This is a genomic window from Streptomyces sp. NPDC047022, assembly GCF_040644155.1.
Lineage (GTDB): Bacteria > Actinomycetota > Actinomycetes > Streptomycetales > Streptomycetaceae > Streptomyces.
Genome location: NZ_JBEYVV010000018.1, coordinates 55,418 through 112,353, shown reverse-complemented (window position 1 = coordinate 112,353; position 56,936 = coordinate 55,418). Strand labels below are relative to the sequence as shown.

General features: G+C 70.2%; 51 protein-coding genes and 1 pseudogene (2 of these 52 running past the window's edge). 25 read left to right on the top strand and 27 right to left on the bottom strand.

Annotation, left to right across the window (positions count from 1 at the left end):
- Positions 1 to 85, top strand: the end of a protein-coding gene (locus ABZ845_RS20095) for a lysophospholipid acyltransferase family protein (RefSeq protein ID WP_360981408.1). It extends 503 nt beyond the left edge of the window; only the last 85 of its 588 coding nucleotides appear in the window; the start codon falls outside the window, past its left edge; the stop codon is at positions 83 to 85.
- 72 nt (positions 86 to 157) lie between these two features.
- Positions 158 to 1,639: a ribosome biogenesis GTPase Der gene (der, locus tag ABZ845_RS20090; protein WP_360981352.1), complete on the top strand. Its 1,482-nt coding sequence runs from the start codon at positions 158 to 160 to the stop codon at positions 1,637 to 1,639.
- A 65-nt stretch (positions 1,640 to 1,704) separates the two neighbouring features.
- On the opposite strand, the gene ABZ845_RS20085 is transcribed toward der, so the two are convergent.
- Together ABZ845_RS20085 and ABZ845_RS20080 are read right to left on the bottom strand one after the other, a co-directional pair.
- Positions 1,705 to 2,100: a hypothetical protein gene (locus ABZ845_RS20085; RefSeq protein WP_360981349.1), complete on the bottom strand. Its 396-nt coding sequence runs from the start codon at positions 2,098 to 2,100 to the stop codon at positions 1,705 to 1,707.
- Between the two features lie 222 nt (positions 2,101 to 2,322).
- Positions 2,323 to 3,114, bottom strand: coding sequence for a hypothetical protein (locus ABZ845_RS20080; RefSeq protein ID WP_360981346.1), 792 nt, complete (start codon positions 3,112 to 3,114; stop codon positions 2,323 to 2,325).
- A gap of 542 nt (positions 3,115 to 3,656) precedes the next feature.
- Between ABZ845_RS20080 and ABZ845_RS20075 the strand changes: the two genes are divergently transcribed.
- The 3 genes from ABZ845_RS20075 (at position 3,657) to ABZ845_RS20065 (ending at position 5,997) form a co-directional block, all read left to right on the top strand.
- A complete protein-coding gene (locus ABZ845_RS20075; RefSeq protein WP_360981343.1) occupies positions 3,657 to 4,358 on the top strand; it encodes a transglycosylase family protein in 702 nt (233 codons plus the stop codon).
- Between the two features lie 201 nt (positions 4,359 to 4,559).
- Complete coding sequence (locus ABZ845_RS20070) at positions 4,560 to 5,339, top strand: hypothetical protein (protein ID WP_360981340.1); 780 nt, start codon at positions 4,560 to 4,562, stop codon at positions 5,337 to 5,339.
- Positions 5,340 to 5,772: 433 nt separating this feature from the next.
- Positions 5,773 to 5,997, top strand: coding sequence for an I78 family peptidase inhibitor (locus ABZ845_RS20065; RefSeq protein WP_360981337.1), 225 nt, complete (start codon positions 5,773 to 5,775; stop codon positions 5,995 to 5,997).
- Between the two features lie 105 nt (positions 5,998 to 6,102).
- Here the strand turns inward: ABZ845_RS20065 and ABZ845_RS20060 are convergent, their stop codons facing one another.
- Both ABZ845_RS20060 and ABZ845_RS20055 read right to left on the bottom strand, forming a co-directional pair.
- Positions 6,103 to 7,137: a phosphatase PAP2 family protein gene (locus ABZ845_RS20060; protein WP_360981334.1), complete on the bottom strand. Its 1,035-nt coding sequence runs from the start codon at positions 7,135 to 7,137 to the stop codon at positions 6,103 to 6,105.
- 238 nt (positions 7,138 to 7,375) lie between these two features.
- Positions 7,376 to 8,575 (bottom strand): glycosyltransferase family 39 protein, encoded by a 1,200-nt coding sequence (locus ABZ845_RS20055; RefSeq protein WP_360981331.1) that lies wholly within the window; start codon positions 8,573 to 8,575, stop codon positions 7,376 to 7,378.
- 268 nt (positions 8,576 to 8,843) lie between these two features.
- Here ABZ845_RS20055 and ABZ845_RS20050 point away from each other — a divergent pair, with 268 nt between their 5' ends.
- Positions 8,844 to 10,469, top strand: a complete 1,626-nt coding sequence (locus ABZ845_RS20050) for an MFS transporter (RefSeq protein WP_360981328.1) — start codon at positions 8,844 to 8,846, stop codon at positions 10,467 to 10,469.
- A gap of 199 nt (positions 10,470 to 10,668) precedes the next feature.
- Positions 10,669 to 11,862 carry an acyl-CoA dehydrogenase family protein gene (locus tag ABZ845_RS20045; protein ID WP_360981325.1) on the top strand — a complete coding sequence of 398 codons (1,194 nt, stop codon included), beginning with the start codon at positions 10,669 to 10,671 and terminating at the stop codon, positions 11,860 to 11,862.
- A gap of 71 nt (positions 11,863 to 11,933) precedes the next feature.
- Here ABZ845_RS20045 and ABZ845_RS20040 read toward each other — a convergent pair whose 3' ends face one another.
- Positions 11,934 to 12,371 carry a cell division protein SepF gene (locus ABZ845_RS20040; protein ID WP_360981322.1) on the bottom strand — a complete coding sequence of 146 codons (438 nt, stop codon included), beginning with the start codon at positions 12,369 to 12,371 and terminating at the stop codon, positions 11,934 to 11,936.
- A 293-nt stretch (positions 12,372 to 12,664) separates the two neighbouring features.
- Here ABZ845_RS20040 and ABZ845_RS20035 point away from each other — a divergent pair, with 293 nt between their 5' ends.
- On the top strand, positions 12,665 to 13,915 hold the full coding sequence (locus ABZ845_RS20035; RefSeq protein WP_360981319.1) for a DUF5685 family protein: 1,251 nt from the start codon (positions 12,665 to 12,667) through the stop codon (positions 13,913 to 13,915).
- Positions 13,916 to 13,926: 11 nt separating this feature from the next.
- On the opposite strand, the gene ABZ845_RS20030 is transcribed toward ABZ845_RS20035, so the two are convergent.
- Positions 13,927 to 14,811: an MBL fold metallo-hydrolase gene (locus ABZ845_RS20030; RefSeq protein ID WP_360981316.1), complete on the bottom strand. Its 885-nt coding sequence runs from the start codon at positions 14,809 to 14,811 to the stop codon at positions 13,927 to 13,929.
- Positions 14,812 to 15,055: 244 nt separating this feature from the next.
- On the opposite strand from ABZ845_RS20030, the gene ABZ845_RS20025 reads away from it, so the two are divergent.
- From ABZ845_RS20025 to ABZ845_RS20010, 4 genes are all read left to right on the top strand, one after another.
- Entirely contained in the window at positions 15,056 to 15,838 is a 783-nt protein-coding gene (locus ABZ845_RS20025; protein ID WP_360981313.1) for a DUF1684 domain-containing protein, read from the top strand.
- 225 nt (positions 15,839 to 16,063) lie between these two features.
- Positions 16,064 to 16,963: a S1 family peptidase gene (locus ABZ845_RS20020; RefSeq protein WP_360981310.1), complete on the top strand. Its 900-nt coding sequence runs from the start codon at positions 16,064 to 16,066 to the stop codon at positions 16,961 to 16,963.
- Between the two features lie 477 nt (positions 16,964 to 17,440).
- Complete coding sequence (locus ABZ845_RS20015) at positions 17,441 to 18,520, top strand: S1 family peptidase (protein WP_360981307.1); 1,080 nt, start codon at positions 17,441 to 17,443, stop codon at positions 18,518 to 18,520.
- A 220-nt stretch (positions 18,521 to 18,740) separates the two neighbouring features.
- Positions 18,741 to 20,693 (top strand): glycoside hydrolase family 15 protein, encoded by a 1,953-nt coding sequence (locus ABZ845_RS20010; protein ID WP_360981304.1) that lies wholly within the window; start codon positions 18,741 to 18,743, stop codon positions 20,691 to 20,693.
- 54 nt (positions 20,694 to 20,747) lie between these two features.
- On the opposite strand, the gene ABZ845_RS20005 is transcribed toward ABZ845_RS20010, so the two are convergent.
- Together ABZ845_RS20005 and ABZ845_RS20000 are read right to left on the bottom strand one after the other, a co-directional pair.
- Positions 20,748 to 22,820 carry an FUSC family protein gene (locus tag ABZ845_RS20005; RefSeq protein ID WP_360981301.1) on the bottom strand — a complete coding sequence of 691 codons (2,073 nt, stop codon included), beginning with the start codon at positions 22,818 to 22,820 and terminating at the stop codon, positions 20,748 to 20,750.
- A 108-nt stretch (positions 22,821 to 22,928) separates the two neighbouring features.
- On the bottom strand, positions 22,929 to 23,360 hold the full coding sequence (locus tag ABZ845_RS20000) for a GNAT family N-acetyltransferase (RefSeq protein ID WP_360981298.1): 432 nt from the start codon (positions 23,358 to 23,360) through the stop codon (positions 22,929 to 22,931).
- A 175-nt stretch (positions 23,361 to 23,535) separates the two neighbouring features.
- Here ABZ845_RS20000 and ABZ845_RS19995 point away from each other — a divergent pair, with 175 nt between their 5' ends.
- From ABZ845_RS19995 to ABZ845_RS19985, 3 genes are read left to right on the top strand one after another with little or no spacing between them, the layout of a single operon-like run.
- On the top strand, positions 23,536 to 27,000 hold the full coding sequence (locus ABZ845_RS19995) for a DNA polymerase III subunit alpha (protein WP_360981295.1): 3,465 nt from the start codon (positions 23,536 to 23,538) through the stop codon (positions 26,998 to 27,000).
- A complete protein-coding gene (locus ABZ845_RS19990) occupies positions 26,997 to 28,019 on the top strand; it encodes a hypothetical protein (RefSeq protein WP_360981292.1) in 1,023 nt (340 codons plus the stop codon). Before ABZ845_RS19995 ends, ABZ845_RS19990 begins: the two co-directional genes overlap by 4 nt.
- A 56-nt stretch (positions 28,020 to 28,075) precedes the next feature.
- Positions 28,076 to 28,783, top strand: coding sequence for a hypothetical protein (locus ABZ845_RS19985; RefSeq protein ID WP_360981289.1), 708 nt, complete (start codon positions 28,076 to 28,078; stop codon positions 28,781 to 28,783).
- Positions 28,784 to 28,809: 26 nt separating this feature from the next.
- Here the strand turns inward: ABZ845_RS19985 and ABZ845_RS19980 are convergent, their stop codons facing one another.
- Positions 28,810 to 29,187, bottom strand: a complete 378-nt coding sequence (locus tag ABZ845_RS19980; protein ID WP_360981287.1) for a cupin domain-containing protein — start codon at positions 29,185 to 29,187, stop codon at positions 28,810 to 28,812.
- Positions 29,188 to 29,294: 107 nt separating this feature from the next.
- On the opposite strand from ABZ845_RS19980, the gene ABZ845_RS19975 reads away from it, so the two are divergent.
- Together ABZ845_RS19975 and ABZ845_RS19970 are read left to right on the top strand one after the other, a co-directional pair.
- Positions 29,295 to 29,741: a MarR family winged helix-turn-helix transcriptional regulator gene (locus tag ABZ845_RS19975; RefSeq protein ID WP_360981284.1), complete on the top strand. Its 447-nt coding sequence runs from the start codon at positions 29,295 to 29,297 to the stop codon at positions 29,739 to 29,741.
- Positions 29,742 to 29,934: 193 nt separating this feature from the next.
- Entirely contained in the window at positions 29,935 to 30,792 is an 858-nt protein-coding gene (locus ABZ845_RS19970) for an alpha/beta fold hydrolase (protein WP_360981281.1), read from the top strand.
- A gap of 368 nt (positions 30,793 to 31,160) precedes the next feature.
- Here the strand turns inward: ABZ845_RS19970 and ABZ845_RS19965 are convergent, their stop codons facing one another.
- The gene (locus ABZ845_RS19965; protein ID WP_360981278.1) at positions 31,161 to 31,898 is read right to left on the bottom strand and encodes a hypothetical protein; all 738 of its coding nucleotides are present in this window, start codon (positions 31,896 to 31,898) and stop codon (positions 31,161 to 31,163) included.
- Positions 31,899 to 32,014: 116 nt separating this feature from the next.
- Positions 32,015 to 32,299 carry a hypothetical protein gene (locus ABZ845_RS19960; RefSeq protein WP_360981275.1) on the bottom strand — a complete coding sequence of 95 codons (285 nt, stop codon included), beginning with the start codon at positions 32,297 to 32,299 and terminating at the stop codon, positions 32,015 to 32,017.
- A gap of 415 nt (positions 32,300 to 32,714) precedes the next feature.
- Here ABZ845_RS19960 and ABZ845_RS19955 point away from each other — a divergent pair, with 415 nt between their 5' ends.
- Positions 32,715 to 33,158 carry a hypothetical protein gene (locus ABZ845_RS19955; protein ID WP_360981272.1) on the top strand — a complete coding sequence of 148 codons (444 nt, stop codon included), beginning with the start codon at positions 32,715 to 32,717 and terminating at the stop codon, positions 33,156 to 33,158.
- Positions 33,159 to 33,340: 182 nt separating this feature from the next.
- Positions 33,341 to 33,880 carry a carbonic anhydrase gene (locus tag ABZ845_RS19950; protein ID WP_360981269.1) on the top strand — a complete coding sequence of 180 codons (540 nt, stop codon included), beginning with the start codon at positions 33,341 to 33,343 and terminating at the stop codon, positions 33,878 to 33,880.
- Between the two features lie 94 nt (positions 33,881 to 33,974).
- Here the strand turns inward: ABZ845_RS19950 and ABZ845_RS19945 are convergent, their stop codons facing one another.
- Positions 33,975 to 34,616, bottom strand: coding sequence for a uridine kinase (locus ABZ845_RS19945; RefSeq protein WP_360981266.1), 642 nt, complete (start codon positions 34,614 to 34,616; stop codon positions 33,975 to 33,977).
- A 240-nt stretch (positions 34,617 to 34,856) separates the two neighbouring features.
- On the opposite strand from ABZ845_RS19945, the gene ABZ845_RS19940 reads away from it, so the two are divergent.
- Positions 34,857 to 35,777: an MBL fold metallo-hydrolase gene (locus tag ABZ845_RS19940; RefSeq protein WP_360981263.1), complete on the top strand. Its 921-nt coding sequence runs from the start codon at positions 34,857 to 34,859 to the stop codon at positions 35,775 to 35,777.
- A 355-nt stretch (positions 35,778 to 36,132) separates the two neighbouring features.
- The gene (locus ABZ845_RS19935) at positions 36,133 to 36,540 is read left to right on the top strand and encodes an SseB family protein (protein ID WP_360981260.1); all 408 of its coding nucleotides are present in this window, start codon (positions 36,133 to 36,135) and stop codon (positions 36,538 to 36,540) included.
- 126 nt (positions 36,541 to 36,666) lie between these two features.
- On the opposite strand, the gene ABZ845_RS19930 is transcribed toward ABZ845_RS19935, so the two are convergent.
- The 3 genes and pseudogenes from ABZ845_RS19930 to ABZ845_RS19920 form a co-directional block, all read right to left on the bottom strand.
- Positions 36,667 to 38,247: an ABC transporter substrate-binding protein gene (locus tag ABZ845_RS19930; protein ID WP_360981257.1), complete on the bottom strand. Its 1,581-nt coding sequence runs from the start codon at positions 38,245 to 38,247 to the stop codon at positions 36,667 to 36,669.
- A 490-nt stretch (positions 38,248 to 38,737) separates the two neighbouring features.
- Positions 38,738 to 39,048, bottom strand: a pseudogene (locus ABZ845_RS19925) (XRE family transcriptional regulator); the annotation flags it as partial.
- A gap of 119 nt (positions 39,049 to 39,167) precedes the next feature.
- A complete protein-coding gene (locus tag ABZ845_RS19920) occupies positions 39,168 to 39,302 on the bottom strand; it encodes a hypothetical protein (protein ID WP_360981254.1) in 135 nt (44 codons plus the stop codon).
- 161 nt (positions 39,303 to 39,463) lie between these two features.
- On the opposite strand from ABZ845_RS19920, the gene ABZ845_RS19915 reads away from it, so the two are divergent.
- Positions 39,464 to 40,117 carry a class I SAM-dependent methyltransferase gene (locus ABZ845_RS19915; RefSeq protein ID WP_360981405.1) on the top strand — a complete coding sequence of 218 codons (654 nt, stop codon included), beginning with the start codon at positions 39,464 to 39,466 and terminating at the stop codon, positions 40,115 to 40,117.
- 12 nt (positions 40,118 to 40,129) lie between these two features.
- Here the strand turns inward: ABZ845_RS19915 and ABZ845_RS19910 are convergent, their stop codons facing one another.
- Both ABZ845_RS19910 and ABZ845_RS19905 read right to left on the bottom strand, forming a co-directional pair.
- Positions 40,130 to 40,630 carry a DUF402 domain-containing protein gene (locus ABZ845_RS19910; RefSeq protein ID WP_360981251.1) on the bottom strand — a complete coding sequence of 167 codons (501 nt, stop codon included), beginning with the start codon at positions 40,628 to 40,630 and terminating at the stop codon, positions 40,130 to 40,132.
- Entirely contained in the window at positions 40,611 to 41,546 is a 936-nt protein-coding gene (locus ABZ845_RS19905) for a GNAT family N-acetyltransferase (RefSeq protein WP_360981402.1), read from the bottom strand. The genes ABZ845_RS19910 and ABZ845_RS19905 overlap by 20 nt, the downstream gene beginning before the upstream one ends.
- Before the next feature lie 87 nt (positions 41,547 to 41,633).
- Between ABZ845_RS19905 and ABZ845_RS19900 the strand changes: the two genes are divergently transcribed.
- Positions 41,634 to 42,002: a GntR family transcriptional regulator gene (locus tag ABZ845_RS19900; protein ID WP_360981248.1), complete on the top strand. Its 369-nt coding sequence runs from the start codon at positions 41,634 to 41,636 to the stop codon at positions 42,000 to 42,002.
- 17 nt (positions 42,003 to 42,019) lie between these two features.
- Here the strand turns inward: ABZ845_RS19900 and ABZ845_RS19895 are convergent, their stop codons facing one another.
- Positions 42,020 to 42,799: a DUF72 domain-containing protein gene (locus ABZ845_RS19895; RefSeq protein WP_360981245.1), complete on the bottom strand. Its 780-nt coding sequence runs from the start codon at positions 42,797 to 42,799 to the stop codon at positions 42,020 to 42,022.
- A 40-nt stretch (positions 42,800 to 42,839) separates the two neighbouring features.
- Entirely contained in the window at positions 42,840 to 43,934 is a 1,095-nt protein-coding gene (locus ABZ845_RS19890) for a DUF5925 domain-containing protein (RefSeq protein WP_360981242.1), read from the bottom strand.
- A 227-nt stretch (positions 43,935 to 44,161) separates the two neighbouring features.
- Here ABZ845_RS19890 and ABZ845_RS19885 point away from each other — a divergent pair, with 227 nt between their 5' ends.
- Entirely contained in the window at positions 44,162 to 45,583 is a 1,422-nt protein-coding gene (locus ABZ845_RS19885; RefSeq protein ID WP_360981399.1) for a xylan 1,4-beta-xylosidase, read from the top strand.
- 28 nt (positions 45,584 to 45,611) lie between these two features.
- Here ABZ845_RS19885 and ABZ845_RS19880 read toward each other — a convergent pair whose 3' ends face one another.
- The 6 genes from ABZ845_RS19880 to ABZ845_RS19855 form a co-directional block, all read right to left on the bottom strand.
- Entirely contained in the window at positions 45,612 to 49,292 is a 3,681-nt protein-coding gene (locus ABZ845_RS19880; RefSeq protein ID WP_360981239.1) for a lipopolysaccharide biosynthesis protein, read from the bottom strand.
- Positions 49,285 to 50,085, bottom strand: coding sequence for a polysaccharide deacetylase family protein (locus ABZ845_RS19875; RefSeq protein ID WP_360981236.1), 801 nt, complete (start codon positions 50,083 to 50,085; stop codon positions 49,285 to 49,287). Before ABZ845_RS19875 ends, ABZ845_RS19880 begins: the two co-directional genes overlap by 8 nt.
- Positions 50,082 to 51,119, bottom strand: coding sequence for a glycosyltransferase family 2 protein (locus tag ABZ845_RS19870; RefSeq protein WP_360981233.1), 1,038 nt, complete (start codon positions 51,117 to 51,119; stop codon positions 50,082 to 50,084). Before ABZ845_RS19870 ends, ABZ845_RS19875 begins: the two co-directional genes overlap by 4 nt.
- A complete protein-coding gene (locus ABZ845_RS19865) occupies positions 51,116 to 51,943 on the bottom strand; it encodes a glycosyltransferase family 2 protein (protein WP_360981230.1) in 828 nt (275 codons plus the stop codon). The genes ABZ845_RS19870 and ABZ845_RS19865 overlap by 4 nt, the downstream gene beginning before the upstream one ends.
- 372 nt (positions 51,944 to 52,315) lie before the next feature.
- A complete protein-coding gene (locus ABZ845_RS19860) occupies positions 52,316 to 53,410 on the bottom strand; it encodes a GNAT family N-acetyltransferase (protein ID WP_360981227.1) in 1,095 nt (364 codons plus the stop codon).
- Between the two features lie 4 nt (positions 53,411 to 53,414).
- Positions 53,415 to 53,837, bottom strand: a complete 423-nt coding sequence (locus tag ABZ845_RS19855; RefSeq protein WP_360981224.1) for a hypothetical protein — start codon at positions 53,835 to 53,837, stop codon at positions 53,415 to 53,417.
- Between the two features lie 277 nt (positions 53,838 to 54,114).
- On the opposite strand from ABZ845_RS19855, the gene ABZ845_RS19850 reads away from it, so the two are divergent.
- On the top strand, positions 54,115 to 54,912 hold the full coding sequence (locus tag ABZ845_RS19850) for an SGNH/GDSL hydrolase family protein (RefSeq protein WP_360981221.1): 798 nt from the start codon (positions 54,115 to 54,117) through the stop codon (positions 54,910 to 54,912).
- Between the two features lie 3 nt (positions 54,913 to 54,915).
- Here the strand turns inward: ABZ845_RS19850 and ABZ845_RS19845 are convergent, their stop codons facing one another.
- Positions 54,916 to 56,532 (bottom strand): serine/threonine-protein kinase, encoded by a 1,617-nt coding sequence (locus ABZ845_RS19845; protein ID WP_360981218.1) that lies wholly within the window; start codon positions 56,530 to 56,532, stop codon positions 54,916 to 54,918.
- A 66-nt stretch (positions 56,533 to 56,598) separates the two neighbouring features.
- Positions 56,599 to 56,936: the final stretch of a nickel transporter gene (locus ABZ845_RS19840; RefSeq protein ID WP_360981215.1), read on the bottom strand. The gene runs 1,240 nt beyond the window's last position; the window shows 338 of its 1,578 coding nt (coding positions 1,241-1,578); its start codon lies off the right edge, out of view; the stop codon is at positions 56,599 to 56,601.

Sequence of the window (56,936 nt, the reverse complement as noted above, 5' to 3'; positions counted from 1 at the left end):
CTCCGCGCTGGACGAGGCGACCGAGCGCATCCAGAAGCAGCTCACCGCGCACCTGGAAAACGCCAGGCGCCTCACCGGGCGCTAAGCGACACTTGAGTAGTGGATCACCGTGACACGGCGGTCCACCGATCACCACGATGAACGAGGTACGGACTTCATGAACGACCAGATCCAGCCCGACGGCTCGGCCGAGCACGAGTACGAGCACGGGGCACTCGGCGACGCCGAGTACGCGGAGTTCATGGAGCTCGCCGCGGAAGAGGGCTTCGACCTCGAGGACGTCGAGGGCGCCATCGAGGAGGCCGGACACGGCCCGCTGCCCGTGCTCGCCGTGGTCGGACGCCCCAATGTCGGCAAGTCGACCCTGGTGAACCGGATCATCGGCCGCCGTGAGGCGGTCGTCGAGGACAAGCCCGGCGTCACCCGTGACCGCGTCACCTACGAGGCCGAGTGGGCGGGCCGCCGCTTCAAGGTCGTGGACACCGGCGGCTGGGAGCAGGACGTCCTCGGCATCGACGCCTCCGTGGCCGCGCAGGCCGAGTACGCGATCGAGGCCGCCGACGCGGTCGTCTTCGTGGTCGACGCCAAGGTCGGCGCGACGGACACCGACGAGGCGGTCGTCCGCCTGCTGCGCAAGGCCGGCAAGCCCGTGGTGCTGTGCGCCAACAAGGTCGACGGCCAGAGCGGCGAGGCGGACGCGTCGTACCTGTGGAACCTCGGCCTCGGCGAGCCCCACCCGGTCTCGGCGCTCCACGGCCGCGGCACCGGCGACATGCTGGACGCGGTCCTGGAGGCCCTGCCCGAGGCGCCCGCCCAGACCTTCGGCGGCGGCGGGATCGGCGGGCCGCGCCGCATCGCCCTGATCGGCCGCCCGAACGTCGGCAAGTCCTCGCTGCTGAACAAGGTCGCGGGCGAGGAGCGCGTCGTCGTCAACGAACTCGCCGGAACCACCCGGGACCCGGTCGACGAGCTCATCGAACTCGGCGGCACGACCTGGAAGTTCGTGGACACCGCGGGCATCCGCAAGCGGGTCCACCTCCAGCAGGGCGCGGACTACTACGCCTCGCTGCGCACCGCCGCCGCGGTGGAGAAGGCCGAGGTCGCCGTCGTGCTGATCGACGCCTCCGAGAGCATCTCCGTCCAGGACCAGCGCATCCTCACCATGGCGGTGGAGGCGGGCCGCGCGCTCGTCCTCGCCTTCAACAAGTGGGACAACCTGGACGAGGAGCGCCGCTACTACCTGGAGCGGGAGATCGAGACCGAGCTCGGCCAGGTCGCCTGGGCGCCGCGGGTGAACGTCTCGGCGCGCACCGGACGCCATATGGAGAAGCTGGTCCCGGCGATCGAGACCGCGCTGGAGGGCTGGGAGACCCGTGTACCCACGGGCCGCCTCAACGCCTTCCTGGGCGAGCTGGTCTCCGCGCACCCGCACCCGGTCCGCGGCGGCAAGCAGCCGCGCATCCTCTTCGGCACGCAGGCGGGCACCAAGCCCCCGCGGTTCGTGCTCTTCGCCTCCGGCTTCATCGAGGCGGGCTACCGCCGCTTCGTCGAGCGTCGGCTGCGTGAGGAGTTCGGCTTCGACGGGTCGCCGATCCACATCTCCGTCCGTGTGCGCGAGAAGCGCGGCAAGAAGAAGTGAAGTGACGAGGGAAAGGGGCGGCTCCCCGGCGGAGCCGCCCCTTTCCCGTGCTGCTCGTGTGCCGCTCACAGCCCCCGGCGGGGGGCGGGCGGCAGTGCGGGCAGGTGCGGCATGCCCCTGGCGTGCCGCGCCACCTGCTGCCAGACGTCGTTCGGTGTGTCCGGGGCGGTGTACAGGGCGGCCAGGTGGCCGGTCGCGTGCTGCGGGGTGCTCTGGTATGTGCCGTACGCGCCGACGGTGCCGTAGGAGCTCGTGTCGTGCGGGAGGTGGGCGAAGGCGATGAAGGCCATGTCCTCCTCGCCGCCGCGGTCGCCCGGGAGTGCCCTGAAGGCCCTGATGTATTCGTCGCAGAGGGCGTCGTAGATGGGCGTGGCCGAGAAGCCTCCGGAGGGGTCCTGGCCTGCTCGTCCGGAGGGGAGCGGCTGGTAGGACTGGCGATGGGGGACGTCGTATGCGTGCACGTAGGTGCCAACGACCCCGCCGCCCAGTGGATGCGGGCGATTAGTCCGCTTCGTGGGGAATCATGGCGCCTGGCTCATTGCGCCCCACGAAGCGGACCAATCGCGCTCCATGCCCGTCCGGGCGACCGCGCCCCACGCCCGTCCGGGCACACCGAACCGCGTGCCGGCCTCGGACGGCCTGCACTCGGCCCGCGGTGTGCCCGGTGCGGTGATGCCGAAGGCTCAGGTGCCCGCGAGCGGCAGGGCGGCGGCCACGAGCTTCCCGTTCGCGGCGGCCTTGTCCAGCGCGTCGCGCAGCAGGTCCTCCCGGGGCTGGCGGCCGATCGAGCCGACCGGCGCGGCGAACATGAGCACCTGCTGGTGCTTGTTGGCGGCTGCCCGCCAGCCGTCGGTGACATGGAGCGGCTGGTGCGCCTGCCACCAGGCGACCGGCTGACCGCCGTAGGCGCCGGGCTGCAGTACCGCGTGGAGCTGGCCCACGGCGAGCAGCACCGACCAGCCGTGCAGCACGGGCGGCACCGAGTCGATCACGGTCAGCGGCATGAAGCCCTGCTCGATGAGCAGCGGCAGGAAGTCGTCGCCCGCGCTCGTCGTGCCCGGGCGCACGATCGGCGCGGTCGGCTCCACGACGAGCGCCGGGTGCAGTTCCCCGGCGATCAGGACGAGCCCGCTGGTGACGCCCAGCACCGCCTGCTCGGTGGCGGGCCGGCCGTACCCCTGGTCGGCGGGGACGGTGCGGTCGGCGGCGATGGAGCGCACGGCGCCCTGCAGTTGTTCCTCGGTGACCTGGACGACCTGGGAGGGCAGGCAGGTGGCGTGGGCGAAGGCCAGGACTGCGGTCTCCTCGCCGATGAACAGGACGGTGCTGGTGCGCTCCTGTGCGGAGTCGCCCGGAGTCCGGCAGGAGGTGCAGTCGTAACTGCCCGGGGCGTTCTCTCCGGCGAGCAGCCGGTCGGCTTCTTCGTCGCCGATCTCGGCGCGTACGGCGTCGCTGAGGTCGAGCATGCGCGGCACGGGTGGCTCCCTCGGGATGCGGTGCGTGGCGGTGCCGGGTGGCTTCCCGGCCCATGAGTCCGGGGGTCCCCGGCTCATGAAGATGACAACGGGCGATCTGTGGCCGGAGTCACGCTCGGGAGCGAACGGAATCGAACCATCCGACGCGTTCGGTGAACATGCCCCCGGAATCCATCACTCACTGTCAAGTCTTGGGTTGGTCAAGGGAGTTGATGGCGTGAACTGACTCACAGATCGCGAGGGGGTCCGGTCGATAAATCCGGAAATCAGCGAATGAAGTGGGTGTCCGGAAATCGCCGATACCCGAGGTAACCGCGAACTGGCCTGGGGTGACAGGGAGTTGGTTGAGCCGGGCAGCCGATCTCCTTAGATTCCTCCGCCGTGTGCAACGAGCACCGCCCGGGTACGTCCACCGGCCGCGCCGCACAGCCGGCGCGCGAGCACCATCTCCGGTGGACGGGGCGGCGCACGACGATCCGCGCTCCCTGCGCGGGCCGACGTGCCCGCCTAGGGGGACCTCGGGTTTGTGGAGAGGGAATTACATGTCTGAATGTGCCGATAGCACCCGCAAGACCCGCACGACCCGTACGGCCCGTACGACGGCGGTCCTCGCCGGAGCGGCTCTGCTCGCCCCGCTCGGACTGCTCGCCGCGACCGGCGACGCCACCGCGGCGGACGGCGGGGTGTGGGACCGCATCGCCCAGTGCGAGAGCGGCGGGAACTGGCACATCAACACCGGCAACGGCTACTACGGAGGACTGCAGTTCTCCGCCGGTACCTGGCGCGCGTACGGTGGCACCGCCTACGCCCCGACGGCCGACCAGGCCTCCAGGGGAGCGCAGATCGCCGTGGCCGCCAAGGTCCAGCACGCGCAGGGCTGGGGAGCGTGGCCCGTCTGCTCGGGGCGTGCCGGAGCCTATGGGAGCGCGCCCGCCGGGTCGGGCGCCGGGGCGGCCACCCACACCTCGCGGGGCACCGCCGCCACCGAGTCCGCCTCGTCGAGGCAGACGCCGAAGCGGACGTCGCAGCGCAAGTCCGGGCAGCCGTCCCAGGCCCCGCAGCATTCGACCGGACACACCGCTCGCGGATCGTCCCGCGGGGACTACACCGTGCGCGAGGGCGACACGCTCAGCGAGATCGCCGAGCGGCACGGGACCACCTGGCAGGAGCTGTACGCCCGGAACAAGGCGGTCATCGGCGGTGACCCCGACCTGATCATGCCCGGACAGCGCCTCGACCTCTGACCGTCGCCACACCATCGGGCCCCGACGCCGCCGTCACGGCGCGTCGGGGCCCGATGGCGTTACGCGTCCTTTCCCGCCCGGGCTTCCTCGCCGAACGGCGCGCAGGAGCCGACTCTCCGTGGCACGCTAGGAGAACGGCAAAGGAGGCTGAGCCGGAGCGAGCGCATGATGACAAAGGCCCCGCGGACCGTGCGGGAAGGCATGTCCACGCCCCTGAGCGCCGACAGCGTCGCGGACACCGCGGGAGGGCTGACCTTCGACATCGCCTGCGCCGGTGAGACGCCAACCGCCCATCTGCTGTTGCGCCGCTGCGACGGCGAGGAGGTGGCGCTGCCGCTGGCCCCGGCCGAACCCGGCCGGCTGCGCGCCGCCCTGCCCAGCAGCGTCGACCTTCCCGAGGGGCGCTGGGACGCGTACGCACAGTTCGCCGAAGTTCAGCCGCACCCCCTCGAGCCGGGCGTCACGGACCTGCGTGCCCTCGTGGACCGCGCGCCCGGGGGCGCGTCCGCCAGGATCGCCGTCCGCATCCCCTACGCCACCGAGGAGGGCACCCTCGCCGTCCGCAGCTGGCTGCGCGCCCCGCACGCGGAGGCGGGGGATCTGCGCGTCGGCGAGGGCGGGCTGAGGGTGAGCGGCCGGGTGTACGGCACCGGGCTGGCGTCGGACGCCTACGCCGAAGTGAGCGAGCGGGGCGGTCCCGAGGCCGTGCTGCGCGCCGAGGTGACACACAGGGAGGCGGAGTTCGGGTTCACGGTGCGGTACGCGCCGCTCGCCCCCGGCATCTGGGACCTGTGGCTGCGGCCCGCCGGTGAGGAGGGCCCCCGGGTGCGGATCGCACGGCTGCTGGACGATGTCGCGGACAAGGAGCCGGTGTTCCGCTACCCCAGGGCGGCGGTGCGGGCGGAGCACGGCGAGGTGGAGGCCTGGCCGTACTTCACGGTCGACAACGACCTCTCGGTCACTGTCAGCGCCGTGGGCTGACCGGTTTCGCGGAAGGCGGGTCCCGAGCGGGATGTGAGGGTGATTCACGTCATGCCTCTCGAACGGGTGTCGCAGCGCGAGGAGTGCCGGTCGACCCGGTCGGCCGCCGGGGGATTATGTGTCGAATCCGTGTACTTCCTATGCGCGGCCGTACGGTGACCTCTTTCCGGAACGCGATGGAATTGAGCCACCGTGAACTCACCGATGTCTTTCCTGGTTTTTTATTCGACCGCTCCTTGTGTTGCAGACCCGACCTGCTCCGAATTTCGTTCGAGGAGGTGTACGAGGGGTGTGGAACCGCTCGTACGTGTGACGCCGCCCGGGTCAGCCGGGTGTCGTGGTTCTGTGACACAAGCGTGACCGGAGAGGAACGTGTGACAGGAGCGGTGCCTCTCCGCTTCCCTGGCCGGAGCCCGCGGCCTAACGTGGCGGCATGGCACCCATTCCCACCCCTGGAACCCCTGGAGCCGAGCCGGACGACCCCCCGGAGGCCTATGTCGGCCTGGACGCGGAGCGTGCCGAGCGGCTCGCTCGTGAACGCGGCTGGAGCACGGTCCGCTCGCTGCCGCCGGGAACGATCATCACCATGGAGTACCGCGCGGGACGCCTGAACTTCGAGGTCGTGGACGGCAGAGTCGCACGCTGCTGGAAAGGCTGAGCGCCGCGCGCACGGCGAAGGCCCCGGCTCGCGTCGAGCCGGGGCCTTCGCCGTGCGGGGAGGGTGTGTGCGTACCGGCCCCGCGCCTGCTGTCTCCGTCGCCGCTCAGCCGCCGGCCAGGGGCCGGGCAGGAGCGGTGCCGCGCGGTACGCGGTCCGAGTGCGGCGGGCGGCGGCTGCCCGCCGGGGTGACCGGGGTGCGTTCACCCCGGCTCGTGTGCGGACCGGGTGCCATATGGGCCGGTGCGCGCGAGGTCCGGGCGGCGCCCACCGGTTCCCGGGCCTGCACCTCCTCGCTCCTGGCCATGTGCGGGGCGAGGGCGACCGCGGGCGCCCCGACCGGGGACGTGCCCACCGGTGCCGGAACCGGAGCGGTGGTCGTGCGGCGGCCGCGGCGGCGGTCGCGGACCGCGAGGATCTCCGTCTCGGCGCGGGCGATCAGCGGCTCGCACCAGGGGAGGGCCAGCAGGATCAGCAGACCCGCGGCCCAGCCCAGGAGCACATCGCTCAGCCAGTGAGTGCCGAGGTAGACCGTGGTCAGTCCGACGCCGAGGGAGGTCACCGCAGAGAGCGCGGACAGCCAGCGCCTGGCCCGGGGCGTCGAGGCCAGATAGGCCAGGATGCCCCAGGTCACCACGGCGTTCGCGGTGTGACCCGAGGGAAATATATCGCCGCCGCGCCACATCTCGTTCGACCCGATGACGGTCGCGTAGTGGGGTCCGAGGCGGCCCATCCCGTACTTGGCGGCGCCCACCGTGATGTTGAGCAGGAGCAGTGCGGCGCCGAGGGTGAGCAGCGGGCGCAGGGTGTGCTGACGCCAGGAGCGCCAGCCCAGCCACGCCGCGACCATCACGGCGGTGGGGCCGCGCTGGCCCAGCACCACGTAGTAGTCGAGGAATGCGTGGATCTGCGGCCACTGCTGGTACGGCCGGAAGAACATGACCTGCCAGTCGAGCCGGACCAGCCACGAGGAGACGACGATGGCCCACACGATCGCCGTGTAGAAGGCCAGAGTTGCCGAGAAGAGAACCACTCGGTGCCGGCTCATCCTGGGCACGTCAATGTGGGCCGGTCGTTCCGGCTCACGGTCCAACCGGGCGAAGACCCGGTCCAGACGGCTCAGCTTTCGTTCGGTACGCACTCAATCGACGTTACAGCGAGTGAGGTGCGAGCCCACCCGAATCACCGGGTTTGTGATGACGATGTGATGTGGGATTCCTCTCAACAGGGTGTTAATTTCCATGGATTCCGTAATCACCGGCGCGTCCGGCGCTCAATTCCATTGATCGGTAAGGGCGTGCGTTTTGTGGGCCTTATCTATTCGTTCACCGAATGCTGGGGCGGGATTACCCGTTCGCTCACCGTCCGGCGCGAAGTGATCAAGGCGGTCCTGATCCGTTCAGCCAGAACGCCCCATAGACGGCCGAGACCAACGCGACACCGCCGAGGACCGCCGCCGACCGTCCCGGGCGCGGCCGGGCCAGGGCCCGGGCGAGGGGTAGCAGCAGGGGGAACGCGGGCATCAGGAGGCGCGGCTTGGAGCCGAAGTAGCTGGAGGCGCACAGCGCGAGCGCGATGACGACCCCCGTGTACACGAGCAGCGGCAGCGGCTGCCGCTGGCGTACGCCCACCACGTACAGCCAGACGACCAGCGCCACTCCGATGACCAGCCCGGCGCCGGCGAGAGCCGAGGGGAAGGAGGTGAACTTGGACGCGATGAAACGGGCGAAGGCGTAGCCGCCGTCGAAGCCGTTGCGCCAGCCCGCCTGGACGTCGAGATAGCCGAGCGGGCCACGGCCGGTGCGGTGACCGACCCACAGGACGTATCCGGCGGCGCCGAGCGGGGCGAGGACCATGCCGAGGGCGCGGCGGCCGGACGGTCCCGCGCCGCCGGGCGGCGCGCCTGCGTCCCGTACGTACGACACCTGCCGCACACGCCGGTCCCGTACGTACGAGGACACCGCGGCCGCCCACACGGCCGCGACGACCGCGGCCCCCACCGGCCGGGTCAGGCCCGCCAGGGAGGCGAGCGCGCCCGCGGTCACCCAGCGGCCGGTCACGGTGGCGTACAGCGCCCAGGCGGCGAGCGCGGTGAACAGGGACTCGCTGTACGCCATCGACTGCACGACACCGACCGGGACCGCCGCCCACAGCACCGCCGCGCAGACGCCCACCCGGCGCCCGTACACATGGTCGGCGACGGCGAAGATCCCCCAGGCCGCGGCGAGCGAGGCGAGCGCCGAGACCAGCAGGCCCGCGTCGGCGTACGACAGCGGCGTCTGCGCCGCGCCGAGCCGCTCCAGCCAGGGCAGCAGCGGGAAGAAGGCCAGGTTGGAGTGCACATCACCGTTCGGGAGGCGCACCTCGTAGCCGTATCCGAGCGCGGCGACCCGCGTGTACCAGAGCGAGTCCCAGCGGGCGGTCAGCAGCGTGTGCGGGCTGGTGCCGCGCGCCGCGCTCCACACGGCGAGCGCGACAAGGCCCAGGGCGCGGACGGCCGCGTATCCCAGGAGGGCGGGGGCGGCACGGCGCGCGGCGGCGGCGAGGGGTGGCGCCGGGCGCGTTCCAAGATCGGTCACGCGCTCGATTATCGAGGCCGAGCGGAACCGAGACGTCCATCGGCGCCGTGATGGACCCCGGGAACGGTGGCCTACGCCACACCCGCTCCCAGGGAAACGTGAGAGGTCCGCCACGCGACGCCAAAAGGAACTCGCGTACGCTGTCGAATCACTCGTTTCGTCGCGTGACCCCGGGAGCACCGCTCTTACCACTGCACCCGGTCGCAGCCGCGGGGAAGTCCCCACCCCGTGGATCCGCCGAAACGGGGGACACCTGGGAGGTACGTACATGTCCGGCACGACCGGGACGGCCCCGGCTGCCGTCCGGCTGCGCCGTCGGGCGGCCGGGGCCGGTGCCAACCGCTGGGTCGTACTCGTCGTCCTCTGCGTCAGTCTGCTGCTCGTCGCCGTCGACGCCACCGTGCTGCACGTGGCGATGCCCGCCGTCGCCGAGGACCTGAGGCCCGGCTCCATCGAACTGCTCTGGATCGTCGACACCTATCCGCTGGTCTGCGCCTCGCTGCTGATCCTCTTCGGCACGCTGGGCGACCGGATCGGCCGTCGGCGGGTGCTGCTGCTGGGCTACGGCCTCTTCGGCATCGCCTCCGGACTCGCGGCCCTCGCCCGGGACCCGCAGGTGCTGATCGTGGCGCGGGCGCTGCTCGGCGTCGGCGGCGCGATGATCATGCCGGCGACGCTGTCCATCCTGCGTCATGTCTTCCCCGACCGGCGCGAGCGGGCGCTCGCGATCGGCGTCTGGAGCGCGGTTGCCGCGGTGGGTGCGGCGGTCGGACCGCTGCTCGGCGGCTTCCTGCTGGAGCACTTCTGGTGGGGCTCGGTCTTCCTGATCAACATCCCGCTGATGCTGGTCAGCCTTCCGGTCGGCCGGCTGCTGCTGCCCGAGTCGCGGGGCGACGGCGACGGCCCCTGGGACGTGGCGGGCGCCCTCATGGCGGCGTTCGGCCTGTTCGGGCTGGTCTTCGCGGTGAAGCGGCTCGGCGGCGGCGAGTCCCCGCTGAGCCCGTTCACCCTGCTGCCCCTGGTGGTGGGCGCCGCCCTGCTGGTGACCTTCGTGCGGCGCCAGAGGCGGCGGACGCACCCCCTGGTGGACCTGCGGATGTTCGCGCGTCCCGCGTTCAGCACGTCGGTCGGCTGCATCTTGCTGGCCATGCTGGCGCTGGTCGGCCTCGAACTGATCGCGGCCCAGTATCTGCAACTGGTGCTGCACCTCTCGCCGCTCCAGACGGGTCTGCGGCTGCTTCCGCTGACGTTCGCGGCGATGGCGGCGGGACTGTTCGGCTCGAAGATGCTGCACCGCTTCGGCCCGCGCCGCATGGTCGTCTCCGGCTTCTGCCTCACCGCCGCGGCGGTGCTCACGCTGACGCAGATGGGCGGACGGGACAACCCGGCGCTGCTGCTGTCCGGCTTCCTCCTGCTGGGCTTCGGCCTGGAGACCACGCTCTTCGGCGCCTACGAGTCGATGCTCAGCGAGGCGCCCCAGGAGCAGTCCGGCGGGGCGGCGGCGGTCGGCGAGACCTCGTACCAGCTGGGCGCGGGCATCGGCATCGCGCTGCTGGGCAGCGTGATGAACGCGGCCTACACGCCGGGTCTGTCCTCGGTGCCGGGCATTCCGGCCACGGAGTCCAGGGCCGCCGGCCGTTCGCTGGGGGAGGCGTACCAGGTGGCGGGACGACTCGGCGGCGCGCGGGGCGAGGCCCTGCGGCACGCGGCGCGCGACTCCTTCGTCCACGGCCTGCATGTGACGCTCCTGGTCAGCGCCGGGCTGCTGCTCCTGGGCGCGGTGATGGCGCTGCGGCTGCCGCGGGTCATGAACTGCGAGGCGCCGCAGCCCCCGGCGGGTCGGGGCGCGGTACCCGCGCCGCGCGAGGCCGTGGAATCGCGTGTCTCGGCGTGACGCCGCCTGGGCACGTGGACCGCGTATCGGCGTGACGCCCTGGACTCCCGCGTTCCGGTGTGATGCCGTGGTCCCCTGTGTCCCGGCGTGACCGGGTGGGCCGACACTCGGTACTGGACGTGCGGCCCGGTACGCCGTACCGTCGGGCCGTCCGGTTCGGTTAGCGCTGCTAGTTTTTTGTGTCACGGAGGCTGCTCTCATGTCCGCGTCCTCGACGATGCCACCTTTCGACCCCGCGGACCCGCTCGGGATCGACGACCTGCTGGACCCTGAGGACCTCGCGATCCGCGACGCCGTGCGGACCTGGGCGGCACGGCGCGTGCTGCCCGATGTCGCCGAGTGGTACGAGAAGGGCGAGCTGCCGGGTGTCCGGGAGATCGCCCGGGAGCTGGGCTCTCTCGGCGCGCTCGGCATGACGCTGAGCGGCTACGGGTGCGCCGGGGCGAGCGCCGTGCAGTACGGGCTCGCGTGTATGGAGGTGGAGGCGGCGGACTCCGGCATCAGGTCCCTGATGTCCGTGCAGGGCTCCCTCGCCATGTACGCCATCCACCGGTTCGGCAGCGAGGAGCAGAAGCAGCGCTGGCTGCCCGGGATGGCCGCCGGTGAACTCCTCGGATGCTTCGGGCTCACCGAGCCGGACCACGGCTCCGACCCCGGGGCGATGCGCACCCGCGCCAAGCGCGACGCCGGAGGGGACTGGATCCTCGACGGGCGCAAGATGTGGATCACCAACGGATCCGTCGCCGCTGTCGCCGTCGTGTGGGCGCAGACCGACGAAGGGATCCGCGGGTTCGTCGTGCCCACCGACCGCCCCGGCTTCTCCGCCTCGGACATCAAGCACAAGTGGTCCCTGCGGGCCTCCATCACCAGCGAACTCGTCCTCGACGACGTTCGGCTGCCCGCCGACGCCGTGCTGCCGGGTGTCGTCGGGCTCAAGGGCCCGCTCAGCTGCCTCTCCCACGCCAGGTACGGAATCGTGTGGGGCTCCATGGGGGCGGCCAGGACGTGTCTCGAGACCGCCATCGAGTACTCCAAGACCAGGGAGCAGTTCGGCCGGCCCATCGGAGGGTTCCAGCTCACCCAGGCCAAGCTCGCGGACATGGCGGTCGAACTGCACAAGGGCGTCCTGCTCGCCCACCATCTGGGGCGGCGCATGGACGCGGGGCGGCTGCGGCCCGAGCAGGTCAGCTTCGGCAAGCTCAACAACGTGCGTGAGGCCATCGAGATCTGCCGTACCGCACGCACGATCCTCGGTGCCAACGGGATCTCGCTGGAGTACCCCGTGATGCGGCACGCCACCAACCTGGAGTCGGTGCTCACCTACGAGGGCACCGCGGAGATGCACCAGCTCGTCCTGGGCAAGGCGCTGACCGGACTCGACGCCTTCAGGTGACGGGCGCGGGCCCCGCCTTCCGCTGACGGGGAGCGGGCCCGAAGCGGGCAGGGCCGACCGGCGGCCCTGCCTCAGCTCTGGTTGAAGAATCCGTCCTTGCGCCGGTCCTCGGTGTCGCCGCTGACGATCTCCGTGTGAGCGGGCGTCAGCAGGAAGACGCGGTTGGAGACCCGGTCGATCGAGCCGCGCAGCCCGAAGATCAGGCCGGCCGCGAAGTCCACCACGCGCTTGGCGTCGGCGGGCTCCATGTTCGTGAGGTTCATGATGACCGGGACGCCGTCCCGGAACAGCTCGCCGATGACGCGGGCGTCCCGGAAGCTGTCCGGGGTGACCGTGCCGATCCGGCGGCCCTTCTCCTCAGCCGTGTCGGCGGCGACCTGTACACGGGGGTCGGTCACCCAAGCGTCGCCGCGCTCCTGGCCCTCGGCGTAGTCGTCGTCGTAGTAACGCTCGTCATCGTTGTCGTCGACGAGGCCGAGCCAGGCACTTGCCTTGCGTACTGATCCCATGGACGCCTCCTCTCACAGCGGTCTTCTTTCAAACGTTCCGCGGTCCCATGGTCGTCCATGATGCGGATGTAGCGCCAAGGGGATAGACACCGCACGGGGGTTTCGTGACGGTACTGGTGCATGACGCGTACGTCGAGAGGCCGGACGCCCCAAGGGCCGTACCGTTTACGGCTGCTGACTAAGAGTGAAATAGGATCTTCGTTGGCGTTCGGGTGACGGTCGGGGCGTACGGGTGAACGAAGGGGCAGTTACGATGCCACGGCTCAACGTCGTACAAGGCACGGGGGAGTTTTGTGTTCGGAATAGTCCGGCCCTGCCGTCACCGGCTGAGCGAGGGGCTCAGGACCCAGTGGATGGCACATCTTTGCGGACTGTGCCTCGCGCTGCGCGGTGACCACGGGCACCTGGCCCGGATCGTCACCAACTACGACGGCCTGCTCGTCTCGGTTCTGACGGAGGCTCAGGCAGGATCGGCCGCCGACGGCCGGCGAACCGCCGGTCCCTGCCCGCTGCGCGGCATGCGCACCGCTTCCGTCGCGCGGGGCGAGGGGGCGCGGCTCGCCGCGGCCGTCTCGCTGGTGCTCGCCTCCGCCAAGATGCGCGATCACATGGCCGACGGCGACGGGCTGTTGGCGCGCGGGCCGGTGGCGCTCGCCGCGCGCCGGGTCGCCGCGAGCTGGGACAGGGCCGGTGCGCGTACCGGCTCGGACATCGGGTTCGACACCGCCGTGCTCGTGGCGGCCGTGGACCGGCAGGTCGGCATCGAGGCGCTGGCCGGTCCCGGCAGCCCCGTCCTGACCGTCACCGAACCGACCGAGACCGCCACCGCCGCGGCCTTCGCGCACACCGCGGTCCTGGCCGGCCGCCCCGGCAACGCCGCTCCGCTCGCCGAGGCGGGCAGGCTCTTCGGACGGCTCGCGCATCTGCTGGACGCGGTGGAGGACAGGGAGGCGGACGCCGCGTCGGGCGCCTGGAACCCCTTGACGGCCACCGGGACCTCCCTGGCCGAGGCCCGCCGTCTCGCCGACGACGCGCTGCACGGGATACGGCTCGCGCTGCGCGATGTGGAGTTCACCGACGGGCGGCTCGCGCATGTGCTGCTCGCGCACGAACTGCGCGCCTCGGTGGGCCGGGCCTTCGGCACGACCTCCTGCTCGCACACGCCCGAGCTGTACGGGCCGCCACCGTCCGGACCCCATGCCCCGAGCGGGCCGTACGTGCCGGGCGGGCCCTACGCACCCGGCGGCCCCGGAGGTCCTGGCGGTCCGGGCAGGCCGCCCGAGCCGCCCCGCCGCGACCGGCGCGGGCTGCTCGCCGGCTGTGCCGTCTGGCTGGGCCTCGCCTGCACCTGCCAGCTGTGCTGCGGAACGTACGAGGATCCCTGGAGCCGGGAACGCAAGAACGCTGCTTGCCAGGACTGCGGCGACTGCTGTGATTGTTGCGAAGGCTGCGGTGAGTGCTGCCAATGCGGCAACGACTGCGAAGGCCCTGGCTGCTGCGACGGTTGTGACGGCTGCGACTGTGGCTGCGACTGCGGCTGCTGAGCCGGGCGGGCTCACCAGCGGACGGCGGTGAAGTCGATCGGCCGGGGCCGCAGCATTCGTGTGCGTCGTGCCAGAGCCCGAAGCCGCCGGGTCATCTCCTCGGCTGCCAGGCGGCGACGGTCACCGTGGCCCGGCAGGACCCACTCGAACCGCAGCAGTCCGGCCACCCTGGTCAGCGAGGCGGCCAACTCCTCGATGGAGTACCACGTCACGCTCTCCGCGACCTCCAGGTCGCCCGTCGTGCGCGACCAGTAGAAGCTGTCGCCGCTGAAGCAGTACCGGTCATCCGCGAGGTAGAGCACACTGCCCCGGGTGTGGCCGGGCAGCGGATGCGCGGTGACTCCCGCGCCGATCTCCGTGACATCGAGGCCCCGGATCACCTGGTCCGCGTCCGGCGCCGCGTCCAGGTCGCCCTCGTGGATCCACAGCCGGGCGCCGAAGTGGTCCGCGTAGCGGCGGCCGTGTGCGGCGTGATCACGATGGGTGAGCAGCACGTCGGTCACGGGCCCCGAGGCCGCGTACCGCTCGGCGAGGGCAGGGCTCCAGCGAGGTGTGTCGATCATCATCACCGTGCCGGACGGCCGCATGAGCAGGTAGGAGTTGGCTCCCGCGGTGTGCCGGGAGTTGTGCCCGCAGATCAGTACGCCGTCGTCCAGGGCCATCGGGAAGGGGTCGAGCGCGGGGTCCGGCTGCCCGGACGCCGGGCGGATCGAGCGGGTGGGGCAGGCGAAGACGGCGGAGTGCAAGCGCCTCGTCTCCGCCTCATCGCCCGGCGGCCGCAGCATGTGCGACCTTCCGTGCGACTCGCCGATCAGCTCGGGTGCGAACTGCCGGGCGACATCGCAGTTGATGCATCGGTCGTCCACGTACCAATCGTTCACGTGCCCATCGTCCATGACAGGGCTCCCTCCAGCGGAAACGACCCGGCCAGGGCCGTCCTTTCAGGGATATCCCAGCCGGGGCCCGAGCCGGGGGACCCTGCCGATCTTGCATTTCGGGACCTGGACTGTTCCAGGAGCCCGGCAGTCGCACGGCGGTCACGGCGCCGAGTCCCTCCGCCGGCGGCGACAGGACGCCACTCGGGTATCACGCGGCGCTCGTACTCAGGGACCGCGCATCGCGTATGCAAAAGTTGATCACATGACGACCGACGCATCCGGCGAGTGGAAGCAGTGGCACGAGCACCGCACGGCGCAGGTGTGCGAGCCCTATGGTCCGCTCGCGCTGACCGGCACCTACTGGCTGGAGGACTGCCCGGAAGGGGAAGTTCCGGGTGTCCCCGGGCGGTGGACCGCCGAGGGCGGCACGGTGCTCCTGACGGCCGCCGAGTACGACGGCCTGCGTGTCGACGGCGAGCCCTTCACCGGCGAGGTCCGTCTCGAGGCCGACCCCGGCCCCGTGAGCGTGTCCCGCGTCGCGGCCGGTGAGCGCCGTCTGGTCGTCCTTGTCCGAGAGGGCGAATGGGGCGTGCGCGTCTACGACCCGGCCGCACCGGCGCGCCGGTCCTTCCAGGGCATCGACGCCACTGCCCACGACCCGCGCTGGTCGGTCGAGGGGCACTTCACCCCGTACGGGGAGCACCGCACCGTGCTCGTCGAGAACGCCGACGGGCGGCACCGCGGGCTCGGCCTCGGCGGCGTGCTCGCCTTCACACTGGACGAGCAGGACCTCACGCTCCAGGTGTCGGTGGAGGACGACGGCTCGCTGTGGGCCGTCTTCGCCGACTCCACCAGCGGAGAGGGAAGTTACGGCTTCCGGTTCCTGCGCCCGCCTGCGCCCGACGCGGAGGGACGTACGACGGTGGACTTCAACCGTGCGCTGCTTCCGCCGTGCGCCTTCTCGGACCACTTCGTCTGCCCCCTCCCGCCGCCCGGGAACACGCTGGGCATCGCGATCGAGGCGGGGGAGCGGACCCTCCTGTAGCGCCGGCGCGCTTCTCCGGAACCTCCACCCTCCTTGGAGCACAGGTAAGTTGAACGCTGCACGGCCGAAAGCGCCCTTGTGCCGGCCGGTCACGCGGTCGAATACTCGCCACAGCGCTTGTCAGGGGCACGACTTGTTCGGCATCTGGCGAACCGCCCCCGGCTGCGCCTCACGGGCCCCCGACTCCCCACGCGGGCCCCCGACTTCCCATGGAGGGAACGAAAAGTGAGGATCAAGCGCACCACCCCCACAAGCGGTATCGCGAGACGGACCCGGCTGTTCGCCGTGGTCACCGGATTCGTGGCCGCGGCCGCGTTCGCCGTTCCCGCCGCGAACGCGAGCGACACGCACACCTTCAGCGCGAACCAGCTGGCCGGCGTGAGCGACGCGGTGCTCAAGTCCGATGTCGCGGGCACCGCCTGGTCCGTCGACCCCACGACGCACCGCGTCGTCGTCACCGTCGACAGCAGGGTCTCGAAGGCCGGGATAGCGAAGATCGAGAAGGCGGCCGGCAGCAACGCGGGAGCCCTCACGATCAAGCACACCGCGGGCAGGTTCAACAAGCTGATCTCCGGCGGTGACGCCATCTACGGCGGCCAGTACCGCTGCTCGCTCGGCTTCAACGTGCACAGCGGGAGCACCTACTACTTCCTGACCGCCGGTCACTGCGGCCAGGTCGCCTCCACCTGGTACTCCAACTCCGGCCACACCACGGTGCTGGGCAAGAACGTCAGCTACAGCTTCCCGGGCAACGACTACGCCCTGGTCCGCTACACCAACTCCTCCATCGCGCACCCGAGCGCGGTCGGCAGCCAGAGCATCACCCGTGCCGCCACCCCGAGCGTCGGCACGACCGTCTACCGGCGCGGCTCCACCACCGGCACCCACAGCGGCCGGGTCACCGCACTGAACGCCACGGTCAACTACGGCAGCGGCGACATCGTCTACGGCCTCATCCAGACCACGGTCTGCGCCGAGGGCGGCGACAGTGGCGGCCCCCTGTACTCGGGCAGCACCGCGTACGGTCTGACCTCCGGCGGCAGCGGTGACTGCACCTCCGGCGGTACGACCTTCTTCCAGCCCGTCACCGAGGCGCTCAGCGCCTACGGCGTGAGCGTCGGCTGACCCCGCTCACCGGCCCCGCACCGCCGCGGCCGACAGCAGACGAGCCCCCGCGCACCCCGTGCGCGGGGGCTCGCCCTTGCCCGCGTGGGGGGGTGGGGAACCGGAGGGCCAAGGCGCCGCGATCGGCGCGGGGGCGACACCCTTTCCTGGTTTCTCTCGCGATCACGCAAATCGAAGGATGGGATTCCGGACAGGACTAGACCTCGCCGATCGCGCAGGGATAACCCTCGCCTGGCATGTGCGGCGGAAACCGGTCGATGAGGACCAGCGGAGGTCATGAGCCCCATGGCACACGGCGGTTGACGAATACACGTCCTGATGTCGACCTTGTGAGCCACCTGTGAGCCCCGGATAGTTGAGCGCAGCACGGTGGGCACGGATGCGAATCGCGAGGTGTGCCGCCTCCGTGCCTTACGCCTTCCGGTCGCGGCGGTCCCCACAATCTTCGCGGCCGATCCCCCCACAGGAGGACGTGAGTTGAAGCATCGACGCATATCCGGACGGCGGGCAGTCGTGGCCGGCGCGGGTGTCGCCGCACTGATCACCGCTGGTCTCACCTTCCAGAACGCGAACGCGAGCGAAGCCACGGCGACCGAGGCGCCCCACACGCTCTCGGCCGACGCGGCCGGAAAGCTCGCCTCGGCGCTCGGCAAGGACCTGGGCACCGACGCGGCCGGAACGTACTACGACGCGCAGACGAAGCAGCTCGTCGTCAACGTGCTCGACGAGACGGCCGCCAAGGCGGTCCGGACGGCCGGAGCCAGGGCCAGACTCGTCCAGAACTCGCCGGCCGAGCTGGACGGCGCCCGCGCCACGCTCAAGAAGGACGCGACCATCCCCGGCACCTCCTGGGCGACCGACCCCAGGACGAACAAGGTCGTCGTCACGGCCGACAGGACCGTGTCGAAGGCGGAGTCGGCCAAGCTCGCCAAGGTGGTCGACGGTCTGGGCGCGAAGGCCGAACTGAGGCACTCGAAGGGAGAGTTCAAAGCCTTCATCGCGGGCGGCGACGCCATCAGCGGCTCCGGCGGACGCTGTTCGCTCGGGTTCAACGTGCTCAAGGGCGGCCGGCCGTACTTCATCACCGCGGGGCACTGCACCCAGGCGATCTCCAGCTGGTCGGACTCGAGCGGCAACGTGATCGGCCAGAACGAGTCCTCCCACTTCCCGGGCACCGACTTCGGACTGGTCAAGTACTCGGGCAACACCGAACACCCGAGCGCCGTCGACCTCTACGACGGCTCCACGCAGCAGATCACCAAGGCGGCGGACGCGACCGTCGGCGAGAAGGTGACCCGCAGCGGCTCCACGACCCATGTGCACTCCGGAACGGTCACGGGTCTCAACGCCACGGTGAACTACTCGGAAGGCACGGTCAACGGACTCATCCAGACGGACGTCTGCGCCGAGCCCGGTGACAGCGGCGGCTCACTGTTCGACGGCGACGCCGCGATCGGCCTCACCTCGGGCGGCAGCGGCGACTGCACCTCGGGCGGCCAGACCTTCTTCCAGCCGGTCCCCGCGGCGCTCACGGCCCTAGGCGCCCAGATCGGCTGAGCCCCCTTCCCGTCATCGACGTGAAGTCCCGCTCCCGTACCTCAGGGGGCGGGACTTCCGTGTGCGGGCGCCGGGGCCGTGCCGGAGATCCTCCGGGAGTAATGCGAACCCTGTGCACGCCATGCAGTCTGGAGGTGGGAACGCGTCGTGTGTCCGCAGGCGGCGTGGTCGGCGGCAGCGACGTCACCGCCGCCGCCAGGCGAAATGGGAAGAGGCCCCCATGAGCGAACACCCCCTGATCGAAGACCACGGACTCATCGGGGACCTGCAGACGGCCGCACTGGTTTCCACCGAGGGAACGATCGACTGGTTCTGCAGCCCGCGATTCGACTCGCCGAGCATCTTCGGAGCCCTGCTCGGCGGTGAGAACGGCGGTCACTGGACGATCGCTCCGCAGGCGCCGACGTATGCGACGAAGCAGCTGTACTACCCGGACACCTGTGTGCTGCTCACCAGATTCATGACCGAGCAAGGCGTCGGCTCGGTCGTGGATTTCATGCCGCCTGCTTCGCCGCGTGATCCGACGGACAATCACCGGCTGGTCCGAATGCTGCGGTGCACACGTGGTGAGATCTCGTTCGACATCGAGATCGCGCCCCGGTTCGACAACGCACGGCAACCGAATGAGGTCACTCCGTGCGCGGGCGGCTGGCACTTTTCCAGCCCGGATACAGATATGACCGTACATGTGGTGGACGCGCCCGGCGATGAGTGTGCGGGCGGCCGGAGGGTTCGCGCCGGTGACGTGTGCATGAGAGTAGGGCTGCGAGCCGGTATGACGCGCGGCCTCGTGCTGGAGACGTTCGCTGACGGCCCGCCACGCATCGTTCCGCCGGAGGAATGCGAGCGACTCCTCGACGACACCATCGCTTTCTGGCACACCTGGCTGGCGCGTTCCCGCTACACCGGACGGTGGCGGGAGATGGTCAACCGCTCCGCCATGACGCTCAAACTCATGACGTATGCCCCGTCCGGGGCCATGGTCGCGGCTCCGACCACCAGCCTGCCCGAACAGGTCGGCGGCGGGCGCAACTGGGACTACCGCTACGCGTGGGTACGCGATGCCTCCTTGTCCCTTCACGCGCTGCTCGGGCTGGGATTCACCGAGGAGGCCGTGGCGTTCACCGAGTGGCTGGGCGACCGCGTCCAGGAGTACACCGGTCCGGGTGAGCACCCTCTGAAGGTCATGTACCGCGTCGACGGCTCCTCCGAACTGGCGGAGCAGACCCTGGATCACCGGCAGGGCTACCGGGGCTCCGCTCCGGTGCGGGTCGGCAACGGAGCCGCCGGCCAGTTGCAGCTCGACATCTACGGATCGGCACTGGAGTGCCTCCACTTCGCTGACCAGCGGGGTCTGCCGACGACCTGCCGCATATGGCAGGCGCTGATCGACACGGTGGACTGGGTGTGCGAGAACTGGGACCAGCCCGAAGCCGGCATCTGGGAAACGCGGGGCGGTGACAAGGATTTCACCTATGGACGGCTCATGAGCTGGATCGCGCTGGACCGGGCCATCCGCATGGCCGCCCGGAGTGGCCGCCCCGCCGAGGTGCAGCGCTGGACGAAGGAACGTGACGCCATCTACTGGCAGATCCTGCGGCGAGGGTGGAGTCCGCGGCGTGCCGCGTTCACGCAGTACCTGGGCAGCGACGTCCTGGACTCCGCGCTGCTGCGGATGCCCGCGGTGGGGTTCATCCCCCCGCAGGATCAGCGGTGGCTCTCGACCTTGGACGCGATCGAGAAGGATCTCGTGTCCGACGGCCTCGTATACCGGTACGACCCCTCTGCCTCTCCTGACGGGCTGCTCGGTCTCGAAGGTACCTTCTCGGCGTGCACCTTCTGGTACGTCGAAGCCCTCGCTCGTGCCGGTCGTCTGCGTGAAGGGCGGCTCGTCTTCGAGAAGATGCTCACCTACGCCAACCATCTCGGTCTGTACTCCGAGGAAATCGGGCTGACCGGCGAGCAACTCGGCAACTTCCCCCAGGCTTTGACCCACCTTGCCCTCGTCACCGCCGCGCTGAGCCTGGATGCCCATCTCGACGCCGCCAGGCCGGGCTACCCTCCCACCTCTCCGGTTCCGCTCCTCTACGCGCAACCGATGGCAGCGGTGGCCGGAGGCCCGCCTGTCACGCCGGCCACCGCATATCCGTCGGACCACGTCATCCGCAGGTGAGCGCATCACCTGTCCCATCGGTCAGGTCCGCGGCCGGTGGCAGAAGGCGGAATTTCAGGCCGCCGCGTGGCGACGGGGGCGGCAGCGGGAGGCGATGGTGGCGGTCAGTGCCTCGACGGCGTCGACGGTCGCGGTGCTCAGGGCGACGGCGCGGCCGGCCGTGGCGCTGCCGGGGCCGTCGGACGTCTCGGCCGGCAGACCGGAGCGGGCGGTGAAGGAGTCGTAGAACGACCGCAATGCTCCCGGGGCCACGGTCTCGGCTCCGGCGGCGGCGCGGGCCAGTGCGGCGAGGTGTTCGTGCAGCGGACCGACCAGTTCGGTCAGCTCCGGCACTGTGTCCTGAGAGGTGCGCGGCAGGTGTTCGCCCAGCAGGGTGGCGCATCCGGCGACCGTGGACACCTGAGTCCTGATCAGCTCCAGCTGCGCAGTCGACCAGGGGCCGCGATGCTCGGCCGGCTCGGCGTGCGACTGCTGCACCGCGTCGACGGCTGCCAGGTCGGCCGCCCCTACGTCGGCGTATCCGGTCAGCAGCTCGGGCAGCAGCCGGTCCTGCACCCGCAGCCACTCCGCGAGCAGGCCCGGCACCCGCCGGGTGGACCAGGTCGGCCAGACCAGGAAGATGAGCACGGCGAGCGCGGCACCGACCACGCTGTCGGCGGCGCGCGCCCACGCCGTGGGCCCGGGCAGCCCGCCGACGTGGTGGATCAGGAAGACGATCCAGGTGGTCAGCCACAGGTTGAGCATCAGTTGCCCGGTCCGCAGGGTCACGAAGGCCGCCGCGGCCAGTACCACCGACAAGACCGCGAGGCCGGCGGGCGACCGGGGCGGCAGGGACAGCACCCAGGCGAAGAGACCGCCCAGCACGGCCCCGGCCGCCCGCCCCCAGCCGCGCGCGATGGTGTGTCCGTAATCGGGGAAGAGCACCAGCATGGTGGTCAGGGCCACCCAGAAGCCGTGCGCGGAGATGCCAAGACCACCCCACCCGCCGATCGACCGGCCGATGATCTCGGCGACCACCACGCCCACCGCGAGCCGTACCGCATGGCGGAAGATCGGCGATCGGGGGCGCAGTTGCGCGCGGATCCGCCGGGCGGTGTGTGCCACGGCGGGGGTGCCCGCGTAAAGGCCCGGCACCTCGGTGTGGGGTTCCAGTGCGTCGCCCAGGCGGTCGTCGGTCGAGCGCCGGGCCAGCTGCCCGGCCGTCCGCAGCCGCGCTGCCAGGTCGCGCGGGCCGCGTACGGGCGAGGCGGACGCCCACGACTCCAGGAGGGTGCGGGCATCCTCGGGGGTGCGGTGCTCGCGGCCGGAGGCGACCGTACGGGAGATGTCGCCCAGCACCCGCGCGGCGGCGGCCAGTGCCTCCTGGTTCCCGGCCGCTGCCGCCGCGGGCACCGTCAGCCCCACGGTGTGCAGCGCGCGGCGGATGCGCTCTGCCTCACCCAGCAGCCCGAACAGGGCCGCCGCCGCGGGCCGGCTGAACTTAGGCAGCAGGTCCAGGGAGCGCCGGGCCGCAGTGAACGGAGCGGACCCGCCCAGGGCGGCGGAGTCGGCCGCGACCGAAGCCTCGGCGAGCGACCGGTACAGGGCCGCGAGGGCACGGCGCTGGGCGCCGAACCGCGGGCCGTACGGCGGGAGCAGGTGCACCGCCACGACGAGTCCGGTGCCGACCGCGATCCACCCGGCGATCACCAGGCCGTCCACTGTGCCGGGAGCGAGATCAGCCGTGATCATCAGCCCGATGACCGTGAGACAGCCCCGGATGCCGGGCGCGACGCCCAGTTTCCGCCACAGTCCGGTGGCGAACGCCGCGACCGCGAGCACCAGCAGGAACAGCCAGGTGGTGCCGTGCACCAGGGCTCCCAGCGCCGCCATCGCGCTGAAGGCCGCGGCCATTCCGAGGGCGTTCACCACGGGGTGTCGCAGCGGGCTCAGCAGCGTACCGATGCCGCAGATGAACGCACCGACGCAGGCCATGGACCCGGCCACCGGGTCATTCAGCAGCAGGCCGAGGACCGTGGCGAGCAGCACGGCCAGTACGGCCCGTGCGATCGCCGACGGGGCGGCGAACGCCCGTTGAATGCGCAGCCCGTCCCGGCCGATCGTGATCAGCGACGACCACCAGCGCATGTCCGGGCCTCCTCAGCGGCATGGCGCGGGAGCAGCGCTCTCATCCTCTGTCGGCCCCGGCTCGGCTGCCACTCGCCGCGGCGACGTGCCTTCTCCGGGGCGGTCGGCTCATTGCGCCTGGCTCAGGATCATCAGGCCTTCCGGGCTCGGGACGGGTGCGAAGCCGGCCTTCGCGTAGACCTCGTGGGCGTCGCGTGTGGAGAGCAGGACGCGCTTGAGCCGGTAGGGGGCGAGGTGGTCGCGTACGGAGCGGGCCAGCCAGGTGCCCAGGCCCTTGCCGCGGTGCGCGGGGGCGACGTAGACGTCGCACAGCCAGGCGAAGGTCGCCCGGTCTGTGACGACACGGGCGTAGGCGACCTGGGTGCCCGCGGCGTCGTGGATGGCGAAGTTGAGGGAGTGGCGTACGGACTTCTCGACCGTTTCCCGGCTGCGGCCCAGCGCCCAGTACGCGTCGGTCGAGAGCCAGTGGTGCACCAGGCCGACATCGAGGCGGTCCGGGTCCGTGGAGAGCGCGTAGCCGTCCTGCTCGCTTGTGATCATGTCGAGGCAGCGTAGTGATGTTGCTTGGATTTTCCAAGTACTCACTTGGGCACTCCAAGTGCCTCTGTTCGAATCGCATGAATGTTCGATACTGGTCTACTGTGGTGTCACCACCCCGGCGTGACCGGAGTGGCAAAGGTGAAGGCAGGGGGCAGTCAGTGGCGAGGTGGTCCAGGTGCGCGGTTTTACGCATCTGCATGCCGTCTCAGGGTTCTCCCTGCGGTACGGCGCCTCCCACCCCGAGCAGCTTGCGGAGCGGGCCGCCGAGCGGGGGATGGACGCGGTCGCCCTGACCGACCGGGACACCCTCGGCGGTGCCGTCCGCTTCGCCAAGGCCGCGGGCCGGGCCGGGGTCCGGCCCCTGTTCGGAGTGGATCTCGCGGTGGAGGCGCCTGCCGAGGCGGCCGGCCGCACGGAGCGGCGGCGGGCACCGGCCCGTGGCGGCGCGTTCGTGGACGAGTCGGCGCAGCGCGTGCTCTTCCTCGCCCGGGACGGGGCCCGCGGCTGGGCCGGACTGTGCCGGCTGGTGAGTGCCGCCCACGCGGACACGGCGGGAGACAAGCGCCCCCTGCTTCCTTGGGACGCCCTCGAGGGGGAGCACCTCACCGTGCTGCTCGGCCCCGCCTCGGACGTCGGCCGTGCCCTGGCGGCGGGGCGGCCGGACCGCGCCGCCCAGCTGCTCGCGCCCTGGCGGGAGCGATACGGGGACGCGGCCCTGCGTATCGAGGTCGTCTGCCATGGCAGCGGCGGTACCGGCCCCGGTTCGCTGCGGCTCGCGGCCCGCGCCCTCGGCTTCGCCGCCGACCAGCGGATCATGCCCGTCCTCAGCAATGCCGTGCGCTATACCGACCCCGGCCAGGGCCCGGTGGCGGATGTCCTGGATTCCGCGCGCCGTCTGGTGCCGATCGATCCGCGCGGCGAGCGCGACGGCGGCGAGCGGTGGCTCAAGCCCACGGCGGACATGGTGCGCATCGCCGAGCAGGTGGCCGAGGCCGCCGGGTACCGCGCGAACACCGCCCGCCGGCTGCTCGAGGTCACCGAGGAGACCGCCGCCGCGTGCCGTGTCGACCCCGAGGACGATCTGGGGATCGGCCGCGTGCACTTCCCCGAGCCGGGGCTCGTCGGAGCCGACAGGCGCACCCCCGAGCGGGTGCTGCGTTCGACGTGCGCCGCCGCGATGCTGCGGCACGGCTACGACCGCGACCGCCGCCGCTGGGAGCGCCTCGAGGACGAGCTGCGTCTGATCGAGAGGCTGGGATACGCCTCGTACTTCCTCACCGTCGCCCAGGTCGTCGCCGACACCCGCGAGCTCGGCATCCGGGTCGCCGCCCGCGGCTCCGGCGCGGGCTCCCTGGTCAACCATCTCCTGGGGTTCGCCACCGCCGATCCCGTCGAACACGGTCTGCTCATGGAGCGCTTCCTGTCCGACCAGCGCGCGGAGCTGCCCGACATCGACATCGACGTGGAGTCGGCCCGCCGCCTGGAGGTCTACCGGGCGATCATCGACCGCTTCGGCCGGGAGCGGGTGGCCACCGTGTCGATGCCGGAGACCTACCGGGTACGGCACGCCGTACGCGATGTCGGCCTCGCCCTCGGTCTGGACCCGGCTGAGGTGGACCGGCTTGCAAAATCGTTTCCTCATATCCGGGCCCGGGACGCCCGCGCCGCCCTGCGGGAACTGCCGGAACTGCGCGGCATCGACCCGGAGGCGTACGGCCCGCAGATGTGGGACCTGGTCGAGGCCCTGGACGCGCTCCCGCGCGGTATCGCCATGCATCCGTGCGGCGTCCTGCTCTCCGATGTGACGCTGCTGCGCCGCACCCCCGTCATGCCGACCAGTGGCGAGGGCTTTCCCATGTCCCAGTTCGACAAGGAGGACGTGGAGGACCTCGGGCTGCTCAAGCTCGATGTGCTCGGGGTGCGCATGCAGTCCGCCATGGCGCACGCCGTCGCCGAGATCGAACGGACCTCCGGCAGCCGCATCGACCTGGACGACCCCGCGCAGGTGCCGCCCGGCGACCCGAAGACGTTCCAGCTGATCAAGTCCTCCCAGACCCTGGGCTGCTTCCAGACCGAGTCGCCCGGCCAGCGCGACCTCATCGCCCGGCTGCAGCCCGAGACCTTCCACGATCTCGTCGTCGACATCTCGCTGTTCCGGCCGGGCCCGGTCGCGGCCAACATGGTCGATCCGTTCATCAAGGCCCGGCACGGCCGCCAGGCGCCCGCCTATCCGCACCGGGACCTGGAGCCCGCGCTGCGGGAGACATACGGCGTGGTGGTCTTCCACGAGCAGATCATCCGGATCCTGTCCGTCATGACGGGCTGCGGCCCGGCCTTCGGCGACTACACGCGGCGGGCGCTGTCGAGCGCCGACCAGGTCGGACGGGTGCGGGCGTGGTTCGCGCAGGCGGCGCGCGGGCGCGGATACGAGGAAGGGGTCATCGAACGGACCTGGGAGATCGTCGAGGCGTTCGGGGCGTACGGCTTCTGCAAGGCGCACGCGGTGGCCTTCGCCGTGCCCTCGTACCAGTCGGCGTGGCTGAAGGCGCATCATCCGGCCGCCTTCTACGCGGGGCTTCTCACCCATGACCCGGGGATGTACCCGAAGCGGCTGCTGCTCGCGGACGCCCGGCGGCGGGGGGTGCCGATCCTGCCCCTGGACGTGAACGCGTCGGACGCCGCCTATCGAATCGAACTGGTGTCTGATGGCGAGGGTGGCCGGTCCGTCCACGGGATCCGGCTCGCCCTGAGCGATGTGCGCGGGATGAGCGAGAGCGAGGCGGAGCGGATCGTCGCAGGGCGCCCGTACACCTCGCTCCAGGACTTCGCCTCCCGGGCCCGGCCGTCCCGGCCCGTCGCCGAACGCCTTGCCCAGGTCGGCGCGCTGGACGCCTTCGGCCGCAACCGTCGCGACCTGATCCTGCACCTCGCCGAGCTGCATCGCGGGCGACAAGGCTCCACACAGGGGCAGTTGACACTGGGGGAGACCGATGAGACGCACCGTACGGTCGCCCCCGCCCATCTGCCCGACCTGAACGACGCCGAGCGGCTCGGGGCCGAACTCGGAGTGCTCGGCATGGACACCTCCCGCCATCTCATGGGCGACCAGCAGGAGTTGCTGGAGGAACTCGGCGTCGTCTCCGCGAAGCGGCTCAAAGACCTGCCGCACGGGCAGGCGGTGCTGGTCGCCGGCGCCAAGGGAGCCGTTCAGACCCCGCCGGTCCGCTCCGGAAAGCGCGTCATCTTCACCACGCTCGACGACACGACCGGCCTTGTCGACTGCGCGTTCTTCGAGGACAGCCACGAGGCCTGCGCACACACCGTCTTCCACTCCTGGCTGCTGCTCGTGCGCGGCGTGGTGCAACGCCGTGGCGGGGGCGGCGGCAAGGCGCTGTCGGTGACCGGCTCCGCCGCCTGGGACCTCACCGAACTGGCCGAACTACGCCGCGAAGGCGGACTGTCCGCGGTGACGGAACGGCTCACCCGGGCCGATACACCGCAGAGCAGGGGCGCGGACAACCGCAGCCTCCACCTGGAAACCGGTTACGCGCTGCACCCCTGGGCGGATCTCCAGCCGCCCGGTGAGTCCGTCAAACAGAGCCGCAAGCTGTGGCACCAGAGCCCGGGGAGTGCGGGATGAACGTCCTCTACATCCACTTCCACGACCTGCCCGACGAGCGGCTCTACGGCCGCCTTCTCGCCCTGCTGGCCGAGTACACCCCTCTGGTGCAGGCGCTGCCGCCGGACGCCGCACTGGCCGATGTCTCCGGCAGCCTGCGCTACTTCGGCACGGATGCCACGGCACTGGCCGAGCGCATCCGGGCACGCACCGGAGGGCTGTACGGACTCCGCTCGACGGTCGGCGTCGCGGCGAACCCGCTGCTCGCCCGCATGGTCGCCGCCGACGGCCCGCCCTCGGCGGTGCGCACCCTGCCGGACGACATCGACACGGTCACCGCCTTCCTCGCGCGCAAACCCGCCGCCACTCTGCAGGGCGTGGGACCCGCGACCGCCCGCACCCTGTCCTCGTACGGCCTGGACAGCGCCGGCAGGATCGCCGCGGCGCCACTGGGCACACTCCAGCGCATCCTGGGCGCCACCGCGGGGCGCCGTCTCCATGACGCGGCCCGCGGTCTCGACCCGACGCCGGTGGCCCCCGCGGCCCCGCCCCGCTCGATGAGCGTCGAACACGACTTCGCCCACGACGAGCTGGACCGGGACCGGCAGCGCGCCGCCCTGCTCGCGCTCACCGACCGCCTCGGCCTGCGGCTGCGCAACGAGTCCCAGGCGGCCCGCGCCCTCACCCTGACCGTCCGCTACGCGGACCGCTCGACGACGACCCGCACCCGCCGGCTGAGCGAACCCACCGCCCACACCCGCTCCCTGACGGCACTCGCCTACGAACTCCACGACCGGCTCGCCCTCCAGCGCGCACGCGTCCGCGCCGTCTCCCTGCGGGCGGAGAACCTGATCGCAGCCGACCTGGCCTCCCGTCAGCTGCTCTTCGACCCGGCCGACGAGAAGGCCCGCCGCATCGAAGCCGCCACCGACCGCGCCCGGGACCGGTTCGGCCCGGAAGCGGTGCATCCGGCGGCAGCGGTGGCACCCTCCGCACCCGACCAGGACACCCCGCAGCCCGTCAGGACCGCCGCGGCCTGATCAGCGCCGCAAAAGGAGTTGCCCGGCAGGGTCGTGGCAGGCCACGATCCGCACTCGTGCGGACATCGAAGCAGTCCATGGTCCGGGCGGCCGCCCGCAACAACGCCGAGTGGTGCGCGGCCATGAGCCGGTCACACGGTGTGGCGGGCGAGTTCGGGGAACAGGCATGGGCCGCCCCGGCCCGCACCCCGCCGTACTACCCGGACTCGGTGACGCTGGTGCCCGGCGCCGACCCGGCCGCGCTGGTGGCCCGGATCGACACCGCCTCGCCCGGCGCCACCGTGAAGGACAGCTTCGCCGACCTCGACCTCACGGAGGCCGGCTTCCGGGTTCTGTTCGACGCGCAGTGGATCCACCGCCCGGCCGACGCGCCCGCCATTTCCCCGGACCTCGCCTGGGACATGGCGGGCGACGCGGACGCGCTGCGCGCCTGGGCGCCGGCCTGGGACAACGGGAACGGCGACGCGGATCTGTTCTGCCCCGAGCTGCTCGCCGACCCGGACACCTCCGTGCTCGCCGGGTACTCCGCCGATGGCCGGGTGGTCGCCGGGGCGGTGGCGAGCCGCGGCGAGGAGGTGGTCGGCGTCTCCAACGTCTTCGCGCTCGACGGCGGCCCCGACGCGGCCTGGCCGGTCGTACTCGACGCGGTCCACCGGCTGTTTCCCGCCCTGCCGGTGGTCGGTTATGAGCACGGTGATGATCTGGCGGTCGCCATGCGTCACGGCTTCGAACCGCTGGGCCCGCTGCGGATCTGGATCCGCTGAAGGCAGGGACCGAGGCCCCTCGGGGCTCACCCGGCCCACGGGGGAGTGGTGATCCGTGTGCCGTCGGCGAGTTCCGCCTCCAGGCCGATGGAGGTGGTGACCCAGGAGACGGCGGTCTCGGCGGTCGGGTTCTCGATGCCGATGAGTACGCCGGGATTGACGATCACCGTGTCGCCCGCGGTGATCCGCTCGGTGTTGCCGTCAAGGGTGATGAGCAGTTCGCCGCTGAGCAGATGGAAGATCTCCTCCCGGGTGACGGTGTGCAGGGGCGCGCGGTGTCCCGCGGGCAGTTCGCCGCGCCAGGCGCACAGCTCCTTGCTGCCGGTCCGGGAAGTCGCGTACGAGACGAAACGGGCGCCGTGCATCTCATGGGTGACGGCTTGGGAGTGGCGGACGACAGGCATGAGGTCTCCGTGGGTGGCGATCAACGGAATTGGTCAAGCTGCTTGACCAAGTTGGCCCCTCGATAGTCAAGCAGCTTGACCATCCTGTCAAGGTGTTCAATGTCCGCGTGAAGAACTCCGAGGCCATGGCCCTGTCCGCCGCCCTGCTCGCCGTCGCGGGCGAGCTGACGCAGCGCATCAATGAAGGAGTCGTCGCGCGCGGCTTCGGAGGCATGCGGCCCGCGCACGGCTTCGCGTTCGCCCGGCTCGCCCCCAGCGGGGCGACCGTCACGGAGCTGGCGTCCCATCTCGGGGTCACCAAGCAGGCGGCGAGCCAGCTCGTCGATGAGATCGTGCGCAAGGGCTTCGCCGAGCGGCGGCCCCATCCGGGGGACGCGCGGGCCAGGCTGATCGTGCTGACCGAGCGCGGCTGGGCCTGCACCCGGGCCGCCGAGGAGGCCGCCGTGGAGGCCGTGCGGCCATGGACGGATCTCCTCGGAGAGGCTGAAATTCGCTCTTTCCAGCGTCAGTTGCTGCGTATCGCGCCCTATGGGCCGGTCAAACCCGCATGGTGATGAGTCGTCACATACGCTGGGGTCATTACCAGGAATCGCAGCTCAGGGCAGTCGTGGCTGAAAGTTTTTACTGACGCGTAACTTCCCATGAGCCCTACTCGTTCGTAACTTGACGGGTGAACAGCATCCTCGTGATCCGGATCGCAGAGGCACAAGGCCGTCGCACTCCCCTGATCCGCAAGGAGATCACCCGATGCTGCCCTGGAAACGCCTGCTCAGACCGCTCGCGGCAGTCCTGCTGACCACCGCGGTCGCCGTCGTCCCCGCCGCCTCCGCGCACGCCGCCGCGCCCTCCAGCGGATGGAACGACTACTCCTGCAAGCCGTCCGCCGCCCACCCCCGCCCCGTCGTCCTCGTCCACGGAACCTTCGGCAACTCCATCGACAACTGGCTGTCTCTAGCCCCCTATCTGGAGGCGCGCGGCTACTGCGTCTTCTCGCTCGACTACGGCCAGCTGCCGGGCGTCCCCCTCTTCTACGGCCTCGGATCCATCGCCGCCTCGGCCGGGCAGCTCCAGACCTTCGTGGACAGGGTGCTGTCCGCGACCGGGGCCGCGAAGGCCGATGTCGTCGGTCACTCGCAGGGCGGCATGATGCCCCGCTACTACCTCAAGTTCCTCGGAGGTGACGCCAAGGTGAACGCGCTCGTCGGTCTCGCGCCCGACAACCACGGCACCACCCTCGACGGCCTCGCCAACCTGCTGCCGTACTTCCCCGGCGCCGAGGAACTGCTCTCCGCGGCCACACCCGGTCTCGCCGACCAGCTCGTCGGCTCGGCGTTCCTGACCAAGCTCAACGCCGGCGGCGACACGGTGCCCGGCGTCCACTACACGGTCATCGCCACCAAGCACGACGAGGTGGTCACGCCGTACAGCTCACAGTTCCTGAGCGGATCCGACGTCCACAACGTCCTGCTGCAGAACCTGTGCTCGGTCGACCTCTCCGAGCACGTGGCGATCGGGCTGATCGACCGGATCGCCTTCCACGAGGTGGCCAACGCCCTTGACCCGGCCCACGCCACCGCCACCACCTGCGCGTCCGCGTTCAGCTGACGCCGACGGTCACCGTCTGACGTCCGTAGCTGTCCCCAGCAGCCGCGGCCGTCGCCGGGGCCTGTCCGACCTGAGCCGCCGGACAGGCCCCGGACTTCGCGACGCGGTCCCGTGGGGCGATCAGCAGCAAGTTAGCCCCAGAAAGCCGGGGAAGCGCGGACCGGAGGCCGTCGGAGGGGATCTTTATGACGCCGTTAAGGCAGGGCTAACCAGTCGCTCAGGAAGAGGGGGAGGAACCCCCAGCTCACCTGGCTCCGAGCAGCGTTACGGTCCATGGCAGTCCGCGTTCGTCCGCAGCCGGACGCTCCGGTTGGCTCCCAGATTGGCTCCCGGCGGCGTCCATGTGCGCCGGTTGCGTCTGCGTCCGGTCAACCCACGCAGCCGGTGACGATGACGGGGCTGCCGTCGCAGTTGGTGGGGGTGTTGTTCCGGATCTGTGACCGGGTCACCGTGAACTGGGTGTCGGTGTCCACACCGCCCGGTGCGATGGTGGAGGCGTTGTTGTTCACCTCGCTGTGATCGAGTGTCACCGCACCGCCTTGGTTGTAGATGCCTCCCGCCTGTGAATTGCCGGAGCCATTTGTGCTGTTGCGGTCGACCGAGCTGTGCCGCAGCACCAGGGTGCCGCCTTGTTCGAAAATGCCGCCGCCCTTGCCGTCGGGGCCTCCTGCGACGTTGCCGGAGACCTCGGTCCTGATGAGCGTCAGCGAGGCTTGATTGAAGATCCCGCCGGCGCCCGATGCCGGGGTGATGTTGTCGATGATCTTGCTGTTGATGAACTGGACGGTGCCGCCGTCGATGTCGATGCCGGCGCTGAAAAGGCCGCTGGTGTTGTTCTTCAGGGTGGTGTCGCGGTAGACGGCGTCACCGTTGTCGTGGTCGATGGCACCGCCGTTGTTTGTGGCGAAGTTGCGGGAGAACACGACGCCGTCGGTGGTGACGGTGCCGTCCGACTGCAGGCCTCCGCCCAGGGTGCCCGCGTTGTTGAAGGTGAACTGGCTGCGGGTGATGTCCGCCGTGGCGTCTGATTCGACGTCGACGCCGCCTCCCTCGTTGACGGCGGTGTTGTTGTCGAGGGTGGTCTTGTTGAGCTTCAGGTTGCCCAAGCCGTCGACGAGGATGCCTCCCCCGTCATCGGGCGAGTTGCCGCCGCGGATCGTGAGGTCGTCGAGCCGGAGGTCACCGGTGGAGGTGACATGGAAGATACGGAAGGCGCCGGCCGTCAGCCCGTCGCGGACGATGGTGGAGTCGCGGCCTTCGATGGTGAGTTGCCTGTCGACGGGGGCAGTCCGTCGTCGCCGAGGTAGGCGGTGGTCAGGTGGTAGGTGCAGTGGCGGGCGAGGACGAGGGTGGATCCCGCAGGCGCCGTGGCGATCGCGTTGATCAGGGCCGTGGTGTCGCACGGCACCGGGATGTCCGATCCTCCCGCGACGGCCGGTACCGTGCTCACGCCGTTGACGAGAACCGTGGCCAGGGCGGCAACGCCGGACAGTGTGGTGTATCGCATGGCTCTCCCTTGAAGTGCAGGGACCGCCGGTGCGCAGACCGCCCCTCATGCGAGTCCCGGACACTGGGAGCAAAGCCGCCTCCTACACCTCTTCCAGTGAGCCGCAAGTCCGCATCACCCGGGCACAGCAGCGGATTCAGCCGAGCAGGCGAATCCGTCACTCCAACCCCACACCCCAAACCGTCACGCAATGCGGTCGCGGTGAATGTTGGCCTTGGGGTGGCTCCCAAGCCGCTGGAGCGCCTCAGGCCACCGTTCGCCGCCTCGCTGAGGTCTCGCCTCGGGCGGCCCTTGTGAGCCGGACGGGTGATCACCCTCAATTTTCTTTCCTCAAGAGGGAACTCTCCGAAGAGGGCCGCTGACACCCCGTTTACGGGCGGCTGACACTAATTGACGCGAAGTGAGGGCATGACTCATGAACACGCGCCTCCTGTTGGCACTGGCGACCCTGAGCATGGCGACCCTGACCAGCCTCATGCCCGCTCATGCTGCCGCAACGGGATCCAACAAGAAGGGATGCTCGCTCAGGACGCTGCACGGTGAATACGGCGACACCACCAGCGGCATCTCCAGCGACGGCGCACTCTTCGCCGAACAGGCACTGGTCACCTTCCACGGCGACGGCACCGCGAACGCCAAAGTGACCGTGATGAAAGCGACCTCGGGTCCGACACGCTTCACCAGTAATGTCACCTACACCCTGAACAGTGACTGCGCTGGTTCACTGACCGCGGCGCGGAGCACCGGAGAGACCATCCACGATGACATCGTGGTCACATCGAACGGTGCGAAGATTCTTCTCCTTCGGACAGATCCGGGATCTGTCGTGACCGGTGTCGAAGAACGTGTCCACTGGTGACCTCCGGCCGTGAGGGCGGTTCCATGTGGCCCTTGGAGCAGCCCTGGGGATATTCCCACAGCGAAGACCATGGTCGGGGTGCCGGACGAGATGAAGTTCCCTCTTCGTGGCACTTGCACCCCATAAAATAGGAGCATATGCTCCTATGTGTTCGATCCCCGCAGTACCGCTGAGGAAACAAAATGATCAACACAGAAGATCTGGTCAGCCGGAACGCCGCGTTCGCCGCCAGTGGCGTGCATAAGGGCCTGCACATCCTGGGCAGCGGCAACCTGATGGTCATCGGGTGCGTCGACTCCCGTGTCGATCCGAGCCATGTGCTCGGGCTGGACCTCGGCGAGGTCACGGCGATCCGCAACGTGGGCGGACGCGTCAACCCAGCCGTGTTCCGAACCCTGCTCATGCTCGCGAAGGTCAGGGAGGCCCACCGCGGTGACGCCCCCGCAGGCACGCACATCGTGGTCATGCAGCACACCGATTGCGGCATCAGGGACATCGCGGCGTTCCCAGAAATGCTCGCGAACGACTTCGACATCCCCGTCGAGGCGCTGGACGGGAAAGCCGTCATGGACCCGGTCGCCGCCGTCCGGCTCGACGTCGGGATCCTCAAGGATGTCCTCAAGACCAGGATGCCCTCGGGCCTCGTGACGGGGCTCGTCTACGACGTCGAGACCGGACTGATCGAGGTCGTCGCCCCGACCGCGAGGGCCGGGGAGGAATAGGCGCCGACTTCACGACCTCGCCTGACGACCACAGGGCAGCCGGCGCGCCGCGAGACTCTCGCTGAGTCGCCCACCGGCTCGCAGCATGCTGACGTCACGGTGTCACGATCTGCGGACGCGCGAACACCGAGTTGTCGATGACAACGTCCATCATCGGCACCGGGTCGACTTCCTGAAGATAGATGCGCTCGGCCACCGGATACCTGTCGCGGTGGATCGACTCCGCTTCGGTTCCGGCCCACTCCTGGTCGCGCTCGGCACCCCGCTGAGCGGACAGTTCCGCATCCAGCTGCAACCAGACGCGGAAGTCCCAGTACTCGTTGATCTCGGGGCGGAAGGCGAAGACACCATCCACAATCAGCACCGCGTCCGCCCCGAGCGGCGTCACTTCGGATGCATGATCTCGTTGGGTCAGGGGGTCGATGCAGCACAGCGCACAGAATGTCGCTCCCGATGACCGGCAGGGATCCAGCAGCAGGCGCTTGACCGCCTCATAGTCATACGCGTTGCGGTAGTACCCCTCACCGGACTCCCGGTCATAGAGGTGCCGGTCCCTCCACGGCTTCTTGAAGTCGTCGAGAGTCGCCCGGAGCACGGGCCGTCCCGCAGCACTGATCCACTCAGCCAGTTCATGTCCGAAGCTCGTTTTCCCAGCAGCGGTGAAGCCGTCGATCCCCACGAGCAGGCGTCCCTGACCGAGAGCCAGGATGCGCTTGGCGATCTCTTCGACCAGCATGCTGCGCTCGACGGAGGCTTCCGGAGGACAGGGCTGCCGCCAGGACGAAGCCGAATGCCGGACGTTCGCCCGTGGTGATCTCATGGAGGTGAACCTATCGACTGGTTCAACGGCCAGGAAGACCGTCAATCATTACTCGGAGCGCCGGCCCGCCGCAGCCATCCTTTCACGCCGGCAGACACGATGAAGTGGCCCCACGAAAGCAAGATCCGAGGAGACGGGACACCGGAGGATGCTCGTATGAAGATGCCGATCGGTCGCCCGAGTCTGCGGCCCTACCTGCCTTACCAGCAGCGCGCTGCAAGACACCGTGAGGGGCTGATCGCTTACTTCCTGGGCACCAGTTCAGTGCTGCTGTCGGACGGACAGACCTCTGTGCTCAGCGACGGGTTCGTCACCCGCCCGGGGATGCTGCGAGTGGGCATGGGCAAGATCGCCCCGGACCGCGCGCTGGTCCGTGCCGCCATCGAGCGGCTGCGGGTGGACACCCTCGCCGCTGTGGTGTGCGCGCATTCCCACTACGACCACGCTCTCGACGCACCGGTGTGGGCACTGGAGACCGGAGCCGAACTGGTCGGGTCGGAGTCCACCGCCAATATCGGGCGTGGCCTGGGGGTCCCCGAGTCGTCCTTGCGGGTGGTCGGCGACGGCGACAGCGCAACCTATGGCAGCTTCACGCTGACCTTCCTGGACTCCGTGCACAGTCCGGGCGACCATTATCCAGGCACCGTCGACCGGCCCTTGGTCCCGCCGGCCCGCGCCGGTGCCTGGAAGACCGGCACCGCCTACTCCGTGCTCGTCACCCACCCCCAGGGCCGCGTGCTCCTGCACGCCAGCGCCAACTACCGGCCCGGCGCGCTTCGCGGTCACCGCGCCGACGTCGTCTACCTGGGCGTCGGCATGCTGGGCGGACAGCCCACCGAGTTCCTTCATACCTACTGGGACGAGGTCGTGGCCGCGACCGGGGCCAGGCGGGTCATCCTGGTGCACTGGGACGACTTCTTCTCCGGCCTGGACCGGCCACTGCGCCCCATGCCCTACCTGCTCGACGACCTTGGCACCACCATGAGCCGATTGCTGCCCCTGGCCCGCTGTGACGGCGTCGACGTCGTCCTGCCCGTCTCCTGGCAACCCAGCGCCCCGCTCTCCGGTCTCGCGTGAACTCGGCCAGTCGTACGCCCCCGTCCGGATCGAGGAGTTGGCCGGCGTTCGCGCGAGGCATGTACACGCGGATCCATGAGCTGCAATTCGCCCGCGATCGCCTTCTTCACATCGTCTGCCGCACCGTCCATGGACGTATCCTCCGCGAGCCCACCCGCCTGGCCGCAACCGAATTGATCTGCGGCCACAGTTCAGCAGCAACTGATCGCCTGCGGCCATGACATGCGGCCCTTGCACGGCCCCAGGACGGCCCGGGAGGGCGTTCGTGCGCGGGCTCACCGCATGATCGGACCGATCACGGGTAGACGACACCTCGTCTCGGGGGGCGGCTCTGTGCAACAAGAGGTGCGGCGCTATGACTGAGATCCCGGCAGAGGTCTTCGAAACAGTGGCGCGGGACGCGCTTCACGAACTGGGCAGCGCGCCCGACCTGCGGGCGCTGGAGGCGCTGGCGGGTTGTGACGTGCTGATTCCTGCGATCGGTGGGATCCGGTACACGCGTAACCGCAGTGAACTCGTGCGGCTTGTGCTGCCGGTGATCGAAAGCGTCGACGAAGCCCCCGCGGTCATGGTGTTCACCTCGGAGGAACGGCTGTTCAGGGCCTTTCCCCAGGTGTCCTGCTACCGGCCTGTCACCCTGCGGGACCTGGCCTCTCGCTGGCCGACCAACGAGGTGGTGCTGGTGATCGACGCCGGGGACGAGGACGAGCTGATCCTGTCCGCGCACAAGGCGCGATGGCTGCTCGGCCGCTGCCTCGTCTGACCGCGGGCGGAAGAGGCGAGCGTTGCCTGCTGCGGGCCCAGTGCCGCAGCAGGCAACGCTCGCCCCCGTCGCGACGCCCCGCCGTGCCGCCGCTCTGCCGCGTCCATGACCTACTGGCGGACGCTCTCAGCTCTTGCTGAGCTCCCAGAACCGGAACACCGTCGAGGCGTCCAGGCAGTAGTCGACGCCGTGGACGCCGTCGCGGACGACCGCGTACTGCTTGGCCTGCCACACCGGCAGGACGGGGACCTGGTCCGCCACGATGTCCTGGAGCCGGCGGAACTCCCCTTCGGTGGCGTAGCGGTCGCTCTCGGCGGCGGTGAGAGGGATCAGCTGGTCGGTGATCGTGCTGTTCTTGTAATGGTTGCCCAGCACGTTGCCCTTGCCGAAGAAGGGAGCGGTGAAGTTGTCGGCATCCGGGTAGTCGGGCACCCAGCCCTTGACGTAGACGCCGTACTTGCCGGCCGCGATGTCCCTCTCGTAGCGGTCGAAGGGCACGGACTTCACATCGGCTTCGAACAGCCCGCTCGCGTTGAGCTGCGCGGCGATCGCCTTCAGCTCCTGGTCAGTGGCGGGGCCGTAGCGGGACGGGGTCGACCAGAGGGTCAGCCTCACCTTGTCGGTGATGCCCTGGGCGCGCAGCGCGCCGGCAGCCCTGGCGATGGAGGGGCGGGCTCCGTAGGTGTGGAAGAAGGACGCGGAGTGCCCGGCGATGCCGACTGGGACGATCGAGTACAGCGGGATCGCGGTGTCCTGGTACACCTGCCTGATGAGGGCGTCGCGGTCGAGCAGATAGGCCATGGCCCTGCGTACGGCCAGCCTTCCGGCCACCGGGTCCTGCATGTTGAAGACCAGGTGCTGGACCTCGGCGCTGCTGCCCTCGATGACATCGATGCCCCGGCGGCCGTTCTGCAGGTCGATGTCGGCGATGTCGTGCGCGGTCAGGCCGCGGTAGGCGATGTCGACCTTGCCGTCGAGCAGGGCGCTCTTCAAGGCGCTCTGGTTTCCGTGGAAAAACCTCAGTGTGACGCCGGAGTTCTTCACCTGAGCGGTTCCCTTGTACTGCTCGTTGACCGAGAAGACCGCCTTTTCTCTGTCGAAATGGTCCAGCTTGTAGGGGCCGGAGCCGACCGGCAGGCCGTTCACACGCAGCCCGTTCCATTCGTACTGCCGGTGGTCGACGATGGAGCCCGCGCCGGAGGCTATCTTGCTGGGGAAGGTCGCGTCGGGGACCTTGAGCCTGAAAACGACGGTCTTGTCGTTCAGTGTATCGACGCTGTCGAGCGCATTGAACATGATCGCAGGACCGGCGGCATCGTTGATTTTCAGGATGCGGTCGAAGGAGAACTTGACGTCCTGCGCCGTGAGAGGGTCACCGTTACTAAAATGCAGGCCGTCTTGAAGGGTGCATCGGAAGTCCTGGGCATTCCTGTCCGTGAAGGAACATTCCTTGGCGGCCTCCGGCTGTGGCTCCGTGCCTCCGCTGGGGAAGCTGAGCAGTGACTGGAAGACATTGTCGAACAGCAGCCATGAACCTGGGTCGTAGCCCGAAGCCGGGTCCGTGGCCAGCACGTCGTCGGACATTCCAACCGTCACCTGGGGGCCGTGGCCGGCCGCTCCGCCAATTCCGGTTCCACACCCTGTCAGCAGGCCGAAAGCCAGGCCTGCGGTGGCGAGAAGGGCCGGCCACTGGATACGCTTGTTCACTGCATGTGCCTCGTCTTTGGCTCTCGGTATTCCATGGGTTAGCGGCGTGCGTTGATGCATGGCGGGCTCAGTGCTGCATGGAAAATTCCCGAACCCGAAGCGGTTCAGGATTCATAAGGAAGGAATTGCGGCGGAGCGGGGAGGGGGGAGACGGATGTTCTCGCCGTGGGCGATCCGCACCCTGCGGGCCCCGCAGGGAAGGACCACACCTACCCGAGTCGCACGTTCATCACGCCGTGGAAACTGGAGTGAACGCGCGGGCAAGAGGTTCGCGGATGAATTCGCGCAGTGGTCCGCCAATCGGATCGCGAGGGCGCGCCGAGAGCGCCCGAGAAGAATTGACCGAGAGCACTCTACGTCCGGAAAGTCGAAAGGAATGGCGTTCGTGCGTCCACTGTCAGAAAGGGACGGTAGGTCTGCACTTACAACCACTCGGAGCGTCTGCCAGTGGGTCATGGACGCGGCAGAGCGGCGGCACGACGGGGTGGCCCTGGTGAGCGCCGCGCACCAGGTCGACGGTGAGCGCTGCCCGCCCGGCGTCACTCAGCAGGTATGCCCGTGCGCCCATGGCGTGCGCGAGATACCTCGGGGCCTCGGCGCCGCGCGGCACACTTCGCCAACTCGTAATGCCGCCGAGTTCGTTCGACCGCCCCCGAGCCGATCGCCTGCCGCGCGGCAAGGATGGACGCCCCGGCGAGCGTGGGCGCCAAGGGGCGATGCGCGGCGGGTGGCACGGCAAAGTCAAGCGCGTCCTTCAGAAGCCGCCGGATGCCCTGCCGTCTGGTCGACGAGGCCCGCAGCCCTCGCTCGGATATGAGGTCGTGGAGTGCCGCGCCGACGGGCCGTGCGACCGTGTGCGCTACCGCAAGCGGCTGGACCGGGGCTGCCGGTGATGCGCCAGGGTGACGGGCGCGCCGCTCTCAGCCCTCCGGCCACCAGATGCGCGCGATGTCCTTGCGCACCTCGGGGCGGTCGGCAGGGCGCTCGTCGGCATCTTCCCGCAGCCGGCGAGAATCGGCCCTCTTCAGGGGCTTGTGCACGGTCACTCGGCGCATGGCTGCCTCCTTGTGCCTACCGGGTTTCGCGTTTGTGCGGAGGTAGACCCGTTCGGCGAGGGTTACTCATTGGTTCACGGTCTGTCTGTGGCGGCGGTCACGATCGGACTGTCAGTGGTGGCTGTCACGATGGCGGTGTGACCAGGTACATGACCAGGAACATGGCCAAGAACAAGCGATCCGAAACATCGGGAACCCGGGAGGGAACGGGCGGGGAAGTGGACTGGGACCGCGCCGCCGCCACCTTCGACGACGAACCGGACCACGGCCTGCGCGACCCCGCTGTGCGCGAGGCATGGGCCGCCCGGCTGGCGCGCTGGCTGCCGGAGCGGCCCGGTGACGTTCTCGACCTGGGCTGCGGCACCGGCAGCCTGTCGCTCCTCGCGTCCGAGCGTGGACACCGCGTGACAGGCGTGGACCTGTCGCCGAACATGGTCGGGCTCGCCCGCGCCAAGCTGGCCGGCCGTGACGCCGTGTTCATGGTCGGCGACGCCGCGGCCCCGCCGGTCGGCGAACAGCTCTTCGACACCGTCCTCGTCCGCCATGTGCTGTGGGCCCTGCCGGACCCGGGCCTGGCCCTGCGGCACTGGCGAGGACTGCTGCGCCCCGACAGCGCCTCCGGCGGGGGAGGGCGGCTCGTCCTCATCGAGGGGGTGTGGGGAGCGGTGAACCCGGTCGGCCTGCCCGCGGACCGGGTGACCGACCTCCTCGCGCCCCTCGCCCGCGATGTGCGCGTGGAGCGTCTGTCGGACGACCCCCGGCTGTGGGGGAAGGAGGTCGAGGACGAGCGGTATGCGGTGACGGCGACGCTCTGACGCGACGTGGGCTCAGGCCAGCAGAGCCTCGAAACCGCCCTCGCGGGCAAGGAGTTCGAGGGCGTCCAGCGCCCGTGCCGCCGCGTCGGCGGCGGCCGGGTCCGCCGCCGCGAGTCCGCTGACCGCGAACTCGTCCTCGTCCAGGCGCAGTACGGACCGGCCGTCCGGGGAACGCCACAGGTCCAGATCGAGATCCTCGACCACCAGTTCGCCGTCGAGGAACGTGACCGGGCGGGTGATGTCGCAGTACCAGCCCTTCAGCACGCCCCGCCCGTCACGGACCTCCTTCACGGCGTACCAGCGGTCGCGCCAGTAGTACTCGGTGAAGACGTCACCGGCCTCGAACCGTACGAAGCCGAAGTCGCGGACGCCGTCGCCCGCCCAGGGGGCGCGTACGACGACCCGGGTGCCGTCGTCCTCGAGCAGCTCGGCCGGGTAACGGATCTTCGTACGGCCCGCCTTGACCAGGACCACGCCCACCGGGCGCGGGCGGTCAGCCGAGTTCGCGGACATGCTGCACCTCCGTCGCGCAGATCTCGTAGCCGAACCACTTGTTGATCGCGAGCATGGGTCCGTTGGTGGTGTCGTTGCCCGTGAACGCCTCCGTGAGACCGGCGGCGCGGGCACGGTGCAGGGAGTGGTTCTTGACGAGCTTGGCCAGCCCCCGGCCGCGGAAGTCGCGGGCGGTGCCCGTCATGGCCGTTCCGTATCTGCCGGCGCCGTCGGTGCGGGCCGCGCTGAAGGCGACCGGGCGGCCGTCGACGACCGCGACCGAGGTCAGGTCGCGGGACAGGAGCGGATGATGCCAGGTCTCCTTCAGCCATGCCTCGTAGTCGGTGAACTGGTACTCGACATCGCTCGGTTCGTCCTGGACCACCTCCGCATCCAGCGCGAACAGGGGACGGGGATCATCGGCGAAGTCGACGGCCGTGCGCAGCTCCACACCCGGCGCGGGCTCCTGGAGCGGGGGCAGCGTGCCGTTCGCCAGATCGAGCCGGAGGAAGTGGGAGGAACGGCCCGCACGGTAGCCGCGCTTCTTCGCGAAGGAGAGGCACGCGGGCCTGTCCAGCACCCAGGAGTAGACCCTGGTCGCGCCCAGCGCCCGCAGTCGCTCCTCGACGGTGCGCACCAGCAGGGAGCCCGCGCCGAGGCCCGTCCCCGTCCGGTCCGGGTCGACGTGGACATGGGCGTATGCGTTGCCGGGTTCCGGGCTGTCGTGCACCAGCCCGACCTGGGCCGTTGCGATGGGTTCGCCGTCCGCCACGGCGAGCAGGGGCCGGTAGTGCGCGTCGGGATGCGTGTGCCGTACGGCGTAGGCGATCGACGTGCCGGTGGAGACCATGCACGGCAGGGCGCGATGGCGGATACGGGCGAAGGCTTCGGTGTCCGCCGCGCGCTCGGGGTCGACTTCTCGAACGGTCACAGTCACGGTCATATGGCCGCACGCTACGCGGCCGTCCAGGCCGTATGCCTCCGGTTTTTCGCCGCCACGGGCAAGCTGCGCCACAATCGGCCTGTGACCCTGAAGATCCATATCGAGGAGGGGGCCGCGCCCTACGAGCAGGTGCGCGCCCAGATCGCCGAGCAGGCCCGGTCGGGGGCGCTGCCGGTGGGATACCGGCTGCCGACCGTACGCGGTCTGGCCGAGTCGCTCGAGCTCGCGCCGAACACGGTCGCCAAGGCGTACCGGGCCCTGGAGACGGACGGGGTGATCGAGACCAGGGGGCGCAACGGCACGTTCGTGGCCGCCGCCGGAACCGCCGCGGACAAGGAGGCGGCGAGTGCCGCGCAGGCCTATGCCGAGCGGGTGCGGCGGCTGGGGCTCGGAGAGGACGATGCGCTGACCGCGGTACGCGACGCCCTGCGGGCGGCCTACCGGCACTGACGGGAGCGAGCCCCCGGCTACGCCGTCTGTGCCGTGCGCGCGAGGCGGGGTGTGCGCGTCACCGGCAGGCCCGCCTTCGTCGCGATGTGAACGAACGTCGTCGCGTCCAGGACCGCCGCCGCGTGCGGGTCGTTGTTGAAGTACGCGTACACGTCCCGCCCGTCGGGCCAGGCCGCCTCGACGCGGTGCACCCAGGACGTCAGGGACGCCCGGCCGTAGTGCGGCCACGGCCGGGCGCGGCCCGCGTGGAAGCGCACATAGCCCCAGTCGGCGGTGCGCCACAGGGGAGTGACCGGGCGGGAGAGCACATCCGCCCAGCACAGCGCCGCGCCGTGCGCCTCCAGCACCTCCCGCACCTGAGGCGTCCACCACGAGTCATGGCGGGGTTCCACCGCGACCCGGGTGCCGGACGGGAAGCAGGCGAGGCAGGCGGAGAGCAGGGCGGGGTCGGCGCGCAGGGTGGGCGGGAGCTGGAGAAGGACGGAGCCGAGCCGGTCGCCGAGACCCGCCGCATGGCTCATCAGCCGGTGCACCGGCTCCTCGGGTTCCCGCAGGCGTTTGATGTGTGTCAGAAAGCGGCTCGCCTTCACCGCCACCACGAAGTCCCCCGGCACCCGTTCCCGCCAGCTCTCGAAGGTCTCCCGGGACGGCAGCCGGTAGAAGGCGTTGTTGATCTCGACCGTGGCGAACCCGGCCGCGTACTCCTCCAGCCACAACCGCATGGGCACGTCGGCCGGGTACAGGACATCGCGCCAGTCCCGGTACTGCCACCCCGACGTGCCGACGAAGAGGGTCATACGTCCATCAAAGCACCGGCCCCGGCTTCCAGCGGCGTGGTCACAGATAGAGCCCGGAGTCCGCGCCCGCCCTCGGGTCCGGCACCGACGCCGGCGAGGTCCCCCGCTGGAGCGCGTACAGCTCCGCGAGGGTCGCACCGTCGCGGCCCACGCCCTCCTCCTGGCCCAGCCAGCTCACCGCCTCGCGGCGGGTCAGCGGGCCGACCTCGATACGGGCCAGACAGCGGCCCGGGCGGACGACGGCGGGGTGCAGGCGCTCCAGGTCCTCGTTCGTCGTGACGCCCACCAGAACGTTCCTGCCCTGACCCAGCAACCCGTCCGTCAGATTCAGCAGACGTGACAGGGCCTGTCCCGCCGTGTGCTTCGCCTCGCCGCGGATCAGCTCGTCGCAGTCCTCCAGCAGCAGCAGACGCCAGCGGCCCTTGCCCGCCCCGTCGTCCTCGCCGATCGCGATGTCCATCAGATAGCCGACATCGGAGAAGAGGCGCTCGGGGTCGAGGACGCAGTCCACCTGGCACCAGTCGCGCCACGAGCGGGCCAGGGTGCGCAGGGCGGAGGTCTTGCCCGTGCCCGGAGGGCCGTGGAGCAGCAGCAGACGGCCCGCGATGTCCTCGGGCGTCGTCAGCATCAGGCGGTCCATGGCGTCCGCGACCGGCGCCGTGTAGTTCGGGCGGACCTCGTCCCATGTGCCCGCCGAGATCTGCCGCGTCGTACGGTGCGGGCCGCGCCTCGGCGACACGTACCAAAAGCCCATGGTCACGTTCTCCGGCTGTGGTTCGGGCTCGTCCGCCGCGCCGTCCGTGGCCTCGCCCAGCACCTTCTCGGCCAGCTCGGCACTGGTCGCGGTGACCGTGACGTCCGCGCCACGGTTCCAGCGGGAGACGAGCAGCGTCCAGCCGTCGCCCTCCGCGAGGGTCGCGCTGCGGTCGTCGTCGCGGGCGACACGCAGCAGCCGTGCGCCCGGGGGCAGCAGTGTGGCACCGGAGCGCACACGGTCGATGTTCGCCGCGTGCGAGTACGGCTGGTCGCCTGTCGCGAAGCGGCCGAGGAACAGCGCGTCGACGACATCGGACGGCGAGTCGCTGTCATCGACGTTGAGCCGGACCGGCAGAGCCTCGTAAGGGTTCGCGGACATGCCGCCATGATCCGTCACGACGCCCCCCGGTGCACCCGGTTTCCGTGGTGCGTCGGGTGTGTCGGCTTCGCCGGCCGTGCAGGCCGCTCCTGCCGTGCTCCCGATGCATCCGGTACGCCCTGGTGCGGGGCGTCGCCGTATCCGGTACGTCAGGGTGCGGGGGCCGTCGTACTGCTGCACGACGAAACCTGCCCGCGGCCCGATTCCCGCCGTTAGTGTGGCTCATGATGGGACGTCATGGGTGGGATACGGGGGCTCTGCGGTGGCGCCTGACCGCGGTGCTCGGCGTGGTGGTGGCTGTCGCGGCCCTGGTGGTGACCCTGATCGGCACGTTGCCCGGCGACGGCCCGAGTACGAAGGGCACCATGCCCGACGGTGACCGGGTGCACGGCACACCGGCCACCCCGCCCGCGCACACGGACCCCGACGTCGGCTGGGGGTTCACACACACCCAGTTCAGCGCGGACGAGGGCAGTGGCAGCGCCACCGCACGTGTGGCGGGCCTGCTCTCCGGGACCGGGATGCCGCAGAACCAGCACATCATGGGGTGGGGCGCGGGCAACCCCGAGCCGGTCAAGGGCCATTACGACTTCGAGGAGATGGACCGCCGTATCGACTTCATCCGCAGGTCCGGCGGCACCCCGGTCATCACCCTGTGCTGCTCCCCGGACTGGATGAAGGGGGGCAGGGCGGGGGTGAACAGCACCGACTGGAGCCAGTCCGCCCTGGAGACAGCCCCTACCCCGGACCACTACAAGGACTTCGCGGCCCTCGCCGCCACCGTCGCCAGGCGCTACCCGGACGTGCGCCACTTCGTGGTCTGGAACGAGTTCAAGGGCTTCTGGAACAACGCGAAGGGCCGGTGGGACTACGAGGGCTACACCCAGCTCTACAACCTCGTCTACAAGGCGCTCAAACAGGTCGACCCGCAGATCATGGTGGGCGGACCGTACCTCGTCATGGACAGCGTCGACCCACGGCAGCAGCAGAACGCCTCCACGGCCCTGCGCGGTCCCTGGGGCGCCATGGACCAGAGGGTCCTCGACGCGTTCGACTACTGGAACAAGCACAAGGCGGGTGCCGACTTCGTCGTCGTGGACGGCTCCAGCTACACCAAGGACGACGACATGGTGCCCGACGAGTTCGCGGCCACCGACAAGTTCACCGCCGTCAGCGCCTGGGTGCGGCAGCAGACCCGGGGCCTGCCGCTGTGGTGGGCCGAGTACTACGTCGAGCCCGCCGACGCCAACGACGACCGCAAGGGCTGGAGTGAGGACCACCGGGTCGCCGTGCAGGCCGCCGGGATGATCGCCCTCGTCAAGGGCGGCGCCTCCTCGGGCTTCTACTGGAACCCGGAGAACGCGAAGGGCCCCGGCTGTCCCGGTTGCCTGTGGACACCGACCGACACCGCAGCCGGCGGCGGTGCGCTGCCCATGTACGACCTGGTGTCCAGGTTCGCCAAGGCGTTCCCGCCCGGCACGGTGTACCGGACGGTGCCGACGGCCGAGGACGACCTTCCCGATGTGCGCGTCCTCGCCACCGACAAGGTCGTCCTCGTGGTGAACACCCTGAACCGGCCCATCAGCGCCCAGGTGGACGGAAAGCGGTTCGACATGAAGGCGTACGGCGTGACGTGGCTCCAGCGCTGAGCCGCATCGGGCCGTACGCCACCGGGAATCAGCCCTTGCCCATGGTCAGGAACCGCTGCACCAGTGAGGCGAGCAGCACCGCCAGCAGCGGCAGTGAGAACCAGAAGCTGGACTGCAGCCACCGCAGTTGCCGCACGCCGGGCCGCACCGCCACCCGTACGACCTCCCGGGCCATGAGCAGCAGGACCAGCGCCCCGGCCGCGAACCCGCCCACGACCGACCATGGAGTCCACGTCACCCGAGGCCCGATGGGACCCGGATGCGGTGTGGCGACGGCGCCCGCAGGCCCCCGGCGGAGTGCGTACATGGTCACGTCGCTGTTGACCAGGACCTTCTTCAGCTCCGGGCGCCGGTCCAGGTTCCCGATGAGCCGGGACTCCCAGGCCGTCGGGTAACCCACGTCCATCCGCAGATAGGTCGTCTGACTGACGTTGATCATCAGATATGAATTCGGGCCCGCGTCCTTGAGCGACTTGACCAGGCTCGACACCAGGACCGGATCGATGGGCGCCAGCACCGGAACGTACTGCACCTTCTCCATGTCCTTGGCTCCCCACGGCATCGCGGGGGTGACGTTGGTGGCGGTGTCGTTGCTCAGCCACAGCAGCCGTACCGTCGGGTCGTCGTGCCCGTACACATAGTCCATGGCCGCGACCTCGCCCGGGCGGATCCGCTCGAACGGCTCGTTGCCCCAGCGGGCCACCAGGAAGCCGCCCATCAGCAGCAGGCCCGCCATGAGCGCCGCCAGCGGGGCGAGGAACCCGCGCCCCTTGTCCCGCTCCTCGGCCGTCGCCCCGGTGCGCGGGAACAGGGCGAGCCCCGCGAGCAGGGCCGCGCCCGGCACCGCGAACATGAAGACGCGCAGGGCCATTTCGCCGCCGTACGACTGCATGCCGAAGCCGAGGAACGGCACGAAGGTGAGCACGAGCAGCGAGCGCTCGCGGTACTTGTTCATCCGGCGCCGCAGCCAGCCCAGGCAGGCGAACGCCATGACGCCGCCCGCGAGCAGCACGCGCGCGTAGAGCACCAGCTTGTGCGTCGGGTCGCCGCCCTGGATGCGCCCGGAGACGGACGTCGTCACATTGCTGCCCACGCCGCCGACCCCGCCGAAGAGCTCGTCGAAGTGCCCGGACCAGTACGGCTCGGCCATGAAGCCGACCCAGAACGCGACGAGCACCGCGAACAGGACGGGCAGGCCGCGCAGTTCACAGCGGCGAGCGAGGACGAGCGCCGCGAGCACGCCGAGCATCACGAACGGGGTGAGCTGATGGGCCGCGACGCTCGCCGCGTACAGGCCGGTCAGCACCATCAGCAGTACGGCCCGCTGACCGCGGGAGGCCGGTTCGACCTCCGCCTCGCCCGGGCGTGCCTTCGTCCAGATCACATGCGGGGCGCGGAACCACATCAGCAGGATCGCCACGAACGCCAGATAGAACAGGAAGGTGAAGCCCTGCGGGGAGAAGTAGTCCTGACCGACCCAGCCGCTGAGCACGAAGATCCAGATCCCGGTCCACTTGGCGCGCCAGCTCGCCCTGAGCGAGCGCGTCAGGAGGAACAGCGGGGGCAGGTAAAGGAGCTGGATCGTCAAGGGCCACCAGCGGATGACCTCGGCGAGATCGGTGACCCCGCAGGCCCGTGCGATGAACGCCGCCGCCGCGAAGAAGCCGGGCCAGCTCCAGCGGGCGTCCAGGTCGGGAACGGCGGAGCCGGTGCGGTCGATGTAGTCCAGGAAGCCCAGGTGCTGCCAGGCCGTGGCGAACCGCGGCTCGGTCTCGATCACCGCGGGCAGGGCGTGCAGTGACACGACCGTGGCGAGCAGCGTGACCAGCAGCAGGGAACGGGACTCGTGGCCACGCCACAGCAGTGCGGCGAACACCACGATCAGCAGTGCGGCTCCGGTGAGGGTCAGCGGTGGCAGGACCGAGATCAGCCCCAGGCCGCCCATCCGGTCCAGCGAGGCGTCGTCGAGCCTGAGGGCAGGCACCCAGTACAGCAGAAGGGCGCAGACGAGCAGACAGCCGAGCAGCAGCCCGGTGCGGGTCGGGCGGAACCGGAGCGCTCCCGGAGCGCCCGGGCGGCCGGAGGCCGGCCGAGGCTCCCGCACCGGTCCCTCGTGGTCGTGCGGCGAGGACACCACGGGGGTTCCGGTGGGCGGGGTGCCCGGTCCGGGGCGTACGTCCGGTCGGCGCTCCTGGTGGTCGAAGTCGACGTGGATGCCGAGCGCCAGGGTGTCGGCGTCGAGCTTCTTCGCCCAGGACGGCCCGGATTTCGGCTCATCGGCTTCGGGCGCGGGGGCCTCGTGCGTCCCCAGGTCGGCGAGGTCACCGTCCGCCGCGTCCTCCGGTACGGCGTCGGAGGGCGCGGTGCGAACGATCTTGAACAGCTTCGGCGCCGCGATCGACACGATCACCGCGAGGCTGGAGATCTCCGCCACCCCCGCGCCCGTCAGCCCCATGCGGGGGAGCAGCAGCAGGGTCAGCCCGAGCACCAGGACGCACAGCAGGCCCTGGAGATAGGCGAGTCCGGCGGTACGGCTCTGGGCGCGCAGCACCGCGAAGTACGTCTCCATGACGACCCGCAGCAGCGCTCCCACAACGAACCAGCGCAGCAGCCCGGTCGCCGCGTGGGCGTAGCCCTCGCCGAAGACGTGCAGGATCCAGGGCGCGCCGACGAACAGCACCCCGCACACCGGCAGCATGATCCGGGACATGCGCTTGAGGGCGGCGCGGGTGTTGGCGGCGAGCCGCGCCGGGTCGTGCGAGCCCTCGACGGTGAGCGAGGCGCCCATGTTGATGGCGAGCAGGTTGGTGGTGCCGCCTATGGTGGTGGTGATGTAGAAGTACGCGTTGTCCGCGGCGCTGACCTGCGAGGCCACGATCACCGGTACGAGATAGACCACGGCCAGGGAGAAGAGCGACCCGGTGTAGTCGCCGGCGAGGAAGCGGCCGATCTCGTTCAGCGTCGGCGGCCTGGCCTGGTCCTCGGTGGCCTTGACGTGCCGGGGCACCAGACGCCGGAACACCAGCCAGCCGAGCGGCAGTACGGATGTGGCGATGGCGGCGACCCAGGAGACGAAGACACCCAACATCGGGATCGCCGCGGCGAAGCCGACGAGCAGGACCAGCTTGACCGCGGAGAACACGGTGTTGCCCACCGGCACCCACGGGGCGCTGCGCAGCCCGGTGAGCACACCGTCCTGGAGGGTGAGCAGGTTCCAGGCGACGACGGCCACCACGAAGACGAGCGCAGGGGCGGTGCCGTGCAGGAACCGGTAGGAGGTCCCCCACACGTTCAGTGTCAGCAGGAAGATCCCCGCCGCGACCGCCACCACGAGGGAGCTGCCCGCGTACGTACGGAAGATGAGGCGCCCGGTGGTGCGCCCGGAGATCGGGATGAAGCGGGCCAGGGCCCCGGTGAGCGTGACCGCGGTGAGCCCGGCCAGGAGCTTCATCGCGGCGATCGCGGCGCTGCCCTGGCCCACCGCGGAGTCGGAGTAGTAGCGGGCCGCGACCAGCCAGTAGCCGAGGCCGAGCACCGCCGAGATACCGGTGTTGAGCATCAGCGCGTAGGCGTTGCGGAACAACTGGCTGCCGCCGCCGGTGCCGCCGGCGCCCGCGCCGCGTCCGGGCAGGCGCAGACGGCGGCCGGAGGGTTCGGGCGCCTCGGTCGTGGTGTCCTGGGCCTGGGTTGTGGTGGTCGTGTCAGACACGGGAACGCGTGGCCTTCCGGCGAACCTGTCGTGCTCTTCGGACCACGGCGTATCCCTTGGTCAGGGCGCGGTCCCTGGCGAAGTTGCGGGCGACCTCACGGCCCTGGACGAGACGTTCGAACTCCTCGGCTCCGGTGCTGCGGCGCACGGTGACCCGTTGCAGGGCGTACGGGCCCTGGCGGCGGCGCGCGAGAGCGTTGCCGACGGCGAGGGACTGGGCGAAGCCCGCCTCCCGCACGGTGCGGCGCACCCGGCGGCTGGAGTAGCCGTACGGGTAGGCGAACGAGGCGGGAACGCCGCCCAGTTCACCGTCGATGATCTCCTTGCAGCGCAGCAGCTCGAACCACAGCGCGTCGTCGGCGAGCTGGTCGAGCTGTGGATGCGTATGGCTGTGCCCGCCGATCTCGACACCCGACGCCGCGAGGCCGCGGACCTGGTCCCAGTCGAGCATGGTGTCCAGTCCGCCCCCGGTGTCATGGACGCCCCGGATCCAGCCGGTCGAGACGAACAGCGTGGAGACGAAGCCGTGTTTGGCCAGGACGGGGAGGGCGTGCCGGTGCACGCCCTCGTAGCCGTCGTCGAAGGTGATCAGGACCGGCCGTCCGGGAAGCGGGGCGCCGCCACGCCAGCACCGGGCCAGCTCGGCCGTGGTCAGGGGAGTGAACCCCAGGTCGCCGAGCTGGGCCATCTGCTCCGAGAATGCCTCGGGGGCCACGGACAGCTCCCGTGTGGCGTCGTTGGGCGCCATCGCGACCGAGTGGTACATCAGGATCGGTACGGCCTGTTCGCTCATGCGCTGTCCCCCTTCCCGCCCGGGAGCTCGGCGATCCTGCCGTCCGGGATCTCGACCACCGTGAAGGTTGCGCCGCCCCTGCGCGCCCGGACGCTCCCGAGCACGTACCCGCCGGCCGCGGTGAGCACCCCGGTGACGATCGCCCCCGCCCGGCCCGCCCCGCCGGGCCGGGCCAGCAGGAAGTCGCGCAGTCCGCGGGCCACCCCGGACGGCAGGACGCGGGTGGTGTAGCGGCGCTCGGACTCAAGGCCCTTGGCGGAGCCGACGCTGCGGGCCACGAGGGCCTTGGAGAGGCCCTCGGCGTAGGTGCGGGTGCGGAAGTAGGCGAAGTGCTCGCGCGGCCCCGGCACCCGGTGGTGGATCACCGCGCGGTCGTCGATGAGCAGGATCGCTTCCGGTCTGGCCCGGGTGAGGCGGATGCACAGCTCCGTCTCCTCGCAGCCCAGCGGGCGCTTGTCCCCATCGCGCCCGATGCCCGTGGCGAAGCCGCCCGCGGCCTCGAAGGCCGTGCGCCGGAAGGAGGCGTTGCCGCCGAGGACGTTGCGCACCCGCACCCGGCCGGGGGGCAGGCCCTTGTAGGTACAGCCCACCACCCAGTCGAACTCCTCCGGGAACCACACCGGCCGGCGGCCCGACGCCCAGACCGGCATCGTACGGCCGCCGACGGCCATGACGAGCGGGTTCTCGTAGCCCTCGGCGAAGTGCTTCAGCCAGTCGCGTTCGGCCACGGCGTCGTCGTCGAGGAACGCGATGATCTCGCCGTGCGAGGCCGCGATCCCGGTGTTGCGGCCCGCGGACAGGCCGCGGGGGCCCGCATTGGCGAGCACACGGACCTTCCCGGCCGCCCCGCCCTCCTCGTATCCCTTGTACTCATTGGCCAGCCGTTCCAGCAGGGCCTCGTTGTGGTCCACGACCAGCAGCGTCTCGAGCGCCGGCCGGGACTGCGCCCGCACCGAGGCGACCGCCGCGAGGATGTCCTCCCAGCGGTCCTCGGTGTAGACGCAGATCACCACGGAGGTGTCCGGGTTGCTCAAGTCACCTCTCCCTGCGTTGAGTTGAGCGCGACCGCGTGCGGACGTCGGCGCAGCGCGCGCCGGTTGGAGCGCTCCTTGAGGATCACCTTCAGCACCCGGAACCCGTCGCGCACCGCGCGCAGGTTGCTCGCGCCGTGGATGCGGAGGTACTCGTGGCTGGGTATCTCCTGCACCTTCAGGCCGGCCTTGACCACCCGGATGTTCATCAGGGTCTCCACCTCGAAGCCCGTGCAGTCGAGGTCGATCTTGTCGAGGCAGTGCCGCCAGAACGCGTTGTAGCCGTAGCAGAGGTCGGTGTAGCGGGCGCCGAACTTGGCGTTGACGATCGCGCACAGCACCCGGTTGCCCAGTTTGCGGATCGGGGTCATGTCCGATGTGCCGCCGCCGTTCGCGAAGCGCGAGCCCTTCGCGAAGTCGGCGCCCGACACGAGGGCGGACACATAGCTGACGATCTCCTGGCCGTCGGCGGAGCCGTCGGCGTCGACCATGACGATGATGTCGCCGGTGCACGCCTCGAAGCCGGTGATCAGGGCGTCTCCCTTGCCCTTGCCCTGCTGCTCGACGACCCTCACCTCCGGCCAGAGATCACGTGCGACCTGGACGGTGTCGTCGGTGGAATTGCCGTCCACGAGGACCACTTCATGAATCCAGTCAGGAAGTGTCTTGAAGACGTAAGGGAGATTCTCCGCCTCATTCATGGCGGGGATCACCACGCTCACCGGCGGCGCGATGGCCAGGTGAGAGGAGATGGGCCGGTACTTCCCCTGAGTTAAAGGACCTTGATTACCTTGATCCGAAACTGCAGGGCGCACAACAGAGCTCATGAGTCTTGTCCCTCTCGTCCGGTGGACCGTCCGCCCCTGGACAGTCCGGCTTTTTGTCCGGTTCGAAAGGGGGGTTTCTCACTGGCGGCATGCCGAAATCGATCTCCGTGCATGCCGGGTGAGCTGGCAAAGCAGGCCGTCTGCCAGGAAAACAACGGCAGCCGGTCGCGCGGCACGGCTCGTACGACTGACGTCGCCGAGCACGGCACCCCCCTACCGCGCCCCGCCCCGGAGCCATCGCGGTACCCGAGCCCTCCCCTGGAGCCGCTTGATGATGGTCCGATGCGGGTTGATGTATGACGGTATTGACGATTGCGACTTTATGGCAAGACCTGGAACATGTCCCTCGGTTTGGCGGGTATGGTCTTTAAGTCAACCCTTAGAACGGATTTTCCCAACCCGTTTAAGGATCTTGTCGGCCGGTTCGAAGAACTCCGGCCGTGACAGCACCGCGTTGCGCAGTGCCCGGACCGGGACGCGGTGCGCCCGGTGTCCGAACGCGACCGGGTGACGTCTGGTCACCCACCCTTCTGACACGATGAGTTCACGTGTCTTCAGGGAGTCTTTGTATTCCTTCTGGCCTCGCCCGAGATCCAGATAGGCGATTCCGTCGGCGGCGGCGGCCTCGGCCATACGAAGGTGCAGGATCAATCCGGGCGAGTATTTCGAGTACGCCGGGTCGTAGGCCGGGAACCAGCAGGCCAGCACCCGTTCCGTGCGCAGCCCGAAGTGCGCGGCGATCGGCCGTCCCCCGGCGTAGAGCACCGACAGGATGCCCGCGAACGGCTCCGAGCGGGTGTGGAAGAGCTGCTGCACCAGCTCGTTGATCCAGGGGTGCGCGAAGCGGTCACTGCGCCCCGTCCTGCGGTACTGCGCGGACTTCCAGGCCATCAGGGTCCGCAGGGCGGCCGGGTCGCGCTCGTCGTGGACGTAGTGCACCTCACCGGCGTCCCGTCCGAGCCTGCGCTCCTTGGCGAACGTGGTACGGGTGAACTTCGGTGAATGAGCCCGCAGTTGGCGCAGATATGCGTCATATCCCTGGTCGACGTCCATGACCGGGGACGGGAAGGCGCCGGAGGCTGAGCCTTCGAACGGCGTCTGGCCCTCCACCAGATGGTCGAACTCCCAGACGGCGAGCCCGCAGGCCCGCAGCAGCTCCCGTGCGTCCCAGGTGAAGTCCGGCCGGTGCACCAGACCCTGGCAGTCCGAGACGCCGAGGCCCACGGCGCGGCCGACGCCGGCCGCCGTTCTCTGGAACGGAAAGAACGCGGCGGGTTCCCCGTCCTCGCGTACGACGGCGATCCGCACACTCCGTCTGGTCCGGCCGACGGCGAGCGTGAACTCGGGGGACAGGAAAGGGTTCGCCAGTTCGGGTGAACCGTTGAGGTGGGCCTTCGACTGCAATGCCGTCCACGCCGCCCGTTCGGCGGCGCTGAGGTCGCCGGGGCGGTACACGCTGATGTCCACGTCTTCAGGCCCGTCTTCTCGCCGTACGGCCGTGGTGCCGCCGTACCAGTACCAGCAGGAGAACCAGGGAGCTGATCGCGGTCACCGCGACGATCCCGCCGCCGACCGACCACCGGTGCACCGCCAGCATGCCCTGGGCGACCAGCAGGTCCAGCGCGATCGCTCCCGCGACCGACACCACCGCGCGGGCGAACGGTTCGAGCCCCCGCAAGGCGACGCCGATGGCCATTGCGGGCGCGGCGAGCAGGAAGAACAGCGTGAACGGGCCGCGCAGCGGTGAGTCCGTGCCGCTGAGAGCGAGGATCGCGCCGACCCCCGCGACGGCGACCGCCGCGCCCGTGAGCAGAGGAAGCAGGTCCTTTCCCGGACCTTGTTCCGGCTGCCCGTCCTCACCTGATGAAGGTGGCTTGATGCCTAAGGTCTGCATTGGCGACTTTGCCCCCCGAAGCGCCGGATGCCGGGCTTCAATGTCGCGCAGTGGGCGGGGGGCCGTCAAGATGCGGAAGCAACCCTCACACGTTCTTGGTGAGCCCTAAACATGCGTTCCCCGTGATCAGTGGTGCCGTCGGGAATCGCGGTTCGAATGGCGAACATCGTTGCGAGAGTGAGCGCCGAAATGATCTTGTCATGAACACTTCCAGTCAATGTGCGCAGCTGCTACCACAGTTGCCGCAGAGATCCTGCTGACAAGGGAGTCGGTTTCCATGAGACGTTTGAGATGCACGGCCTTGGTGTCCTCACTTCTGCTGGCCGCCGATATCGCCCTCACCGGGGCGACCACCGCGCAGGCGTCGACGGCCGGCGGCTATGTGGCCCTCGGCGACTCGTACGCCTCAGGGGTCGGCGCGGGCAGCTACATCAGCTCGAGCGGCGACTGCGACCGCAGCACCAAGGCCTACCCGTATCTGTGGGCCGCCGCCCACTCCCCTTCCTCCTTCAGCTTCATGGCCTGCCTGGGCGCCACCACCACCGATGTGATCAACGATCAGCTCGGCACCCTCAGCAGCTCCACGAGCCTCGTCTCCATCAACGTCGGCGGCAATGACGCGGGCTTCACCAGCGTCATGGAGACCTGTGTGCTCACGTCCGACAGCACCTGCCTGTCGAAGATCGCCACGGCCGAGGCATACGTCGACTCGACCCTGCCCGGCAATCTGGACAGCGTCTACTCGGCGATCAGCGCCAAGGCCCCCAACGCCCATGTGGTCGTGCTGGGCTACCCCCGCCTCTACCAGCTCGGCACCAGCTGCCTCGGCCTGTCCGAGACCAAGCGGTCCGCGATCAACGGAGCCGCCGACGTCCTCGACGCGGCCGTCGCCGACCGCGCCGCCGCCCACGGCTTCACCTTCGTGGACATCCGCTCCGCCTTCGGCAACAACGAGATCTGCTCCAGCAACGCCTGGCTGCACAGCGTCAACTGGCTGGACATCACCGAGTCCTACCACCCGACCGCCGACGGCCACTCCGGCGCCTATCTCCCGGCGCTGACCAGCGCGGCCTGACGGTCAATAGCTCGAGGAGGAGGCCCCGTCCGTCGGGGTCTCCGTCTCACAGGTGACCGAGAACGGCACCGTCCCGGAGGTGACCCGTACCGGAGCGCGCACCTCAACACCGATCTCGTTGTGCACCGAACCGCCGGCGTCGTACGTGGTGACGACGATCTGCCGCTGCTGGGTGTCGCCGCCGCCCGCGGGGAACGACAGGGTCTTCCAGCCCGGGTCCGACACCTGCCCCGTCTTCGTCACCCAGCGGTACGACACCTCGGCCGGCACGCTGCTCACGGTGAAGGTGGCCGTGAACCGGGGGGCCCGCTCATCCGGCGGCGGGCAGCTCCCCGAGTAGTCGGTGTACGCGCCCGTGACCGTCACCCGGACCGACTGGGCGGGCGGGCTCGTCGTATGTGCCCCTCCGCTTCCGCTGCTTCCACCGTTTCCGTCGCTTCCGTGCGAGGGCGAGGAGCCGTCGCCGGACGAGGTGTACGGCGCGGGACCGCCCGAGGCCGCGCCGCTGGTGCTCCCGTGGCGCGTCGGGCCGCCGTCGGCGCTTCCGCTGTTGCCGCCGTTGTCATGGTTCATCAGGGCGTACGTCAGCCCCGCCACCGCCAGGACGAGCGCGAGCAGACCCGCGACCAGGACCGCCGCGGAGCCTCGCCGCCGCGAGGGCGGAGGGCCGGCCGCGGAACGGGAGGGCAGGGTCGAGGGCGAGGCGACAGGAGCCGGGAACGGGGGAGTCGGCGGTCCGCCCGGGGAAGCCGCGACCGTCGGCGCGTACCCGGCGGAGCCGGTGCGCGGGGTGCCGCCCGCCCCGATGACCCGCAGGTCCCGCTCCGCCTGCTCGGCCGGGATGCGCCGCGCCGGGTCCTTGCGCAGCAGCCCCTCGATCACCGGGGCCAGCGGACCGGCCCGGCGCGGCGGCGGCAACTCCTCGTCCACGACCGCCCGCAAGGTGCTGAGCGGGGTGTTCTGCCTGAACGGCGAGTTGCCCTCGACCGCCGCGTACAACAGCACCCCGAGGGACCACAGGTCGGACTCGGGACCCGGGGTGCGTCCGAGAGCGCGCTCGGGCGCGAGGAACTCGGGCGAGCCGATGACCTCGCCGGTCATGGTGAGCGCGGAGCTGCCCTCGACCGTGGCGATGCCGAAGTCGGTGAGGACCACCCGGCCGTCGTTGGCGAGCAGGACGTTGCCCGGCTTCACATCGCGGTGCAGCACTCCCGCCGCGTGCGCCGCGCGCAGGGCGGACAGCACCTCGGCGCCGATGTGCGCGGCCTGCTGCGGGGAGAGCGGGCCCTCCGCGTCCAGCTGGTCGGACAGTGCGATACCGCGGATCAGCTCCATCACGATCCAGGGCCGGCCGTCCTGGTGGGCCACGTCATAGACCGTCACGACGTTCCGGTTCGCCACCCGGGCGGCGGCCCACGCCTCGCGCTCCAGCCGGGTGTACATGCGCTCGACCTCGGCCGAGGGCAGCCCGGCCGGGGCTCGTACCTCCTTGACGGCGACCTCGCGGTGCAGCACCTCGTCCCGGGCCCGCCACACGGTTCCCATGCCACCCTCCCCGAGGGGGGACAGCAGTCGGTAGCGTCCCGCGATCACACGTTCACGGCCTGGTTCTTCGGACACGGGCGTCCCCCAATCGCTCTGGCGCGATGTCTCCACTCCGCGTGATTTCTCCCCAAAAAACGTAGCTCAACCGAGTGCGGATGCCGCCCCCCTGAAAACCAGTCCGGCTCCGAGTGCCAGAACGACGAAGGCGGAGCCCAGCGGCGCGGTCCTGCGTACCAGCGCGGCGAGGGGGCCGGAGGTCCAGTGCGGGCGCCGGTCCAGTACGCGGTTCATGCCGCTGCCCATCTTGACCACCGCGAACCCGGCGGCGCTCAGCGTCAGGGCGAGCCCGACGCCGTACGCGACGACGAGCAGCAGCCCGAACCAGGCCTGGCCGAGCGCGGCGGCGCCGACGAGGACGACGACGGCGGAGGGACTGGGCACGAGCCCCCCGGCGAAGCCGAGGAGGATCGTGCCGCGGA

Coding starts and splice junctions, on each gene's coding strand:
- ABZ845_RS19990 (WP_360981292.1), top strand. CDS start 26,997: ATGAACGTCCTCTACATCCACTTCCACGACCTGCCCGACGAGCGGCTC.
- ABZ845_RS20070 (WP_360981340.1), top strand. CDS start 4,560: ATGTCCACGCCCCTGAGCGCCGACAGCGTCGCGGACACCGCGGGAGGG.
- ABZ845_RS19890 (WP_360981242.1), bottom strand. CDS start 43,934: ATGTCCGCGAACCCTTACGAGGCTCTGCCGGTCCGGCTCAACGTCGAT.
- ABZ845_RS19980 (WP_360981287.1), bottom strand. CDS start 29,187: ATGCCTGTCGTCCGCCACTCCCAAGCCGTCACCCATGAGATGCACGGC.
- ABZ845_RS19875 (WP_360981236.1), bottom strand. CDS start 50,085: ATGAGCGAACAGGCCGTACCGATCCTGATGTACCACTCGGTCGCGATG.
- ABZ845_RS20050 (WP_360981328.1), top strand. CDS start 8,844: ATGTCCGGCACGACCGGGACGGCCCCGGCTGCCGTCCGGCTGCGCCGT.
- ABZ845_RS20000 (WP_360981298.1), bottom strand. CDS start 23,360: ATGATCACAAGCGAGCAGGACGGCTACGCGCTCTCCACGGACCCGGAC.
- ABZ845_RS19915 (WP_360981405.1), top strand. CDS start 39,464: ATGGCCAAGAACAAGCGATCCGAAACATCGGGAACCCGGGAGGGAACG.
- ABZ845_RS20040 (WP_360981322.1), bottom strand. CDS start 12,371: ATGGGATCAGTACGCAAGGCAAGTGCCTGGCTCGGCCTCGTCGACGAC.
- ABZ845_RS19970 (WP_360981281.1), top strand. CDS start 29,935: ATGCTGCCCTGGAAACGCCTGCTCAGACCGCTCGCGGCAGTCCTGCTG.
- ABZ845_RS19920 (WP_360981254.1), bottom strand. CDS start 39,302: ATGCGCCGAGTGACCGTGCACAAGCCCCTGAAGAGGGCCGATTCTCGC.
- ABZ845_RS19950 (WP_360981269.1), top strand. CDS start 33,341: ATGATCAACACAGAAGATCTGGTCAGCCGGAACGCCGCGTTCGCCGCC.
- ABZ845_RS19885 (WP_360981399.1), top strand. CDS start 44,162: ATGGGACGTCATGGGTGGGATACGGGGGCTCTGCGGTGGCGCCTGACC.
- ABZ845_RS19960 (WP_360981275.1), bottom strand. CDS start 32,299: ATGCGATACACCACACTGTCCGGCGTTGCCGCCCTGGCCACGGTTCTC.
- ABZ845_RS20045 (WP_360981325.1), top strand. CDS start 10,669: ATGTCCGCGTCCTCGACGATGCCACCTTTCGACCCCGCGGACCCGCTC.
- ABZ845_RS19865 (WP_360981230.1), bottom strand. CDS start 51,943: ATGAGCTCTGTTGTGCGCCCTGCAGTTTCGGATCAAGGTAATCAAGGT.
- ABZ845_RS19955 (WP_360981272.1), top strand. CDS start 32,715: ATGAACACGCGCCTCCTGTTGGCACTGGCGACCCTGAGCATGGCGACC.
- ABZ845_RS19910 (WP_360981251.1), bottom strand. CDS start 40,630: ATGTCCGCGAACTCGGCTGACCGCCCGCGCCCGGTGGGCGTGGTCCTG.
- ABZ845_RS20025 (WP_360981313.1), top strand. CDS start 15,056: ATGACGACCGACGCATCCGGCGAGTGGAAGCAGTGGCACGAGCACCGC.
- ABZ845_RS20005 (WP_360981301.1), bottom strand. CDS start 22,820: ATGCGCTGGTGGTCGTCGCTGATCACGATCGGCCGGGACGGGCTGCGC.
- ABZ845_RS19855 (WP_360981224.1), bottom strand. CDS start 53,837: ATGCAGACCTTAGGCATCAAGCCACCTTCATCAGGTGAGGACGGGCAG.
- ABZ845_RS19895 (WP_360981245.1), bottom strand. CDS start 42,799: ATGACCCTCTTCGTCGGCACGTCGGGGTGGCAGTACCGGGACTGGCGC.
- ABZ845_RS19945 (WP_360981266.1), bottom strand. CDS start 34,616: ATGCTGGTCGAAGAGATCGCCAAGCGCATCCTGGCTCTCGGTCAGGGA.
- ABZ845_RS20030 (WP_360981316.1), bottom strand. CDS start 14,811: ATGGACGATGGGCACGTGAACGATTGGTACGTGGACGACCGATGCATC.
- ABZ845_RS20065 (WP_360981337.1), top strand. CDS start 5,773: ATGGCACCCATTCCCACCCCTGGAACCCCTGGAGCCGAGCCGGACGAC.
- ABZ845_RS19850 (WP_360981221.1), top strand. CDS start 54,115: ATGAGACGTTTGAGATGCACGGCCTTGGTGTCCTCACTTCTGCTGGCC.
- ABZ845_RS19940 (WP_360981263.1), top strand. CDS start 34,857: ATGAAGATGCCGATCGGTCGCCCGAGTCTGCGGCCCTACCTGCCTTAC.
- ABZ845_RS19935 (WP_360981260.1), top strand. CDS start 36,133: ATGACTGAGATCCCGGCAGAGGTCTTCGAAACAGTGGCGCGGGACGCG.
- ABZ845_RS20010 (WP_360981304.1), top strand. CDS start 18,741: ATGAGCGAACACCCCCTGATCGAAGACCACGGACTCATCGGGGACCTG.
- ABZ845_RS20075 (WP_360981343.1), top strand. CDS start 3,657: ATGTCTGAATGTGCCGATAGCACCCGCAAGACCCGCACGACCCGTACG.
- der (WP_360981352.1), top strand. CDS start 158: ATGAACGACCAGATCCAGCCCGACGGCTCGGCCGAGCACGAGTACGAG.